Raw genomic sequence first — 53,647 nt, 5'->3', positions numbered from 1 at the left:
CGGCCCCACCTCACCCGGGTCACCCTTATCGCCCGCCGGGCCCTGGGTACCGGTCTGGCCCACATCGCCCTTGTCGCCCTTGTCGCCCTTGAGCCCCTGCGCGCCGGTGTCGCCCTTCGGCCCGGGGGCTCCGTCACGGCCGGCGGCACCCGCCGGGCCCTGAGGACCGACCGGGCCGGTGTCGCCCGGGTCGCCCTTGGGACCGGCCGGACCGGGGGCTCCGTCGGCGCCACGTTCGCCCTGGGGGCCGGTGTCGCCCTTCGGGCCCGGGGAGCCGTCGCGCCCGTCCGCACCGACGGGACCCTGGGGTCCTGCCGGACCGGCCTCGCCACGCTCGCCCTGAAGACCAGCCGGACCCACCGGACCGGCCTCTCCCTGCTCACCGCGCTCACCAGCCGGACCTGCCGGGCCGGTGTCGCCCCGGTCCCCCGCCGGACCCACCGGACCCGGCTCGCCCTGGTCGCCCTTCGGCCCTACCAAGCCCGGCTCACCCTGGTCGCCCTTCTCACCGCGCTCACCTGCCGGACCGGTCTCGCCCCGGTCCCCCTTCTCACCCGCCGGACCCACCGGACCCGGCTCGCCCCGGTCGCCCTTCGGACCCGGCTCGCCCCGGTCGCCCTTCGGACCCGGCTCACCCCGGTCGCCCTTGTCCCCCTTCTCGCCCTTCGTCGGAGGGGGCTTGACGGGGCACCACGGCACCGGGTGGTGGTTCTTCACGTAGCGGGCCGCCATCCAGCCCTCGATGTCGGCGAGCCGGTACCAGATGTCGTTCCCGTCGACCGTCTCGCCCCGGACCTTGCACTTCAGGCGCACGTGCGTGCCGCTCTTGCGGCTGCCGAGCTTCTTGGCGTGCGTGGTGGGGGCGGAGCGGACGTGCTGGGTCGTCTTCGCGGTGACCCGGCCGTCCGGCCTCCCACCCGTGCCGAAGGCGGACGCGGTGGTCTGGGCGGCGGCGGGCAGGACCAGGGCTGCGCTCAGGCCGAGCGTGACTGCTCCGGCGGCCAGTTGGCGGCGGGCAGCCTTGAGATCCGCCAGGGAGGCGAGAGACATGAGGGGGTGGCGCCTTTCGATCGCTTGCGCTTGGGTGCGGCGATCATCAGGTAAGCGCCCCGATGGACCGTCCCGCGCCGCGCGCCCGTGCGTCCGATCAGCCCATCCAAGATCACCCCGGTTGCGGCGCAGCGCCTGGGGAGGTGGGCGCCCTCCCCGGTGCGCCCTCACTCGCGTGCGGCGGAGCAGTTGCGGTAGTGGACCGCCCCTCCCCCGCCGCCACCACCCGTCAGGGACCCGCCCGAACCGCCGTCGTCGGCCTCCTCCGTCACCGTGACGGTGGGCCCCGGCTCGGTGACGGTGACCGTCACCGCGGGCGCCGGCGTGCGTTCGGCGGGAGCCGTCACCGTGGCCGTCACCGTGACGGTCGGGCCGGGGACGGGTTTGACCACGGTCTTCGTGTCCGCCGAGCAGGCGCCCACCGCGAGGGCGAGGACGATGACCATCGCGAAGAGGCCGCCGCAGCCGACTGCTGGCCGTTGGGGGCCGCCCGCCGGGTGGGGCGGGCGGCCTGGTGGGGTGGGGGTCAGCGGAGGCCGTACTGCTGGCGGGTGTCCAGCTTGCCGTTCTCGAAGAGGAAGATCGCGGAGCCGCCGGTGCTGGCCTGGTCGCACTCGTAGGTCGAGGTGCGGTGGCCCTTGATCTCGCTCTGGCCGGTGCGGATGCAGGTTCCGGTGCCGGCGATCTCCTTCATCTGCGTGATCGTCTTGCCCAGGGTGATCTTCGTGTACTTCGCCTTGGTCATGCGGCCGTTGGACGTGCCGCCGTCCAGCAGGACCTGCATGCGGAGTTCCAGCTTGTTGTTGGTGAAGCTGAAGTTCGCGGAGCTGTAGGGCTTGTTGCCCTTGCACTCGTACGACTTGAGCGTCATGCCGCCCACGGTCGAGCTGCTCACCAGCTTGCACGCGCCACGGCCCGCGGCGGCGTGCATCGTGGCGGTGGAGACGCCGAGCTTGATCTTGTCGTACTCCGCCTTGGTGATCGTCGCGGTGGCGGCGTTCGCGGTGGCCGCGGAGGCCAGGCCCATCGCGGCGGCGAGGACGGGGACGGCAATCAGCCGGAGCTTGGACATACGGATCCTTCGCGTGAAGAGTATGTGAAGAGCCCCGGCATGGTGCACAGGTTTTGGATCACCCAGGAAGGGTGAATTTCGGCCACGGGCTGCCGTTCAGCCCGTGGCCGCATTCCGTCAGCGCAGGTGCGAGGTGTCGTTCAGCAGGCGGAGGGACGCGTTCCCGTCCGCGTAGTACGCCACCGCCGACAGCGAGGCCGCCGACAGCTCCATCCGGAACAGCGCCTCCGGCGGGGCCCCGAGGGCCAGCCGCACCAGCGTCTTGACCGGGGTGACGTGGGTCACCAGCAGCACCGTACGGCCCTGGTGCCGGCTCAGCAGCCGGTCACGGGCCGCGGTGACGCGCCGGGTGACCGCCGCGAAGCTCTCGCCGCCGCCCGTCGGGGCGGCCTTCGGGGAGGCGAGCCAGGCCTCCAGGTCCTCCGGGTGGCGCTCCTTCACCTCGGCGAAGGTGAGCCCCTCCCAGGCGCCGAAGTCCGTCTCGCGCAGCCCCTCGTCGACCAGGACGTCGAGCCCGAGGCGGTCGGCGACCGCCTGCGCGGTCTGCCGGCAGCGCTTCAGCGGCGAACTGACGATGGCTTGAATCGTTCCCCGCGCGGCGAGGGCCGCGGCCACCGCCTCGGCCTGCCGCAGCCCGGCCGGGGACAGCTCCGGATCGGTGCCGCCGCTGCCGGAGAACCGCTTCTGCGGGGTCAGGGCCGTCTCGCCGTGCCGCAGCAGGACGAAGGTGGCCGGCGTCCCCAGGTCCGGGGCGCCCCAGCCGGCGGTCGGGGCCGGCTTCGCCTCGTGGGAGGCCTCCACCACGGCGGTGGTGTCCAGCGCCACGGGAGTCCCGGCGACCACGCGGGCCGCGTCCCCGTCCCGTACCGCGCCGCGGTCCCGTACGCCCGAACCGGCACCGGAAGCGGAACCGGCACCCGAGCCCGTACCCGAGCCCGACCCCACACCCCCCGCCAGCGCCGCGCGCGCCGCCGCCGCACCCGCCGCGGCGTCGCCGGGCGGCCCGGACGGCGGGGGAACGGCCAGCGCACGGGCCGCGCCCCGGTCCAGGGCCGCGGACGAAGCGGACGGCGACCACTGCTCTCCGCGCTTGCCCGCGTCCATCGCCTCGTTCGCCAGCCGGTCGGCGTGCTTGTTCCGCTCGCGCGGGATCCACTCGTACGCGACCTGGGCCCCCGGCAGGATCCGCGCGGCCGCCGCGGCCAGCGGCTTCATGTCCGGGTGCTTGATCTTCCAGCGGCCCGACATCTGCTCGACGACGAGCTTGGAGTCCATCCGCACGGTCACCGACGCGTCCGGCGCCAGCTCCCGCACGGCCGTCAGACCGGCGATCAGGCCCTTGTACTCGGCCACGTTGTTCGTGGCGACGCCGATGTACTCGGCCCGCTCAGCGAGCGTCTCGCCGCTCACCGGGTCGATCACGACGGCGCCGTAGCCCGCGGGCCCCGGGTTGCCCCGGGAGCCCCCGTCGGCCTCGACGACGAGGCGGCGCATCAGATGCCCGAGTCGGCCGTACGGACCAGGATCCGGCCACAGTTCTCGTGGCGCACGACCTGGTTCCGGGGCGCGGCCTTGACCTCGTTGACCTCGGCGATGTCCAGCTCGATCTGGCAGCCCATGCAGCGGCGCTGGTACAGCTTGGCCGCACCGACGCCCGCCTGCTTGGCGCGGATCTTCTCGTACAGGGCGATCAGGTCGGCCGGCACGGAGGCGACCACGACCTCGCGCTCCTTGGTGACGGCCGTCGTCTCGGCGTCGAGCTCGGCGGTCGCGGCGTCGCGGCGCGCGGTGGCGTCGTCGGTCTTCGCCTGCACGGAGGACACGCGCTCGGTCAGCTCGGCGACGCGCTCCTGCGCGGACTCGCGGCGCTCCATGACCTCCAGGACCACGTCCTCCAGGTCGCCCTGGCGCTTGGCCAGCGAGGCGATCTCGCGCTGGAGGTTCTCCAGGTCCTTCGGGGAGGTGACCGCGCCGGAGTCCAGGCGCTGCTGGTCGCGGACGGCGCGCTGGCGCACCTGGTCCACGTCCTGCTCCGCCTTGGTCTGCTCGCGGGCGGTGTCGCTCTCCTCGGTCTGCGCGGCGACGAGCAGGTCGCGCAGCTGCGTCAGGTCCTTGGTCAGGGAGTCGAGCTCGGCGTGCTCGGGCAGCGACTTGCGCTTGTGGGCGAGCTGCGACAGCCGTACGTCCAGGGCCTGGACGTCGAGGAGTCGGATCTGGTCGGCGGGCTCGGCGTTCAGTTGGGGGCTCCAGTGATGGTGGTGGTGGGAACGGTGGACGCCGCGTGGGCGGTCCAGGGGTCGGTGACCGTGTGCGAGACGTGGGTGCGCAGGCCCCAGCCGTGCCGGTCGGAAATCGCGTCGAGCTGGGCCGCGGCCTGCTCGCACCAGGGCCACTCGGTGGCCCAGTGGGCGGCGTCGAGGAGGGCGAGGGGACTGGTCTCGCGGGCCTCCGACACCGGGTGGTGGCGCAGGTCGGCGGTGACGAACGCGTCGACACCGGCCGCCCGCACCTGCTCGAAGAGGCTGTCGCCCGAGCCGCCGCTGACCGCGACGGTACGGATCACCGCGTCCGCGTCCCCGGCGACCCGTACGCCCTGCGCGGTGGCGGGCAGCCGGGCGGCGACCCGTCCGGCGAACTCGGCCAGCGTCTCGGGGTGGTCGAGCTCGCAGAGCCGGCCCAGGCCGCGGCGCCCGGAGGGGTCGGTGGGGTCGGGTACGAGGGGACCGGTGACCCGCAGGTCGAGGGCGCCGGCGAGGGCGTCGGAGACGCCCGGGTCGGCGGTGTCGGCGTTGGTGTGGGCGACGTGCAGGGCGATGTCGTGCTTGATCAGCGTGTGCACGACCCTGCCCTTGAAGGTGCCCGCGGAGACCGTCGTGGTCCCGCGCAGGTACAGCGGGTGGTGGGTGACGACCAGGTCGGCGCCGAGTTCCACGGCCTCGTCGGCGATCTCCTGGACGGGGTCGACGGCGAAGAGCACGCGCGTGACCTCGGCGTCGGGGTCGCCGCAGACGGTTCCGACCGCGTCCCACTGCTCGGCCCGCGCGGGGGGCCAGAGGGCGTCGAGCGCGGCGATGACTTCAGACAGACGGGGCACGAGCCAAGGCTACCGTCCGTACGGCCCGGGCCTGGCCTGGCCGTACGGCTCCGGGCCTGGCCCGGGGCGTGCGGGAGGGAGCGGGGCACTGCGCGGACCGCCGGCGCCGGGGTTCCGGCGGCCGGGAGGGGGGTCGCTTCGGGCCACCCGGCATGCGCTCGCAGCACATTCGTCCCGTCTCCCTCAGGCGAATCGTGCGGTGGCCACCCTTATGTGTGAAGCGAGTGGGGTCGTGTTGTTCGGCTGGAAGTGCGAAAACTAGCTTCCTCGCTGGAGGTGACGTTCCGATGACAGTCTGTTCCACCGAGACTGCCGGGCCCGCGTTCACGATCGCCGCCGACGGCTCGTACGCCGCGCGGCTGGCGGGTGAGGGAGAGGCCCGGTTCCCCGAGCGCTGGACGCTGGACGGGCCCGAGCCGTACGCGGTTCCGCTGCCGCTGGAGCAGCCCGAGGAGGCGGACAGCGAGGTGCTGCCGCTGACCGACGGGCGGGTGCTGATCCACCGGAGGGTGGCGGACCGGCACGCGTTCGCCCTGCTCTACCCGACCGGGTCAGGGGGGAGCGCGGGGCCGCGCACGGGGGAGCTGGCGCTCGGCGTGATCGAGGCGCGGGAGGAGCAGCGGGTGACGCTGCTGCCGCCGGCCCCGGACGGGCGGAGCGCGTACGCGCTCGTGGCGGGCGGGGGCACGAGCACGGTCTGGCGGGTGGCGGGGGGTGCGTCGGCGCCCGAGAGGGTGGCGGAGCTCGCCGGATCGTGCTCGGGGGGCGTGTGGCTGGACCGGGCGGGGCGGATGCTGGCCCTGGACCGGGAGACCGGGGGGCGGGTCAAGGCGGTCTCGGTGGACCTGGGCCGGGCGGGCGAGGTGTCGCCGCTGCTCCAGATCGCGGAGCGGAGCGACGACCGGCTGCTGCTGGCGGACCCGGACAGCGGGCTGCTGCTGATCCGTTCCGACGCTCCGGGGGAACCGCGGCTGGGGTGGGGCGTGCTGGGGAGCGCGCGGCCGGTGCGGTTCCCGGAGTGCCTGCGGGCGGCGGGGGGTTCGGCGGTGCCGTTCGCGGTGCAGCCGGGGCAGGCGCTGATGCCGGAGAGCTGCGCGGTGGCGCTGCGGCTGGGCGGGGGTACGGGGACGCCGGGTGACACGGGGGCGGCCGGGGGTTCGGCCGGGGGCACGGCGGCGGGCGGGGACGCAGGGACGGCCGGGGGCACGGGGGCGGCCGGGGACGTGCGGCTCGGGCTGTGGCGGCCGTCGGAGAAGCGGCTGTTCGAACTGCGGGGGCCGGTGGGTTGGCTGGGCGGCGCGGGGCTCTGGACGCGGGACGGGCTGCTGAGGCTGCCGTACGCGACGGGGGACGAACCGTGCGGGGTGCTGACGGCCACGATGCCCCAGCCGGCGCCGCAGATAAGGGTGATGCCGACCTCGGTGCCGGCCCAGCCGTCCCCGCTCCCGGCGCCGCCGGCCGCGCCCCGGCCCGTACCCCTGCAACAGGCTCCGCTCACCGGGCGTTGACAGCCGCTGGTCGAGAGCCGCTCGACTTCCGCTCGGACGGCGATCCGCCGCCGTCGGCTGTCACCGCCATCTGATTAGATGCGTGGTGGATGGCCGCGTCAGGGGGGCACGGCCGGACGGTTGAGAGCGATACGGAGTGACTTCCCAGATGTCTGAAGCGATGACCGACACCATCGAGGCGCGTCCGGCGGGGGCCGAGGGTCACGGGCGTCACCGCGGCGGCGCCGCCGCGTGCGAGGACTCGGCGGCACCGACCCACGGCCGCCACCGCCGCCTGTCTCCCGCGGAGGAGCAGGCCGCGTAACGAGGCCGCAGGGCCGACGGCACGTACGAGAGGGCCCGGGAGCACCGCTCCCGGGCCCTCTGCCGTGCGGCGGGGCGGCCGGCCCCGCGCAGCGGTCACGCCTTCTTCAGGCCCAGTACCTCCGGTGCCGCGAAGGTCTCGTTGGCCGGCCGGGCGGCGTAGTGCGGGGTGAGCAGCTCGTCCAGTTCCTCGAAGGAGAAGGACTCCTTCGAGGTGTCGAACTTCGCCGCCACCTTCGGGCGTTCCATGACCACCACGATGCCGCCGTGGACCACGAACAGCTGGCCGTTGGCGCGGGCGGAGGCGGGCGAGGCCAGGTAGCCGACGAGCGGCGCCACGTGCTCGGGTGCCAGCGGGTCCAGCCTGCCCTCCTCCGGCACCTCGAAGCCGGCGAAGACGTCCTCGGTCATGCGGGTGCGGGCGCGGGGGCAGATGGCGTTGGCCGTCACCCCGTACTTCGCCAGCGCCAGGGCGGTGGACGTGGTCAGGCCGACGATGCCGCCCTTGGCCGCCGCGTAGTTGGGCTGACCCGCGGAGCCGCCGAGGAAGGCCTCGGAGGAGGTGTTGACGATGCGCCCGTAGACCGGCCCGCCGGCCGCCTTGGAGCGCTCGCGCCAGTGGGCGGCCGCGAAGTGGGTGGTGTTGAAGTGCCCCTTGAGGTGGACCCGGATCACCGAGTCCCACTCCTCCTCCGACATCGAGAAGATCATCCGGTCGCGCAGGATGCCCGCGTTGTTGACCAGGACGTCGAGCTTGCCGAAGGTGTCGACCGCCAGCGCGACCAGCTCGCGCGCCTGCTCGAAGTCGGCCACGTCCCCGAGGTGCGCCACGGCCTGACCGCCCGCGGCCCGGATCTCGGCGACGACCTCCTCGGCGGGGGCGGCCGAGGCCTCGCCCGAGCCGTCGCGGCCGGGCTGGCCGAAGTCGTTGACGACCACGCTCGCGCCGAGCCGGGCGAGTTCGATCGCCTCGGCCCTTCCGAGCCCGCGGCCGGCGCCCGTGACGATCGCGGACAGGCCCTCAAGTGGCAGTGACATCAAGGTCCCCTTCAGAGTTCGATGCAGGTGCGCAGCGCCACGCCCGTGCGCATCTGGTCGAGGGCGTCGTTGATCTCGGGCAGCTGGACCCGGTGGGTGATCAGGCTCTCCAGGTCCACGCGCCCGGCCCGCCAGAGCGCGATGGTCCGCTCGTAGGAGCGCAGCACGTCCCCGCCGCCGTACATGGAGGGCAGGATCCGCTTCTCGTCGAAGAACAGCGAGAACATGTTGATCTGGAAGTTGTCGTCCAGGGCGCCCGCGCCGACGATGCAGACGGTGCCGCCGCGCCGGGTCATCTGGTACGCGGTCTGGGCGGTGGCGGACTTGCCGACCACCTCGAAGACGTAGTCGAAGCCCTCGCCGGCGGTGATCCGGTTCTTGGCGTCGTCGAAGGCCGCCGGGTCGACGGCCTCGGTGGCGCCGAAGCGCAGGGCGGCGTCCCGCCGTGACGCGACGGGGTCGACGGCGATGATCTGCGCGGCGCCCTGGACCTTGGCGCCCTGGATCACGGAGATGCCGACGCCGCCGCAGCCGATGACGGCCACCGAGGACCCGGCGGTCACCTGGGCGGTGTTGATCGCGGCGCCGAGGCCCGTGGTGACCCCGCAGCCGATCAGGGCGGCGATGTCGAAGGGCAGGTCGTCCGGGATCGGGATGGCGCAGGAGGCCGGTACGACCATCTCCTCGGCGAAGGTGCCGGTGCCGGCGAAGCCGAAGACGTCCCCGGTGCCGCGGCGGAAGTTGGGCGTGGCGACGTTGCCGAAGCTGGCCAGGCAGAGGTGGCCCTGGCCGCGCTTGCAGGCCGGACAGACGCCGCACGGCGGCAGCCAGCAGACCAGGACCCGGTCGCCGACCTGGTGTCCGGTGACCCCGTCGCCGACGTCGGTGATCACCCCGGAGCCCTCGTGGCCGGGGATGAACGGCGCGGGCTGGGGCAGTACCCCGCTCATCGCGGAGAGGTCGGAGTGGCACAGGCCGGTGGCCTTGATCTTGATGCGGACCTTGCCGGGGCCGAAGCCCACGGCCTCCATGTCCTCGACGACCTCGAGCTTGTCCTGGCCGATCTCGCTCTGCAGTGCTGCGCGCACGGTGCGGCTCCTTCTGGCTGGCGCTTGCGGGGCTGTACGGCGGTACGGCGGTACGGCGGTACGGCTGTTGCCGCCCGGTGCGCGTGCCCGGCTCACCCGGGCCCGGTCCACGCGCGCCCGGCCGGCACGTACGGGGTTACGCGTGCTCGACGACCGTGTCGGCGAGCACCGGCGCGTCGTCCCGGTCGACGGCCGTCACCGCCACCTGGATCCGGCCGGGCTCGCGCCACATCCGGATGCGCAGGGTCTCGCCGGGGAAGACGATCCCGGCGAAGCGGGTGCGGTACGAGCGGACGCGGGAGACGTCGCCGTCGAGCAGGGTGTCCACCACGGCCTTGAGGGTCATGCCGTACGAGCACAGGCCGTGGAGGATCGGCTTGTCGAAGCCCGCCATCTTGGCGAACTCGGGGTCCGCGTGCAGGGGGTTCCAGTCGCCGGAGAGGCGGTAGAGCAGCGCCTGCTCCTCGCGGATCGTGCGCTCCACGGTCCGCTCGGGCTCGCGTGCGGGCGGTTCGAGGCGCTCGGAGGGGCCGCGGTCGCCGCCGAAGCCGCCCTCCCCGCGCACGAAGATCGACGCGTCGCTGGTCCAGAGCGGGCCGTCGGCGTCGGCGACCTCGGAGCGGAGCACGATGACGGCCGCCTTGCCCTTGTCGTAGACCGCGGCGACCTTGGAGCTGGAGCGGGCCTCTCCCTTGACCGGGATCGGCCGGTGGAGCGTGATGGTGTGTCCGCCGTGCAGGACGGCGGCCAGGTTGACCTGGATGCCGGGGGCGCCGAGGCCGCCGAGCATGGCCATCCCGGCGCCGGCGACGGTGGCGAAGCTGGGCAGGACGTGGAGCTTGGACTCCAGGGTGTAGCGCAGCTCGTCGGGGTCGTTGGCCGGGATGCCCGCGCCGAGCCCGAGGTGGTACAGCTGGATGTCCTTGTGGTCCCAGCTGAGCTCACTCTCGCGGGGGTCGGCGGCGAGGGCCTTTGCGGCGTCGATCGGCATCGGCTGCTTGCTCCTTTGTTGGAAGACCTCGGTGCGGCCGTCCGCACCGTCGGCCGCACCGAGGTCGCTTGCGGACCGGCCTGGCGTGCTGCCCCGTCGTGGATCCGGGGACAGATCTAGAACGCGTTCTAGGCCGGTGGCCCCTATGTATAACGCACCCCCCAGGAGTTGTGAAGACTCCTGACCGCACGTCAGATCCCGCTTCGGGGAGCGGAGACGGGGGTACGGCCCTACGCTGGTCGGATGGACGAAATGCCCCGGAATTTCCGTACCGCACGCTCGCTGCGCGTGCTGCTGGCCCCGGCCGACCGGGCCCTCGCGGTCCTGCTGGGAATGGAACCGGACATCGATGTGGTGGCCCAGGTCCGCCCCGGGGACGACCTCGCGGCCGCCGCGATCATGTGCCGCCCCGAAGTGGCCCTGGTGGACGAGGTGTCGGCGGTCTCGGCGGTGCTCGCCGAGGTCCCGGAGTGCCGGGTCCTGGTCCTGGCCACGTCCGCCCACCCGGGACTGGCCGGCCGTTCCCTCGCCGCGGGCGCGGCGGGCCTGGTCCTCCGCGACGGCCCGGTCCCGGACCTCGCGGAGGCCGTCCGCCGCGCCTCGACGGGCGAAACGGTGGTCGACCCGGCCCTGGCGGACCCAGCGGGCGCGTAGTACGCGGCCGCCCTGCGCGGCGTCGGTCAGCCGCGGGGCCGACGCAGGTCCGGGAACGCGAACGAGAACACCGTCCTCCCGTCCGCGTCGCGTTCCTCGAAGGCAGCGAGGTCCCGCCCCGCGGGGTTCCAGGCGACGACGTAGGTGCGGCCCCAGAGCCCGGGAACGTCGACGACCGGGACGGCGGGCAGCAGGCCGTCCCGGAGGGTGAGCCGTCCGGTCGCGGCCGTGGGCGTGGGGCGGCCCAGCCAGACGTTCAGCCCCGCCACGCCGGTGTCCTCGGCCGTCAGCAGTCGGAAGCCGCTGCGCTCCCCCCGCTTTCCGAGCAACCGGAGCTCCGGGGCGGCCGGGCAGGAGAACCAGGGGCCCTTCGCCCCGGCCACGCCCGGGGCGACCCCGGCACCCACGGGGCGCGTGGAGAGCCGCATGCGGCAGGCGGGACGGTCTCCGCGCGCGCCGGCCGCCTCCGCGCGGACCTCCAGTGACCAGCTGGTTCCGTCGACGACGCCCGTGCCGACGACGGTCCCCTCGGGGGCGGGCAGCGTGGCCGGGGGGCGCGGCGAGGCCGCACCGGAGTTCTCCCGTTGCGGCAGGACGGGCCCGGCACACAGCAGGGCGACGCCCGCGGTCAGCAACACGGCGAGGGCTCCGCCACGCACCGCGGACCTGCGCCTCTTGCGGGCTGCCGCCCCCTCGCGGATCCGGTCCAGTGGCACGGCTGACGGCTTCGGCATGCACGCCACGGCCGAGAGCAGCTTCGCCACCTCGGAGTCGGCGGTCTCCCGGGGTCGGCGACGGTCGTCGTGGTCCACGGCTCAGGCTCCTTCCTCTTCGGTGCGGGAGGACCGGAACAGGGCCGGCAGCAGCGGGCTGGTGCGGAGTCTCGCCAGGGCCCGGGACGCCTGGCTCTTCACCGTACCGACCGAGCAGTCCAGGACCCGGGCCGTCTCCTCCTCCGTCAGGTCCTCCCAGAACCGCAGAACCAACACCGCACGCTGGCGGGGCGCGAGGGTGTCGAGCAGCGTGAGCATCGCGTCACGCTCCTCCACTTCCCCGCCCGGCGGCGCCGGCGCGGCCTCCTCGGGAAGGCGAGGGACCAGCAGCTGGGTGATGGTGCGGCGGCGCAGGCGGCTGCGATGGGTGTTCACCAGGGCCCGGCGCACGTAGGCGTCGAGGGACTCCGCGCGGATGCGGTGCCAGCGGCCGTGCACCTTGATCAGCGTCGTCTGCACCAGGTCCTCGGCCTCGTGAAAGTCTCCGGTCAGCAGGAACGCGATCCGCACCAGCCGCTCCCAGCGGGCCGCCGCGAACTCGTCGAACCCGCCGGGTCCTTCGTCCCCCTGCGTGACGGTCCCGGGAACCCCGGCTCCGGGCACGGCGGCCTCCCGTGCCGCGGGCACGCCGGACTCCGGGACGCACGGAGCCGGCTTGCCGCCGCCCGCCCGGCGGCCGGGCACCCGCACGGCACCCGCGTCGGTCAGGATCACATGAACTCCCTCGAACGTGGCAGCTACGACAGCGTCTTCACCTGCTCATACTCCGGCCGGGCCCGCCGGGGTTGCCTCTCGCCGGGATCGGAATGCGGTGCGGTGCGGAGGCAACCCCGCGGCGCCCGGGCGGAGTAGTCCCGTTCGAGGAGAGGCCGAGGACGCCTCCCCGTCCCGTACGGAAGGGATCGGACACCCATGTCACGACGGAACACCCGGCCGCAGTACGCCCCACCCGGCGCGGCGCCCCGGCGGCCGGGAGCCGGCCGCTTCGCCCGCCTCCTGGGACGGCTGCTGCCCGCCGTCGCCGCCGTGCTCGTCGGCGTCGCCGTCGCCCCGCTGCTCTCCGCACCGCCCGCCCGGGCGGCGGTGCCCGGCGGCTACGGCGAACGCCGGCTCGACGAGATCACCCTGCTCGACAGCCACAACGGCTTCTCCAACGGCCATGACGGCATCGACTTCGCGCGCAACCAGACCGTGTCCCTGCGCGACCAGGTGCAGAAGTTCCAGGTGCGGGGCACCGAGCTCGACATCTACCCGAGCGGTGAGAAGGTCAGGCTGTGCCACGGCGACTGCCGGGGCGGCTCCCGGGACGTGACCCTCGCCCTGAACGAGATCGTCACGATGCTGAACGAGAACCGGGGCGAGGTCTTCGTCATCCGGTTCGAGGACTACGTCAAGGACGAGGCCCTGCTGGCGGAGGTGCTGCGGTACGTCCCGGGCCTGACCGACCTGACCTTCCGGCCGGACTCGGACCAGTGGAAGGTCCGCGAGCGCGGCTGGCCCAAGGTGAAGGACATGGTGAGGGCCAACAAGCGCCTGCTGATGTTCAGCGACGTGGAGGGCCGCGCCGACATCGGCCTGCCCTTCATCGGCGACTACATCGTCCAGAACCACTACGAGGGGCTGGCCTGCCGGGACCGGGGCGGCTACTCGAAGCCGATGAACACCCCCCTGCGGAACCGGTTCCAGCCGCTGCTGCTGATCAACCAGTTCCACGACGGGGACGACGAGACCAACGTCTACGAGAACATCCGGGACCGGATCGGCAACTGCACGCACGTGGCGGGCGGCCGCGTCCCCAACATCATCTCCTTCGACGACGTGCAGAGCCAGAACGAGGGCCCGCGCAGGTTCGTGCAGAGCCTCAACAACGCCCCCTCCTGGTCCCCCGACGGCGGCCGGCTGTGCCTGGACACCGATCAGGGCGGCACCGCGAACGGCACCAAGGTCCAGATGTGGACCTGCAACTGGTCGACTCCCCAGGCATGGCGCCGTGTCCCGCACGCGGACGGCTTCGAGCTGCGCGCCCTCGGCAAGTGCCTGGACGTCTCCGCGGCGGACGGGCTGGGTGTCCGGCTGTGGGACTGCAACGGCAGCACCCACCAGCGCTGGTCCCACCGGAACGGCGCCCTGGTGAACCACGCCGTGAACAAGTGCCTCGTGCCGCACGAGCGCCGGTTCACGGAGGGGCAGCCGGTCGTCGTCTGGGCCTGTGACGGAGGCGGTCAGCGCTGGGACTGGCGCCTGCGCTGACCCACCGCGGGCCTGACCGGGCTCGGGCGCCCCGACGGGACCCGGTCAGGCCCCCGCCCCTACGACCGCCGCAGCACCGTCACCACCGCCGCGCCGCCGAGGCCGATGTTGTGGGCCAGGCCCACCCGCGCACCGGCCACCTGGCGCGGCCCCGCCTCGCCCCGCAGCTGCCAGACCAGCTCCGCGGCCTGCGCCAGCCCCGTCGCGCCCAGCGGGTGGCCCTTGGAGATCAGGCCGCCCGAGGGGTTCACCACCCACCGGCCGCCGTACGTCGTCGCGCCCGACTCGACCAGCTCCCCGGACTTGCCCTCCCCGCACATCCCCAGCGCCTCGTACGTCAGCAGCTCGTTCACCGAGAAGCAGTCGTGCAGTTCGACCACGTCCACGTCCTCGATGCCGAGCCCGGACCGCTCGTACGCCTGCCGGGCCGCGGCCTCGGTCATCGGCCGGCCGACCACGTCGATGCACGAGCCGGAGTCGAACGAGGCGGCCGTGTCCGTGGTCATCGCCTGCCCAGCGATCTCCACCGCCTTGCCGTGCAGCCCGTGTTCGACCACGAACCGCTCCGAGACGACCAGCGCCGCCGCGGCCCCGTCCGAGGTCGGGGAGCACTGGAGCTTGGTCAGCGGCCGGTGGATCTCCTTCGCGGCCAGGATCTCTTCGACCGTGTAGACGTCCTGGAACTGGGCGTTGGGGTTGTTCGCCGAATGCCGGTGGTTCTTCGCGCCGACCGCCGCGAGCTGCGCCTCGGTCGTCCCGTACCGGTCCATGTGCTCGCGCGCCGCGTTGCCGAAGATCTGCGCGGTGGGCGGGGACATCTCGAAGCCGTGCCCGGCCGCCATGATCCCGTAGTGCCTGGCCACGGGCGAGGTCTTGAAGTCGCCCCCGTCGGCGCCGCCCCCGAGCGCGCCCTTCTTCATCTTCTCGAAGCCCAGCGCCAGCACGCAGTCGCCGATCCCGCCCTCGACGAACTGCCGGGCCATCATCAGCGCCGTCGAGCCGGTCGCGCAGTTGTTGTTCACGTTGTAGACCGGGACCCCGCTCAGCCCCAGCTCGTACGCGGCCCGCTGGCCGGCGGTCGACGCCTGGAAGCAGTACCCGACGGGCACCTGCTGCACCCGGTCGTACCCGATCCCCGCGTCCGCGAGCGCCGCGGATCCGGCCTCCTTCGCCATGTCCCAGTACTGCCAGTCCCGCGACTCGGGCTTCTCGAACTTCGTCATCCCGACACCGACGATGTACGCCTTCATTTACGTGACTCCTAGTCCCTTAGTCCCTGGGGAGGCCGAGGATCCGCTCGGCGACGACGTTCAGCTGGACCTGGGTGGTGCCCCCGGCGATGGTCAGGCAGCGGGACATGAGCATCCCGTGCACCGCCCGCTCCCCCGCCCCCTCGCACACCGCGCCGGCCGGCCCCAGCAGCTCCAGCGCCAGCTCGGCGGTCCGCTGCTGGTGGGGCGTCTGGACGAGCTTGCGGACGGAGGCACCCGCGCCCGGCTCCAGGCCGGACACCTGCTGGAGCGTGGTGCGCAGCCCGATGCAGGCCAGGGCGTGCGCCTCGGCGGCCAGCGCGCCGATCCGGGCCCGGTACGCGCCGTCCAGCTCGCCGGCGCGCGAGATCAGCGCCTCCAGGCCGACGTCGAAGGTCATCTGGTCGGCCATGTGGACGCGTTCGTTGCCGAGGGTGTTGCGGGCGACCCGCCACCCGTCGTCCACCCGGCCGACCACCGCGTCGGCCGGGAGAAGCACGTCGTCGAAGTACACCTCGTTGAAGAGGGCCTCGCCGGTGATCTCCTTCAGGGGTCTGACGTCGATGCCGACGGTGTTCTTCATGTCGACGACGAAGTAGCTCAGGCCCTTGTGCTTGGGCGCGTCCGGGTTGGTGCGGGCGAGCAGGATGCCGTAGTCGGCGGTGTGCGCGGAGCTGGTCCACACCTTCTGCCCGTTGACCTTCCAGCCCTCCTCGACCCGCTCGGCCCGGGTGCGCAGCGAGGCGAGGTCGGAGCCGGCGCCCGGCTCGGAGAAGAGCTGGCACCAGGACAGCTCGCCGCGGAGCGTCGGCAGCAGGAACCGCTCCTGCTGCTCGGGCGTCCCGTACGCGATCAGGGAGGGCACGACCCAGGTGGCGATCCCGAGGTCGCTCAGGCGCACCCCCGCCTCCCGCATCTCCTGCTGCACGGCGAGCTGCTGGACCGGCCCGGCACCCAGCCCGTGGGGGGCGGGCAGGTACGGGGCCGCGTACCCGGTGGGCGCGAGGACCCGGCGTACGGCGGCCGGGTCGAGGCCGCGCACGTCCGCCACCACCTCGCGCGCCGCCGCCCGGTACGCCTCCGCCTCGGCCGGCAGCTCCAGCCGCAGCTCCCGGCGCGCACCCGCGGCGGCCAGCCGCACGGCCCGCGTCCGGTGCCCGTCCCCGGGCCCCAGCAACTGGCGGGCGACCAGCGCCCGGCGCAGGAAGACGTGGGCGTCGTGCTCCCAGGTGAAGCCGATGCCGCCGAGCACCTGGATGCAGTCCTTGGCGCACGAGTACGCGGCGTCGAGCGCGGTGCCGGCGGCCAGGGCGGCCACCAGGCCGCGCACCGGCTCCGCCTCGCCGGCCGCGGAGGCCGCGTCCCAGGCCAGCGCGCGGGCCTGCTCCACCCGGACGAGCAGGTCCGCGCACAGGTGCTTGATCCCCTGGAACTGCCCGATGGGGCGCCCGAACTGCTCCCGCACCTTGGCGTACTCGGTGGCGGTGTGCAGCGCCCAGGCCGCCGTCCCGCAGGCGTCGGCCGCGAACAGCACGCAGGCCAGGTCCCGCACCAGGGCCGAATCCAGGGCGAGCAGCCGCCCCGCGGGAACCTCCACCCCGTGGGCGGACACCTCGGCGGTGGGCCGCGTCGGATCGGCCGACTCGTGGACCCGTACGTCGAGGGAGGCCGCGTCCACGGCGAACCAGAGGGTGCCGTGTGCCGCCTCGGCGGCCAGCAGCACCAGATCGGCCTCGCCGGCGCCGAGGACGGGGGGCGCGGTACCGTCGAGCAGGTGCCCGCCGCCCTCGACGGCCACGGCCGTCATGGCCCCGGCGCCCAGCGCCACGGCCCCGATCCGGGTGCCGGCGGCCAGTTCCCCGGCGAGCACGGCGTGCCCGGCCCGGTCCAGGAGTACGGAGGCCAGCGCGCTCGGCAGGAAGGGCCCGGGCAGCGCCCCGCGCGCGGCCTCCTCCACCACGACGGCCAGATCGAGCAGGGTGCCGCCCTCAAGGTGCGGGGCGAGCAGGCCCTGGGCGGCGAGGCCGTCCCAGTAGGCGGGTCTGTCGCGCGGGCCGGGCGGCGCGTCGAGCAGCTTCCGCACCTCTTCCGGAGGCACGTTCCGCCCCACCCAGCCGCGCACGGCCTCGGCCAACTCCCGCTGCTCTTGCGTGATTCCGATGCCCATGCGCGGCAGAGTAGAACACGTTTCATTCTGACGGAAGGTCAGATGGGGGGAGTCTGGGAGGGGGGAGGGCGCGGGCGGGTGGGTGAGGGTGGTGAGCCTTTCGGCGGCGGCCGAAACCATCGCGGGGGCCGCCGTGCGCGACGGAGCATCGGGGCACCGGAGGCCGAGGGGGCCTCCGGCCCACACCTCACGAGGGGGGACCCTGTTGTTCACGAACCTGCGCCGCACGGCGGTCGGCGCCGTCGCCGCCGCGACCCTGGCCGTCACCGCGCTCGCCGCGTCGCCGTCGGCGTCCGCGGCCGAGTGGGACTGTCCGACCTACCGCGTCTGCGTCTGGAACAACTCCTCGTTCAGCGGCTCGCCGACGTGGAGCTCGGAGGGCTCGATGTACGGCCTGTGGTCGGGCAACGGCATGTCGATCAAGAACAACGGCCGGTACCACCACGGGTTGGACCACGTGTACTGGACCGGCCACAACCGCTACGGAACCATCTCCGGCTGCCTGCACTTCCCGCCGGACAAGTCCGCGACCACCATCGGTGGAACCTTCTGGCTCGACTCGGTGACGTGGGGCCCGGAGTGCCCGTCCTGATGCGGCGGGCGGGTGAGGCCGGCACCTGCTGAGACGGTCTGAGGTGGTGGCCGGACGGCGGGCCACCACCTGGGCCGGTGTCGGGGAGGCGGACGTGTCCGGGGCGACCTCCCAGGCCCGTCGGTACCGGGTGCGTGGGGCGGGGTCGGGGTCCGGCCCCGCCCCACGGGGCGACGCGTCAGCGTCCATGGGCCAGCCGGCGGGCTCGGCGACTTCCGGGCCGCCCATGGCCCCTCACAAGCCGCCCACGATCGCTACGCGCTTCTCTGGTCACGGCGGCAGGCGGCCGTCTTGGGCCGGGAGGAGACGGGGGCGGGGATGACCTGGATCCCGTGTCCATGTGCCGCAACCGGCGGGCGGGACGGACCCGGCGCCGCGTCACGCACCCGGTACGGGGGGCGTCAGTAGAGGGTGATCGTGAAGCGCCTCACGACCTTGGGGGTCGTGGCGATCGTGTCGGAGTGGACCGAGCCGCGGGCCTTCTCGAAGTCCCCGGTGCCGCCGGTGATCGCGCTGTCGAAGGGACCCTGGTCGAGGTAGTTGAAGTACACCCCCTGCGTGGTGAGCTGGCCGCCCGGGAGGACGTAGGTCACGAGGCACTGCTCCGCCTCATCGGCGCCGCCCCGGGTGGTGACGCAGGAGCCGTGGGTCTCGCCGACCTTCTTGTGCTCCTCGTCGAAGAGGTCCGAGCGGACGACGACCGAGTCGCCCTGCGAGACGACGCCGGGGGTGGTGCTGACGGGGAAGCGGGTCACCTGCGCCACCTCGGCCAGGACCGTGATGGTCCGGCCCCGGTCGCCGCCCTGGGCGGAACCGGTGTCCGTCGCGGCGGACGCGACGGGGGTGCAGGCGAGGAGGGTGGCCAGCGTGGCCGTGCAGAGGCGGGCTGCTCTGATGGGGCGCATGGTGCGACTCCTGGGGTGGGTGTTCGGGGGATGGCCGGATGGCCCGATGGCGAACTGCCATCCGATTCCGTTCGATTCCCCTTCATAACCCCGCCTCCGCGGCCTCGCGGGGCACCCCAGGCACGAACCACCGGCACATCCAACCGGTCGGACCAAAGCCGGGCGGTGGGGCTCGGCACGACGCCGAACGGCAGTTCCAGGCGGTGCCGGGTCAGTGCGGCATCGCGAACAGCACCGCGTCCGCGATCTTCTCGGCCTCGCCCCTGCAACTGTCCGCCGGGTGTTCCGGCTCGCTGAGTCTGATCGTCACCGTCAGGTTTCCGTCGCGCAGGTCCAGGCGGCAGCCCGTGCCGGTGTCCGACCACGCGGCGCCCCAGTACGCCTCCTCACCCGGTCCGGGGCCGGCCGTGCCCCCGACCTTCTTCACGGTGTCCGCCAGCGCCGCCTTCGCGGCCGCCGCCCCCGGGGCGAGCCCGGCCGTCGCGCTCGGCTGGGGTCCGGTCGCCGACGTGCCGGGGCCGTACAGCCACCAGCTCACGTACGCGTGTTCCTCGTCCTCGGTGCTGCCGTACACACAGCCGCCGTAATCCGACCTCACGACCTTGCTGCCGAGGTCGTGCTTCTCCTGCCGGTCCGCCGTCGGCAGCGGCAGGTCGTCCACCATCTCCTCGCAGGTCGGCACGATCGCGTACACGTCGCCCTTCGGACCTTCCTCCGCCTCGGGCCACAGGGTGTACACGATCCCGGCGATCAGGCCCGCCACGACCAGCACGGACGCCGCCACCAGCAGCCGCAGGATCCGGCGCCGTACGGGGTCATCACCGGCAGCGGCGACGGCATCGACCGCGGTGGCGGCCACCGTGGGCTCCCCCCACGCCCCGGTCCCGCCCGCCACGGGCCGGCTCGCCAGGTCGAGGACGGTCCGCTCCGGCGCCCCCAGCACCCGCTCGACCTCCGCCTGCTGCTCGGCGATCAGCCCGCGCACCGCGTCCGGCCACTGCCCGCCGCCCCCGGGCGCCACCGGCCCGAGCAGCTCCAGCAGCCGCGCCGGGTCCGGCCGGTCGGCCGGGTCCTTGGCCAGACAGGCCGCGACCAGCTCCCGCAGCCCGCCCGGCACGTCCGACAGGTCCGGCTCGGCGTGCACCAGGTCGTACAGCGTCATGAGGGTGGACTCCCGGGCGAAGGGACTCCGCCCGGTGGCCGCCATGGCGAGCACCGATCCGAACGAGAAGACGTCGCTCGCCGCCGTCAGTTCCTTCGCCTCCGCCTGCTCCGGCGACATGAAGGCGGGCGAGCCGACGACCACCCCGCTCTCCGTCAGCTCGGTGGCCCCGGCGCCCTCGGCGGCCCGGGCGATGCCGAAGTCGATGACGCGTACGCCGTCCTCGGCGATCAGCACGTTGTCCGGCTTGAGGTCCCGGTGCACCAGCCCGGCCCGGTGGATCTCCACCAGGGCGGTCGCCAGCCCCGCTGCGATCCGCCGTACGGTCTCCTCCGGCAGCGGGCCGGTCCGGTCGACGACCGTGCCGAGCGAGGGCCCGGTCACGAACACCGAGGCCAGCCAGGGCGTCTCCGCCTCGGTGTCGGCGTCGGTCACGGCGGCCGTGAAGGCCCCGGACACCCGCCGCGAGGCGGCGACCTCGCGCCGGAACCGGGCCCGGAACTCCTCGTCCGACGCGATCCGCGCGTGCACCTGCTTGACCGCGGCCAGCCGCCCGTCCGGCCCGGCCCCCAGCAGCACCCGCCCCATGCCGCCGCGCCCGAGCTCGGCGAGCAGCCGGTACGGACCCACCGCGACCGGATCGGCCGCCCTGAGCTCCCTCACTTCTTCTCCACGATCTTGATGGCGGCCCGGGCCGCCTTCACGGCCTCCGCCTCGCAGGCCTCCTGCCCGGCGTACCCGGGCCCGCTCACCCCGACCGTCACGCGCAGGTTCACGTCCCGAAGCGACAGGCGGCAGGTGTCGGTGTTGTCGGCCGTCGGGGGGAGCCACTGCGCCTCGTCGGCGAAGTCGAGGTCGGCATCGCGCCGGGTCGCGCCCTCCGGCAGGTCCGCCTCGTAGTTCTGGTGGGCGCTCTCCGAGCCCGTCCCGAAGGCCGGGGAGGTCTTGCGCACCAGCCAGCCGACCTCGATGCGGTCGCCGTTGGCCCGCTTCCACGTGCACGTTCCGGGGTGCACGATCTCCGCCGCGTTCAGGATGACCCCGTCGAAGTCGGCCACCTCGAACCCGGACGGCATCGGGATCTCCTCGCGGATGGCGTAACAGGTCCTCGCCCGCGCCTGGTACACGTCGTCGACCCGGGACAGCGGCGCGCCGTCCGGGAAGGCCACGTAGTACAGCCACACGACGCCCGGCCGGCCGATGGTCGCGAAGTACAGGGCGACCAGCGCGGCGGTCGTCAGAACCACCCGCGGCCACATCCGCTTCCCCCGGGGCGGCGGCGTTCCGGGCGCCACGGCGGACGGCAGGGCGGTGGTCAGCTGCTCCACCTCGGTCCGCTGGCCGGCGATCAGTCCCGCCACGACCCCCGGCCAGGGCCGGGCCGTCGGCGCGACCGGCCCGATCAGGGCGAGCAGCTGCTCCGGGGTGGGCCGCGCGGCCGGGTCCTTCGCGAGGCAGGGCTCGACGACGGCGCGCAGCCCGGCCGGTACGCCGGTCAGGTCGGGCTCGGCGTGCACGATCTCGTGCAGCAGGCGGGGTACGGACTCGGCGGCGAACGGCGGCCGCCCGGTCGCGGCCGCGACCAGCGTGGACCCGAGGGCGAACACGTCGGCGGCCGGCGTGACCTCCCGCCCCAGGGCCTGCTCGGGGGCCATGAACGACGGCGAGCCGATCAGCGACCCGGTGTGCGTGATCCGGGTGGCGCCCTCCACGGCGCGCGCGATGCCGAAGTCGATGACGCGTACGCCGTCCTCCGCGAGCAGCACGTTGGAGGGCTTCAGGTCCCGGTGCACCAGGCCCGCGCGGTGGATGTCGGCGAGCGCGGTGGCCAGCCCGGCCGCGAGTCGCCGTACGGCGTCCTCGGGCAGGGTCCCGCCGCAGGCGTCCAGGGCGTCGCTCAGCGGGGGCCCGGGCACGAAGACGGAGGCCAGCCAGGGCGTCTCGGCGTCCGGATCGGCGTCGAGCACGGGCGCGGTACAGGCGCCGGACACCTTCCGGGAGGCGTCCACCTCCCGCCGGAACCGGGCTCGGAAGCCGTCCTCGTCGGCGTACTCGGCGTGGATCTGCTTGACGGCCACCAGTCGGCCGTCGGGGGCGGCCCCGAGCAGGACCCGCCCCATCCCCCCTTGCCCCAGCTCGGCGAGCAGCCGGTAGGCACCAACTGCCGCCGGGCCGGGCCCTGTTATCGGTCGCATGCCCCCGTTTTACCCCCAGCCTCTGTCAGAGGCTGGAGACGAAGGCGGCGAAGGCGGCGGTTCCCACGGTGAAGGCGGGGCCTTCGGGGTTCTCGGAGTCCCGGATGGCGACGAGTTCGCTGTGCGCGGCGACCTCTACGCACTGCCCGCCGGTGTCGGAGCTGTATGAGGACTTCTGCCACGCGGCGGCGCCGAGGGGGGCGCACTCAACGCAGTCGCCTCCGGTGCCTCCGCTGTACGAAGACTTACGCCAGTTCGCGCCCGTCAGGTCCCGGATGGTCTCCATAGCGCTCCTCCATTACGCGGGCGATCAGCTCTGCCGAACGCTCCACGGAGAGCGCGGCAGCCTGGAGGTGATCGTAGCGGTGCACGCAGTCCCGGACCGTTTCCGGGTTTGCGGTCACATTGGCCGATCCATAGCTCTCTGCGTAGACGACGTCCGGGTCAGATTCGAACCGCAGGACGTTGAACGCGCCTACTGTTGCCGGATGTTGACCAGCCCCAAACGGAAGGACCTGCACGCGCACTTCACGTCGATCCTGAAATGCCAACAGGTGGAGAAGTTGGTTTCGCATGACTTCCGGACCGCCGAACGACCGGTGTAGCACTGCCTCGTCCAGCACCACCCACACCAGCGGAGGGTGGCACCTAGTCAGGATTCGCTGCCGCTCAAGCCTTGCGGCCACCGCATCATCGAGGCTGTCCGCCCAGCCAGCCTTGAGGACCGCACGGGCATAACCCTCGGTCTGCAGTAGGCCGTACACCAACTGAGCCTGGAAGGAGGAGATATAGGCGGCCCGCGCCTCCATCTCCGCATACGCCTGGAACCAAGTGGGCAACTGGCTCCGCAGTACCAGCCCCACCAACCGCGAGAAGAACCCACCCGTCCCCAAGGCGGCATCCACCCGCTCCGAGAAGTCCCGGGTAGGCACCTTCTTCGCGGTCTCGATCTGGCCGATCAGCGAGGCCGTGCAGAACACGATGGACCCCAACTGCCCCTGCTTCAGCCCCGCGTCCTCCCTAAGCCGCCGCAGCTCCGACCCGTAGTAGTCCAGCGGCGAGGCGCTGGGATCGAGGTCGCGGATGTTGACCATGAGGCGGTCACCCCCAAGCTCACGCCGCGTGGCGTTCGGTTCAGGCCGTAGCCGAGCGTAACCACCTCTCCACACGCTGGTGGCATGAATCACGCAACTGACGCCCCACCGACGGAATCCGGCGGCAACTACCGCATGGACTTCACCGTCGGTGAGCACTCGGCCGGTCACATGCGCCGCATCCTGCGCCTGTTCCTCACACGTTGGGAGCTGCCCGAGCTGGCCGACTCCGCCGAGCTGGCGCTGACCGAGCTGGTCGCCAACGTCGTCCGGCACGTGCCGGACCGGAACTGCGCCGTGCTGATCCTGCGGCGGCCGGAGGGGCTGCGCATCGAGGTCTCCGACGGGGACCCGCGCCCCGCCCGCCCCCTCGTCCCGTACGACGAGGCGGCGGCCGAGCACGGCCGGGGGCTGCGGATCGTGGAGGCCGTCACCGACCGGTGGGGGTCGGAGGCCGGCCCCAGCGGCAAGACGGTGTGGTTCGAGTGCGACGGCAAGCCGGCGGGGCTGACTACCCCTCCCCCGCCCCCGCGTGCGTCCGGCACCACTCCGTCAAGGGCCGCAGGGCCCGCCACGACGTGCGCACCCGCTTGAGGGCCTCCCTGCTCCCGACCCAGGGGTCCGGGGGCCAGCCGCGGTGGGCGTAGAGGCTGCGGTGGCGGAGGAGGTCGAGGCGGGGGTGGTCGGCGGCCACGCCGCGCGGCCGGGTCTTGAGCCGGTCGCCCGCCAGCTCGAACCCGGCCTTCGACAGCTTGGCGAGGACGGCCTCCAGCTCCTTGCCCGGCGCGTCGGCGTCCACGGCGGCGCGGTAGCGCGTGAGCTGCTCGCCGGTCGGGCTGTGCAGTCCGGCGGCGACCAGGAGGCCGTCGGCGTCGACGGCGACGTAGAAGCCCTGGGAGGTGTGGGCGCCCTGCTGGGTCTTGTAGGGCGACTTGTCGTGCGAGAAGCGGACGTCGCGGTACGGGCGGAAGACCTTCGCCGGGCCGAACTCCGCTTCGAGCTCGGCGGCGAGCGCGAGCATCGGCTCGCGGACGGCCGTCTCGTACGTCTCCTTGTGCGCCGACCAGAACTCCTTGGAGTTGTCGGCGGCCAGCCCTTCGTAGAAGGCGAACGCCTCCGGGGGGAAGCCGGTGAAGCGCGAGGTGCCCGTGGGGGCCCTGGAACCCGTGGAAGCCATGCCGCCAGTACACACCGGCGGCGCCCGGCCCGCAGCCCGCCCCGCGGCCCCGGGCCGGGCCCGCCCCAGCCCGACCGGGACCCCGCCCTCCCTGCCTTACCGGGCGGTAGGGCAGCATGGGCCGCCACGACGGCACACGCGGCGGCACCGGCCGGGCGGGGCCGTACCCGCCCGCCCCAGCCGCACCCCCGAACCCCGCCAGGAGGCACCATGGCCACGGCCCCCAAGCCCGAGATCCTCGCCGCCTTCGAGGCGGCCAAGGGCTTCATGCCGGCCGGGGAGGGCCTGGCCCTGTACGAGGCGGCCGCCGAGGCCGCGACGCTGGGCCTCCCGCTCCTTGAGGTCGGCACGTACTGCGGGCGCTCGACCATCCTGCTGGCCGACGTGGCCCGGGAGCACGGCCTGACCGCGCTCACCGTCGACCACCACCGCGGCAGCGAGGAGCAGCAGCCGGGCTGGGAGTACCACGACCCGACCGTCGTGGACCCGGAGCTCGGGGTCATGGACACGCTGCCGACCTTCCGCCGCACCCTGCACAAGGCGGGCCTGGAGGACCACGTGGTCGCGCTCGTCGGCCGGTCCCCGCAGATCGCGAAGGTCTGGGGCACCCCGCTCGGCTTCGTGTTCATCGACGGCGGGCACACCGACGAGCACGCGACCGGCGACTACGAGGGCTGGGCCCCGCACGTGGCCGAGGGCGGCACGCTCGTCATCCACGACGTGTTCCCGGACCCGGCGGACGGCGGCCAGGCGCCGTACCGGATCTACCTGCGGGCCCTGGAGTCCGGCGCCTTCACCGAGGTCTCCGTGACGGACTCGCTGCGCGTCCTGCGCCGCACCGGCCCGGGAATCTGACCCGAACCGCCACCCAACAGACCAGAAGTCACACAATCGGACTTACTGACGGCGCGTCCCCCGGCAGGACCGGGGGCACCCGCTCCGCCCCGCACTAGGCTGCGCCCCGTGCCGTACGACGACAGCCCCCCGCCCCCGGAGTCCGCGTCCTCCGTCGACCCGGACCGCCGCCCCTTCTTCGCACGCCGCGCCACCCTGGTCGTGGCCGCCGCCGCGCTGGCGCCGGCCTGCCTCGCGGGCTGGGTGCTGGTGAACGTACTCACCGGGAACGGCGGCGCCCCCCGGACGCCCGCCCCGCTCGCCGGGCAGCAGCCGCACACCAACGACGCCAAGCCGAACGCGCACGGCACCCCGTCCGCGTCCACGGCGGCCGGCGGCCCCGTGGAGACCCCGGCCCAGGACGCCGGCGACCCCACCCCGCCCCCCGGCGAGCCGACCGGGGCCCCCAGCCCCCGCCCCCGCGGGCCGCTCGCCGGGAAGACGGTGGTCGTGGACCCCGGGCACAACACCGGCAACTTCCAGCACTCCCGTGAGATCAACCAGAAGGTCGACATCGGCACGGGCCGCAAGGAGTGCGACACCACCGGCACCACCACGAACTCCGGCTACAAGGAGGCCGAGTTCACCCTCGACGTGGCCAAGCGGCTGCGGAAGGTGCTGGAGGACCAGGGCGCCACGGTCGTCCTCACCCACACCGCGGACCGGCCCTTCGGCCCCTGCATCGACGAGCGGGCGCGGATCGGCAACGAGGCGGCGGCCGACGCCGTGGTCTCCGTCCACGCGGACGGCGTCTCGGCCGGCAACCGCGGCTTCCACGTGATCCTGCCGGCCCGGGTCAGCGGCGGGGCCGCGGACACCTCGGCCATCGTCGGCCCCTCCCGCGACCTCGGCACCCGCATCGCGGGCAACTTCGCCCGGACCACCGGTCTCGGTCCTTCCAACTACGTCGGCGGCGGCACCGGCCTGGTGGTCCGCGACGACCTCGGCGGCCTCAACCTGTCGAAGCGGCCCAAGGTGTTCATCGAATGCGGCAACATGCGTGACGCCAAGGACGCGGCGCTGCTGATGAGCCAGGACTGGCGGCAGAAGGCGGCGCAGGGCATCGCGGACGGCATCGTCGGCTTCCTCGGCGGGTAGGGCTGGAACGGAGCCGTCCGAGTCCCGGCCTTCTCGACCCGGGAGCCACCGGGCCCGGGTGGCATCCGTACGATGGTGCCCGCCCGCCCCGGACCTGACCGCACCCTCACACGCGGCCGTGGCACCACGAGACGACCGAGACCGAGAAGGACATCCAAGTGAACATCCGCTCCCTCACTCGAGGCGACGGCGTGGTGATCGGAGCAGCGGTGCTGCTGTTCATCGCCTCGTTCCTCGACTTCTACTCCGTCGACTGCGGGGCGGTTTCCGACCGCTTCTGTGCCGCGGTCGACCTGCCGAGCGCATGGGACACCGACCGGCTCGGGATCGTCCTCCCGGCCGTCTTCCTGACCGGGCTGATCGGAGCGGGCCTGATCGTCGCGGGCCGTGCGGTGCCGAACGCGCCGAAGTTCGCGGGGCTCTCCCTGGAGAACTGGGGCACGGTGCTGGCCGTGGCCGCGCTGTGGTCCTCGCTGTGGGCGCTGCTGGTCGGCAACGCGGACCTCGGCGCGGGTGCGGTGATCGCCTTCGTCGGCAACCTGGCGCTCGCCGGTGTCGCCGTCTTCGGCGCGCAGGTCCCGGCCCTCAAGGGCGCTCTGCTGCCGGCCCCTTCGGCGCAGCCGGCCCAGCCGTTCGGCGGCCAGCCGGGCCAGCAGGGCGGGTACGGCTACCCGGGCCAGCCTTCGTACGGCGGCCAGGGCGCCCCGTACGGCGGTCAGCCCGGCCCGGAGCAGCACCAGGCGGGCCCGGCCGGTGACCCGCACGGCGGCGCGCAGCACGGTGCCCCGCAGGACCAGGGCGTGGGCCAGGGCCAGCAGCAGGCGCCGGCGGCCGAGTTCGCGGCCTTCTGGTTCGCGGTACCGGTCGCGCGGCCGCTGTTCGCGGAGGACGGTTCGCCGACCCAGATCTCCGAACTCACCCCCGGGAACTGGTACCTGGCCGTCGACCAGCGCGGTGCCTCACTCGTGGCGCAGACGCAGGACGGCCGCCGCGGCGTCCTCCAGGACACCTCCGGCATCCTGCGCGGCTGATCCGCGGCGCGCAGCCTCCAACGGCCGACGGCCCCCCGCCCTTCCGGGTGGGGGGCCGTTGCCCTACAGTCCGCTGACGACCCGTCAGATAGATGGCCAGGGACGGGCCGGATCCGGCTACGCGGAGGGGACGGACAGCTCATGCGCCTCGGACTCGCACTCGGCTACTGGGGGCGCGGCCCCAGCCCCGCCCACCTCGACCTGGCCGTCGAGGCCGAGCGGCTCGGCTACGACTCGGTCTGGACCGCCGAGGCCTGGGGGTCGGACGCCTTCACCCCGCTGACCTGGATCGCCGCCCACACCTCGCGGATCCGGCTGGGCACGGCCATCGCGCAGATGGCGGCCCGCACCCCCACGGCCACCGCGATGCACGCCCTCACCCTGGACCACCTCTCCGGGGGCCGGATGGTGCTCGGGCTCGGCCTGTCCGGGCCGCAGGTGGTGGAGGGGTGGTACGGGCGGCCCTTCCCGCGCAGCCCGCTGACCGCCACCCGCGAGTACGTGGACGTGATCCGGCAGGTGCTGCGCAGGGAGGCGCCGGTCGCCCTGGACGGCCGCTTCCACACCCACCCGTACGCCGGTCAGGACGGCACCGGCCTCGGCAAGCCCCTGAAGCCCATCACCCACCCGCTGCGGGCGGACCTGCCGGTCCTGCTGGGCGCCGAGGGGCCGAAGAACATCGCCCAGACCACCCGCATCGCGGACGGCTGGCTCCCCCTCTACTGGTCGCCCACCCGCACGGACGCCTACCGGGCCTCCCTCACCGACCTGCCCGAGGGCTTCATGATCGCCCCGATGGCCCGGGCCAGGGTGTGCGACGACGTGGCGGAGGGGCTGCTGCCGGTGAAGGCGATGCTGGGCTTCTACATCGGAGGCATGGGCCACGCGGCACACAACTTCCACGCCGACCTGATGGCCCGCATGGGGTACGAGGCCGAGGCCCGGCAGATCCAGGAACTGTTCCTGGCCGGCCGCAGGCAGGAGGCGGTGCTCGCCGTACCGGACGCCTTCGCCGACGAGATCTCCCTGGTCGGCCCGCGCGAGCGGATCGCCGAACGCCTGGACCTGTGGCGCAAGGGCCCGGTCACCGACCTCCTGGTCACGGCCCCGGACCCGCACACCCTCCGCGTCCTGGCGGACCTCAACACCTGACCCCGGGGGCCGGGCGTCAGCCGCCGAGTTCCGAGGCGCTCGGGACCTTGTCCTTGACCTCGGCGCCGGCGCTCGCACCCGCCGACTTCACGTTGTCGATGACCTGCTGGAAGCTGGCGATGTCGGCCTCGCCGGCCTCGCCCTTGCGGAGCTTGGTGCCGAGGTCCTTCAGCGATTCGATGCCGGCCGTCAGCGGGGCGACGGCCTTCGACAGCAGCGGGTCGGCCTTGGCGTTGTTCACGGCCGCCTTGAGCCGGTTGTACGTGAACGCGCCCGCCAGGCCCGCCTTGACCAGGGCGAACCTGCGCCCGTCGGCGCCCTCCTTGAACTTGCCCTCGCGGTACGGCTTGATGATCCACTGGTACGTCGCGCCGGCCGCCAGGCCCGCGTTCGCGACGAACCGGGTCTTGGCGAACTTCTGCTCCTCCACGGAGCTCGACGGCGAGACCCCCGCCGCCGCTTCGTCGTCGCCGCCGCACGCGGTCGCCCCCATCAGGAGCGTGCAGGACAGCAGCAGCGCCACGAAGCCGCGGCGGATCGAGGCGGTTCTGGATTCGGGCACGTCGAAACCTCCGGGATCACACGGTGCTCACGGCGCCGCACAGGGGTGCCGCACCACCGGCAGCGTCACCCGCCCGGCCCACCCCCGCCACCCGGCGGGGCCCGGCGTACGGCCGTAAGAGGGGGTTTCGGCCCGGCGGTTGCGGCAATACGCGGCCCATGCCAGCACACACCGCGCAACGCGGAGCCGGCACGACGGCCGCACGGATCGTCGCCGTCGTCGCCGACGTCTTCGCCTTCGTCATCGTCCTGTGGATCGTCTTCTACCTGCTCGGCGCCAACCGGGCCAACGACCTGGTGCAGTGGACGCACGACACCGCCACCTGGCTCGCCGGCTGGTCGTACGACCTGTTCACCTTCGACCGCGAGTGGGCCCGGGTGGTCGCGGGGTACGGCCTCGCCGCCGTCGTGTACCTGCTCGTCGGCCACACCCTGGCCCGCTGGCTGGGCCGCCGTTTCTGATCGGTGCGTCTGCGGAGCCGCGTGGCTGCGGATCCGCGGATCGGCGCTCACGATGTCTCCGGCTCCGGCGGCGCGGACTTCCCCGCCGGAGCCGTGATCCGCTCCAGGTCCTCCATCAGCGCGTCCAGCCACGAGGCGGTCGCGTAGTACGGGCGGGCCGCGTCCGGCGGCTCCGCCGAGAACCCGGCGAAGCCCGGGTCCCGGAGCGGTACGGGCGGCGCCGCCGCCGGGTCGCCGTCGGGGTCCAGCCGGGCCGACACCAGCAGCATCCGCCCGGCGACCCGGTCCCCCAGGCGGGACAGCGCGGCGGCGGCCTCCGGACCGAGCGGGGCCGCCGGTGCGGGCGGCAGCGCGAGGCGGTCCGCGCCCCAGAGGGTGTGGTGACCGGCCATCAGGACGGCCTGCCAGTCCGTCGGCGGCCGTCGTGCACCGCCACCGTCACGGTGGCCGTCACCGTGGCCGTGGCTGGTGGCACCGGCCGCCGTACCGCCGGCCGCCCGGCCGGCCGCCGACCCGCCGTCACCGGGCCCGCCGTCACCGGGCCCGGTGGCGGTGGCGGCTCCCGCGCCCCGGGCCGGCCCCGCGCCCCGGCCGCCGTCCGCCGCACCCCTCGTACCCGCCGCGGCCGCCTCGCCCCCGAAGCGGACCGGCTCGCTCTGGAACTGCGCGTACGCGGACTCGGCCAGGACCAGTGCGTGCCGCAGCGAGGGGTACGTGGCGGTGCCGTCCTGCGGTGGCGGAGCGCCGCCCGTGGCGACCGACGCGCTGGTCGCCACCACGGTCTCGGCCGCCCTCCGCAGCAGCCCGGCCCCCGCGAGCCGCAGCTCGGTCTGCGCGCCCCGGGGCCAGGCCAGCAGGCCGAACACGGCACCGATGGTGCTGCCGATGAGCACGTCCAGCACCCGGAACTCGGCCAGCTGCCAGGTCGCCGGGTCCAGCTGGGCGAAGACCATCGCCACCAGCACGGTGAAGAGCCCCTGCGCCCAACCCACGCCCTTCACCGGCCCCACGGTGAACGCGAACACCATCCACAGCGGCAGCACCACCGCGTACACCACGGTGTGCGAGCCGCCCAGCGTCAGCAGCCCGGCGGTGAACAGCGCTCCGGCGAAGGTGCCCGCCAGCGCCACCCGGATCGTGCTCCAGGTCTCGCCCACGGTGGTGCGGGTCAGGCTCAGGGTGGCCAGCATCGCCCAGAAGCCGTGCGGCAGCGTGTCCAGGCCGGCGACCAGCCGGGCCGCGGCGAGCGCGAGGGAGAGCCGCACCGCGTTCTGGAAGAACACCGAGCGCCGCCCGGCGTGCCCCTGGACCCGGTGCCACCACAGCACCGGCGCCCGCAGTCCGGCGTACCAGAAGCGGCCCGCCGCCCCCTGCGGCACCTCGGCCCGCCCCCGTACGGCGAGCCCGGCGGCCGTGCCCATCGCCAGCGCGGCGTCGGCCACCTCCAGTACGGCGGCCTGGCGGCGCAGCACGGCGGGCGACGCGTGGTCCGGCGCGGCCCCGGCCGGCCGGGCACGGGCGGCGGCCAGAGCCCCGTACGCCTCGGCGGTGTCGGTCCCGGGCTTCCGCAGGAGCACGGCGGTCCGCCCGGACAGCCGGGCCACCGCCTCCAGCACCGCCGCGTCGCCGGGCGCCTGTGCCCCGGCGGGCAGGGCGAGCAGCCGGGTCAGCAGGGTGCGGACCGCGAGCCCGGTGTGCGCGAGACCCCGGTCCCGTACGCCCGGCCCGGCGGGACGGTCCGCCTCCGGCACCTCCAGGGGCCGCAGCGCCCGGGTCGCCCGGTGCGCGGCCGGCACCTCGCCGGCCGGGACCGCGCCCGTCGGCCCGGCCGCCTCGCGGGCGAGCCGGGCGGCGGTCTCCGCGGCCCGCGCGGCCAGTTCGCGGTAGGTGGGCGTCGGCGGCTCGGGGACGAGGAACGCCTCGGCCAGCACCAGCAGGGCGAGTCCGACGGTGGTGCCGATGAGCCGCTCCCCGAGGGAGCCTGGGTCGTACGGCGGGAACGACGGCAGGATGTACAGCAGCTGGAGCCCGGGCCCGGCCCCCGCGAGGCGCGGCCCGCCGACGGCGGAGAAGGCCAGCGCGAAGCCGATGACCAGCATCCCGACCACGGCGCTCCAGGTCCGTACGGACAGGAAGGTGCCCACGACGACCAGGACCCAGCACACCGGCACCGCCCGCAGCACCACGGCGGCCCGCTGCCGGCCGGTGCCGGGGATGCGGGAGAGGCCGGCCAGGGCGACCGAGGAGAACAGCGCGTAGGTGGCGGCGGTGGGCCAGCCGAAGCCGTACAGGAAGAGGTAGAAGCCGGAGATGGCGACCACCGCGACCCGCACGGCCCGCCGCCCCGCGGCCACGTACGGCCCCGGCACCCGTCCCCCCAGGCGCTCGCGCACCCCACCAGCATGCGCCAGGCCGCCCGACCCGGCACCCGCACCCGCACGCGCGCCCGCACGCCGGTGTGCGCCGCCCGGCCCCCTCGCGGCGGGCTCAGCGGCTCCCGGGCGTCGTGGACCGGGCCGCGCGTTCCGCGCGGCCCAGGGCTCCGCCCAGGAGGCCCAGGAGGATGGCCACGATGGCTCCGGCGCGGCCGTTGCCCGTGCCGAAGCCGCCGGTCGACGTGGCCAGGTGGAGGACGCCCAGGGCCACGGCGAGCAGGGCGGCCGCCATGGCCGCTGTACCGCCGGCCGGCCAGGGCCCGCCGCCGAGCCGGCCCTTCGCCCTGGCCCGGGCCAGGGCGCCCAGGCCCACCGCGGCGAGCGCCACGATCCCGGCGACCACGGACCCGGTCCGCCCGTCACCGATCGCCCCGCCGGCCACGGCGAGCACCAGTTCTCCCGACGCGTTCATCCCGGTTCCTCCTCCACGTCGTCGCGGTCCCGGGAGCGGGGCCGCGTCCGGACCGATCGTGCCGACGGCCCCTTCCCCGGCGCGTCCCACGGGCGCGGTCACTTCGGACTGCCGCGCCCGCGGCAGGGACTCGGCGAGTACCGCGCCCGCGGTAGCCGTCGCTCGTCCTCCGGCACGACTCGCCCGGCGGCGGCCCCTGGCTAGGGTGCGGCCATGAGGACAGGTGGGGTGCGGGTGGGGGTGCGGATGCGGGTCCCGGCCGTCGTCGCGGACTGGGGCGTGGCTGCCGGGGTGGCGGCGGCGCTGCTGGTGACCGGGCTGTCGGGCGGGCACCCCGCCGACGGCCCCGGCCTGCTCGGCTACCTGCTGCTCGCGGGTGGCGGACTGGCCCTGGCCGCCCGCCGCCGGGCCCCGGTGGCCGTTCTCGCGGCCACCGGGCTGTGTGCGGTCGGGTACCAGGCCGCCGGCTTCGACGTGGCGGTGGTCGGCTTCCTGGTCGCGGTGTACGCGGCCGTCCGGGCCGGGCACCGGCGGGCCACGGCCGTCGCGAGCCTGGCCATGCTGGCCGCCCTCCCGCTCGCCGCCCTGGCCTCCGGCCTGCACGGCACGGGTGAGGCCTTCGCGCGGGCCCGCGGGGCGCTGGAGCTGGCCTGGTTGGTCGCGGCCGCGGCCGCCGGCGAGGCGCTGCGCCAGGCGGAGGCGCGGGCCGAGGAGGCGGAGCGCACCCGGGAGGAGACCGCGCGCCGACGGGCGGACGAGGAGCGGCTGCGCATCGCGCGGGAGCTGCACGACTCGCTGACCCACCAGATCTCGATCGTGAAACTGCAGGCCGAGGTGGCGGTGCACGTGGCGCGCAAGCGCGGCGAGCCGGTGCCGGAGGCGCTGCTGGCGATCCAGGAGGCCGGGCGCGAGGCGAACCGGGAGCTGCGGGCCACGCTGGAGGCGCTGCGCGACGACGGCACCGCCCCGCCGCGGGGCCTCGCACACGTGCCGGAACTGGTGGAGGGCACCCGTACGTTCGGCCTGGACGCGCGCCTGACGGTCGAGGGGGAACCGCGGGACGTGCCGGCGGCGGTGGAGCGTACGGTCTACCGGATCGTCCAGGAGTCGCTCACCAACGTGGCCCGGCACGCGGCGGCCGGCACGGCTTCGGTGCGCATCGTCCACCGCCCGGACGCGCTGGCGGTGCGGGTGGACGACGACGGCCGGGCCACCCCGGAGTCCGCCCCGGTGCCCGGCACGGGGCTGCTCGGCATGCGGGAGCGGGTCACCGCCCTCGGCGGCAGCCTCCGGGCGGAGCCGCGCGGCGGGGGCGGCTTCACCGTGGAGGCGGTGCTGCCGGTGGAGCGTGCCTCGTGATCCGGGTGCTGCTGGTGGACGACCAGCCGCTGATCCGCAGCGGGTTCCGCGCGCTCCTCGCGCTGGAGGACGACATCGAGGTGGTGGCGGAGGCGGGCGACGGGCGCGAGGGGCTGGCCCTGGCCGCCGAGCACCGGCCGGACGTCGCGCTGGTGGACGTGCAGATGCCGGTGATGGACGGCATCGAGACGACCCGGCGGATCGCCGCGGACCCGGCCCTGGCAGGGGTGCGGGTGGTGATCCTGACCAACTACGGCTTCGACGAGTACGTCTTCGAGGCGCTGCGCGCCGGCGCGGCCGGATTCCTGGTGAAGGACATCGTGCCGGAGGACCTGCTGCACGCGGTGCGGGTGGCGGCGCGCGGAGACGCGCTGCTGGCGCCGTCGATCACGCGGAAGCTGATCGACCGCTACGTGGCCCGGCCGCCGGCACCGCCCGCCGGGGCGGGTCCGGCGGGCCTGGCGGAGCTGACCAACCGCGAGCGGGAGGCGGTGGAGCTGGTCGGGCGGGGCCTGTCGAACGACGAGATCGCCGCCCGCATGGTGATCACCCCGTTGACGGCGAAGACCCACGTGAACCGGGCGATGACGAAGCTCCACGCCCGGGACCGCGCCCAACTCGTGATCGCCGCGTACGAGTCGGGCCTGGTGAGCCCGGGCGAGCGCTGAGCCCGCCCGGGCGGGCGCTCGGCCCGGGCGAGCAGTGAGCCGCCCGGGCGGGGCCTCGGCAGCGGGGCAGCGGCTTCGGTTCCGCCGGCTCGATGACGTACGCCGCGCGGCCCCGGTAGTCGTCCTCCGGGTAGCCGGGGCCGTTCCCGTAACTGACCAGCAGCTTGCCGCCGTTGAACCGGGCAAGTCCGGGGCTCCGCTGGTCGTGGCGGACCAGCCGGTGGTAGCCGCCGCCGCCGGTCTCGACGGCGTAGACGGTCTTGCCGCCGGGGCTGACCGCGACCTCGGTGGAGACGGGGTCGGAACACGGCGGAGGGCCCGGCGCCGGCCGGGCCCTCCAAGATCATCGCGGTCGGACGGCTACCGGCAGCATTCCGGGGCCAGGCCCGACGGCAGGCGGGTGCCGCCGAAGACGGCGGTGGTGGCCTCGTCGCCGCCGAGGGCGGCGACGGCCAGCAGCAGGGAGCCGGCCGTCCAGGTGGTCTGCTCGACCGGCCAGACGGCCTGGTCCTCGAAGACGTAGCCCGTCCAGTACATGCCGTTCTCCGCGCGCAGGTGGCGGATGTCGCGCAGGATCTCCAGCGCGCGATCCGACTCGCCCGTCGCCCAGAGGGCGAGGGCCAGTTCGCAGCTCTCGCCGCCGGTGACCCACGGGTTCGGCAGCACGCAGCGCACGCCGAGGCCGGGGACCACGAACTCGTCCCAGCGCCCGTCGATCCGCTCCCTGGCCTCGGCTCCCGTCAGGGCGCCGCCGAGGACCGGGTAGTACCAGTCCATCGAGTAGCGGCTCTTGTCGAGGAAGCGCTCGGGGTGGCGGCGGATCGCGTGGGCGAGGGCGCCCGCGGCGAGCTCCCAGTCCGGCTGGGGCTCCTCGCGGTGCTCGGCGATGGCCAGGGCGCAGCGCAGGGCCTGGTGGATGGAGGAGGAGCCGGTGAGCAGGGCGTCGTTCACGGCGGCGCCGTCGGCCTCGCGCTTCCAGCCGATCTCGCCGCCGGGCTGCTGGAGCCCGAGGACGAACTCGACGGCCGCGTAGACGCAGGGCCACATGCGGTCGACGAAGGCGTCGTCGCCGGTGGCGAGGTAGTGGTGCCAGACGCCGACGGCGACGTACGCGGTGAAGTTGGACTCCTTGCCCGCGTCCTGGGGTTCGGCGGTGTCCACGCCCTCGGGGCGGTCGGCGTAGGCGGCGTACCAGGAGCCGTCGGCGTTCTGGTGCCGGGCGAGCCACTCGTAGGCGCGGGCGGCGGCGTCGTGCTCGCCGGCAGCGTCCAGGGCCATGGCGGCCTCGGTGTGGTCCCACGGGTCCAGGTGGTGGCCGCGGAACCAGGGTATGGCGCCGTCCTCGCGCTGGACGGCGAGGATGCCCGCGACGGTCTCGGCGGCCTGTTCGGCCGTCAGGACACCCGGCAGGACCAGGTGTTCGGTACGTCCGGGGGTGCTCACTTGGCCGCGCCGGCGGCGTCGACGGGGAGGTGGGGCTTGGTCGCGTACGCCACGAAGCTCTTGCCGATGACCGGGTTGAGGGCCTGCTCGGCGAGGCGGGTGGCGAGGGGCTTCTTCATGATGTCCCAGACCAGCAGCTTGTGGTACGCGCGGACCGGCAGCGCCTTGTCGTTGTCCACGCCGAACGCGCACTTGAGCCACCAGTACGGCGAGTGCAGGCCGTGGGCGTGGTGGGTGCCGTACGGCTTGAGGCCCGCGGCCTCCATCTTGCCCAGCAGCTCGTCGGCCTTGTAGATGCGGATGTGGCCGCCCTCGACCTCGTGGTACGCGTCGCTGAGCGCCCAGCAGATCTTCTCGGGGCCGTAGCGGGGCACGGTGATGGCGATCCGGCCGCCGGGCCTGAGCACGCGGACCATCTCGGCCAGCACGCCCTTGTCGTCGGGGATGTGCTCCATGACCTCGGAGATGATCACGACGTCGAAGGACTCGTCGGGGAACGGCAGCGCCAGCGCGTCGCCCTCCATGGCGGTGGCCGTCGCGCCGGCCGGGGCCTCGCCGGCCTCCTTCATCGCGGCGAACCACTTGGCGACCTCGCGGATCTCCTCGCCGTTGCGGTCGAGGGCGACGACCTGGGCGCCGCGCCGGTAGCACTCGAAGGCGTGCCGGCCTGCGCCGCAGCCCAGGTCGAGCACACGGTCTCCTGCGGCGAGCGGGAACCGGGAGAAGTCGACGGTCAGCACGGGGGCGGCCTGCTTTCGCGTGGTGTGAGGGTGGGGCTGGGCGTCAGCGAGTCGTGGTGGCGCGGCGGGCGCCGGCCGCGGCGATGGCGGCACGGTAGTGGGCGACGGTGCCTTCGGCGGCCTTGGCCCACGTGAAGTTGGCGAGAACCCGCTCGCGCCCCGCGGTGCCGAGCGAGGCGCGCAGCTCCGGGTCGCCGAGCAGCCGGCCGAGGGCCGCCGCCAGGGCTCCCGCGTCGCCGGGCGGCACGGCCAGGCAGGTCTCGCCGTCCGGGCCGGCCACCTCGGGGATGGCCCCGCCGGTCGTGGCGACCAGGGGGGTGCCGGTGGCCATGGCCTCGGCCGCGGGCAGCGAGAAGCCCTCGTAGAGGGAGGGCACGCAGGCGACCTCGGCGCTGCGGACGAGGTCCACGAGTTCGGCGTCGGTGACGCCCTTGACGAACCGTACGGCGTCCTGGAGCCCGTACTTCTCGATGGCGCGGGCGACGGGCCCGCGCTCGGCGCGCTTGCCGACGACCACGAGGTGGGCGTCGGGGCGTTCGGTGCGCAGCTTGGCGAGGGCCTCGATCAGGTACACGAGGCCCTTGAGCGGTACGTCGGCGCTGGAGGTGGTGACGATGCGGCCCGGGACCTCGGCGACGGACGCGTCGGGCGACCACAGCTCGGTGTCGGCGCCGATGTGCACGACGTGGATGCGGTCGCCGCGGACGCCGAGGTGGTCGGCGATCTCCTGCTTGGAGGAGCCGGAGACGGTGAGCACGGACGGCAGCCGGCGGGCGACGCGCTTCTGCATGCGCGTGAAGGCGTACCAACGCCGTACGGAGGCGCGCTTCTTGCGGTCCTTCGCGGCGTCGAGCTCCAGCTGCCGGTCGACGGTGATCGGGTGGTGGATGGTGGTCACCAGGGGGGCGCCGAGGGCGCCGAGCAGCCCGTACCCGAGGGTCTGGTTGTCGTGGATGACGTCGAACTCGCCGCGGCGGGCGGCCAGGTGGCGGCGGGCGCGGAGCGAGAAGGTCAGCGGCTCGGGGAAGCCGCCGGTCCACATGGTGGCGACCTCCAGCGCGTCGATCCAGTCCCGGTACTCGTCGCGCTTGGGCGTGCGGAACGGGTCGGGCTGGCGGTAGAGGTCGAGGCTGGGCAGCTCGGTGAGGGTCTGTCCGTCCTCGGGGTCGAGCACGGGGTAGGGCTGGGCGCCGATGACCTCGACGGTGTGTCCGAGGCGGGCCAGCTCGCGCGAGAGGTGGCGGACGTAGACGCCCTGTCCCCCGCAGAACGGGTTCCCCTTGTACGTGAGGAGTGCGATGCGCAACGGGCGGTCGCCGTCAGTGGCGGAACCCGCGAAAGGGCTCGTCACCATGGCCTCAGCGGACACTCTCGGCCCCCTTCTCACTGCACTTTCGCCGGAGCGTAACCGCTCGGATAATGTAGAACAAGTTTCAGACTTGATCCGTCGAGGAGCATTGAATCTACCGGCCGGAAACCACACCGTAAGAGGCGGAGCAGGTGATTCGCGCCACCACCGGCGCTCCTGACATGCTGAGGCGCGGAGCCGCACGGGGCCGTGTCCGGCGAAGGCCATGGAATGGGACATATGACAGCGGAAGCCAGAGCCGCCACCGCGGCGTCCCCGCCCCTGACTGAGCGCCAGGAGGCCCGTCGCCGACGGATCCTGCACGCGAGCGCGCAGCTGGCGAGCCGGGGCGGGTTCGACGCCGTGCAGATGCGCGAGGTCGCGGAGTCGTCGAACGTCGCGCTGGGCACGTTGTACCGCTACTTCCCGTCCAAGGTGCACCTGCTGGTGGCGACGATGCAGGACCAGCTCCAGCACATGCACACCACGCTGCGGAAGCGGCCGCCGGCGGGCGAGAGCGCGTCGGAGCGGGTCGCCGAGACCCTGATGCGGGCCTTCCGGGCCCTCCAGCGCGAACCGCACCTGGCGGACGCGATGGTCCGGGCGCTGACCTTCGCCGACCGGAGCGTCTCGCCCGAGGTGGACACCGTCTCCCGGCTGACGACCGCGATCATCCTGGACGCGATGGGGCTGGACGCGCCGCCGACGGCGGAGCAGCTCTCGGCGGTCCGGGTGATCGAGCACACCTGGCACTCGGCGCTGATCACCTGGCTCTCGGGCCGGGCGTCCATCGCCCAGGTGAAGATCGACATCGAGACGGTCTGCCGGCTGATCGACCTCACCGCCCCGGAGAAGCCCGGAGCCTGACGGCGGCGGGTCCCGACGGCGGCGGAGCGGGACGGGGCCGGGCCCCGACAGGGCCGGGTCCCGACGGGGCATGGCCGGAACGGGTCGGCTCTTGACGGGCCCGCATCATCTGTGTGATCAACTGATGCTCATGACGCGCACCCTGTATCTGTTCTGTTCCGCCGCCCCGCCGCTGTTCGACGTGGCCCGGGTCGTGGAGGAGGCCCAGGCCAGGGGCTGGGACGTGTGCCTGGGGCTGACCCCGGCGGCCGCCGACTGGGTGGCCGGGGGCATCGAGGGACTCGCCGCGCTGACCGGCCACCCCGTACGCAGCCGGTACCGGCGCCCCGGCGAGCCAGACCTGTGGCCGGCGCCCGACGCCGTGCTCTTCGCGCCCGCCACCTTCAACTCGGTCAACGCCCTGGCCCTCGGGATCACCGACCGCTTCGTGGTCGGCGTGGCGGCCGAGGCGATGGGCAAGGGCACGCCCATGGCCGTCATGCCGTGCGTGAACACGGCCCTGGACCGGCACCCGCAGTTCGAGCAGAGCCTGGCCACCCTGCACAACGCGGGCGTGCGCGTCCTGTACGGCGAGAACGGCTTCCACCCCAACCCGCCCGGCCAGGACCACGTACCGGACTTCCCGTGGCAGCTCGCCCTGGACGCCGCCGACGCGCTGGTCCAGCCCGTCCACGGCTGACGCCCGGGCACCGCGCTGGCTCCGGCAGGCCCGCCCGCCGCCAAAGGGGTGACGGCGGGCGGGGGTCGGCGGGGCCGCGGCCGGATCGGCTACTCCTCCGGAGGGAAGACCGGCTCGCCCGACTCCAGCAGCGTGATCACGATGGCCTCGACCGGGCACCCCTCGGCCGCCGTGAGCACGGGCTCACTCGCGTCGGTGTCCGGTGCGACCGGGTGGGACTGGCGGGCGGTGTCCAGCCGGAAGCCGTCCGGGGCGTGGTTGACGCACATGCCGGAGCCGATGCAGACACCCCGGTCCACCTCGACGTGCCAGCGGTCACCCATCAGGCACCGCCCGCCGCGCCGGCGGCCGGCGCGTACCCGGCGGGCAGGTGGATCATCTTGTGCTCCAGGTACTCGCCCAGGCCCTCGGGACCGAACTCGCGGCCCACGCCGCTGTTCTTGTAGCCGCCGAAGGGGCCCATCATGTCGAGGCTGAAGGTGTTGACGTTGTACGTGCCCGTCCGCACCCGGCGCGCGAAGTCGATGCCGTGCTCGACGTCCCCGGTCCAGACGCTGCCGCTCAGGCCGAAGTCGGAGTCGTTGGCGATCCTCGCCGCCTCGGCCTCGTCCCCGTAGGGCAGCAGGCAGACCACCGGGCCGAAGATCTCCTCACGGGCCACCCGCATGCCGTTGTCGACGCTGCCGAGCAGGGTCGGCTCGACGTACCAGCCCCGCTCCTGCCCGGCCGGGACGCCGCCGCCCGCGAGGACCTTGGCGCCCTCGTCCTGGCCGATCCTGATGTAGTCGAGGGACCGCTTCTGCTGGCGCCGGGCGACCAGCGGGCCGAGCTGCGTGGCCGGGTCCAGCGGGTCGCCGACCACCAGGGCGCCGGCCGCGGCCGCGAGGGCCTCGGCGATCTCGTCGTAGCGGCTGCGCGGGGCCAGGATCCGGGTCTGGGCGACGCAGGCCTGGCCGTTGTTCATCCAGGCCGCCGGGATGATCCCGGCCACGGTGGACTCCAGGTCGGCGTCCGGGAGGATCACGGCGGCCGACTTGCCGCCGAGTTCGAGGGTGACCCGGGTGAGGTTGCGGGCGGCGACCTCCATGACCCGCTTGCCGGCCGCGACGGAGCCGGTGAAGGCGACCTTGTCGACGCCGGGGTGCCCGACGAGGTACTCGCTGACCTCGCGGTCGGCGGGCAGGATCGACAGCACGCCCTCCGGCAGCCCGGCCTCGCGGGCGATGTCGGCCAGGATGTAGGAGTCGAGGGGCGCCTCGGGCGAGGGCTTGAGGATCACGCAGGAGCCGGTGAGCAGCGCGGGTGCCAGCTTGGCGGCGGCCACGAACTGCGGGACGTTCCAGGGGATGACGGCGGCGACGACGCCCACCGGCTCGCGGCGGACCAGGATCGGGCCGAGCACGCCGGCGCGGTGCTCCTCGTACGGGTAGGCGCGGGCGACCGTGATGGCGGCGTCGTAGACCATCATCGGGCCGAGGGCCTGGGCGAGGACGCTCCAGGAATACGGGGAGCCGTTCTGGGAGCTGATGGAGCGCGCGATCTCCTCGTGCCGGACGGCGATGGCGTCCTTGATGCGGGTGACGACCGCGATCCGCTCGTCGAGGCTCATGCGGGGCCAGGGGCCCTCGTCGAAGGCCTTGCGGGCGACCGCCACCGCGCGGTCCACATCGGCGGTGGAGGCGTGCGGGACGCGACCGATGACCTGCTCGGTATGGGGCGAGACGACCTCGATGGTCCCGCTGCCCAGCGGGTCGGCCCACTCCCCGCCGATGAACAGCTTTCCGTGTTCCACGAGCTCGGTCATGGCTGATGCCTCCTGCGGCCCGGCGCTGCTGTGACTGCCTGCGTGCCGTCCCCTGACGCTCTTTCAGGCTTCGACCCAGAACTGATACCAGTTCTAGTTCGACTAGTCCACGGCGAGGACGGAAGCGACGGAGAAGGGGACACCCGGGGCCTCCGGCGGCTGGTCAGGAGTGGCTCTTGATGGTCGACTTGGGCTACTACTGCAACCAGTTCTCGAAACGTACGTCGACAGGGGGCCCGGCATGACCCAGGTGACTCAGGTGACCGACCACGGCGGGGGCGTCCACGGCATCAAGGTGCCCATCCCGGACAACCCGCTCGGCCACACCCTCGTCCACGTCCTCGACACCGACGCCGGGCCCGTCCTCATCGACACCGGCTGGGACGACCCCGCGTCCTGGGACACCCTGGTCGCGGGCCTGGACGCCCTCGGCATCGCGGTCGCCGACGTCCACGGCGTGGTCATCACCCACCACCACCCCGACCACCACGGCCTGTCCGGCCAGGTGCGGGAGGCCTCCGGGGCCTGGATCGCCATGCACGCCGCCGACACGGAGGTGGTCCAGCGCACCCGCAGCGCCGAACCCGCCGTCTGGCTGGACTACCTGGCCGTGAAGCTCGCCGCCGCCGGCGCCCCCGAGGAGCACGTCGCACCGCTGCGCGCGGCCCGGGAATCCGGCCGGATGCGCACCCTGCCCGGGCTGCGGGCCGCCCTGCCCGACCGCGAGATCCCGCCCGGCGAGCTGCTGCCGCTGCCCGGGCGCCGGCTGCGCGCCATCTGGACGCCCGGGCACACCCCCGGCCACGTCTGCCTGCACCTGGAGGAACGCCACCCGGCGAACCTGCCGGGCAACGGCCGGCTGTTCTCCGGCGACCACCTGCTGCCGGGCATCTCCCCGCACATCGGCCTCTACGAGGACCCCGAGGACACCCGGGCCACCGACCCGCTGGGCGACTACCTCGACTCCCTCGAACGCATCGGACGCCTGGCACCCGCCGAGGTGCTCCCGGCCCACCAGCACGCCTTCACCGACGCCCCCGCCCGGGTGCGCGAGCTGCTGGCCCACCACGAGGAGCGGCTGCGGGGGCTGTGGGAGCTGCTGGCCGAGCCGGTGACCCCGTGGGCGCTGGCGGAGCGGATGGAGTGGAACCGCCCCTGGGCCGAGATCCCGTACGGCTCGCGGAACATCGCCGTCTCGGAGGCGGAGGCCCACCTGAGGCGCCTGGTGAAGCTGGGCCGCGCGGAGGCGGTGCCGGGAAGCGACCCGGTGACGTACCGGGCGGTGTGAGACGCGGCACGGCGGGGGCGGGCGTACGCGTCCGGGGCCGGGGCCGCCGTACGTACGAGGAGCCGGACGGTACGGGCGCTCCGGGCGGCGGCGGGGATTCCGCAGCCCCGTACAGGAGGTTCCGCGGCCGGTGCCGGTAAGGGGCGCCGGCCGGGGTTGGCCCCTGGCAGGGGGCGCCCGGGCCGGTACAGTGTCGGGGTCGTCAACACTCCACGCGGGGGGAAGCCGGTGCGAATCCGGCGCTGACCCGCAACCGTGAACCGCCCCGGGCGGTGAGCCGGAATGCCCTGCTGGACGTGCGCGGCTCGCGTCACCGGAACCCCGGTGACCGGCACCGTCGAGGTATACGGAGCCGGAGCCCGGCCCCTCGTGTGCCTGCCTCCCGCTCCCCAGCAGGAGAGGCACCCGCCGCCATGACCGTCCGCCGCAGCGCCGCCGCGCTCGCCGCCACCGCCGTGCTCTGCGTGGCCGCCGCCCCCGCCGCCCTGGCCGCGCCGAGCCCCGCCCCCGCGATACCCGAGGGCCTGTACGGCAAGACCGACCCGACGTACGACGGTGTGTGGCGCCAGTCCTTCGGGCTGCTCGCCCAGGACACCGTGGGCCTGAAGCCCGCACCGGGGGCCGTCTCCTGGCTGACCGGCCAGCAGTGCGCCAACGGCGCCTTCGCCTCCTTCCGCCCCGACGCCGCCAAGGCGTGCGACGCGAAGACCATGCTCGACAGCAACGCCACGGCCGCGGCCGTGCAGGCGCTGGCGGCCCTGGGCGGCCAGGACGCCGTGGTGAAGAAGGCCGTGGACTGGCTGAAGTCCGTACAGAACGCGGACGGCGGCTGGTCCTACAGCCCGGGCTCCCCGAGCGACGCGAACTCCACCTCCGTGGTGATCGGCGCCCTGGTGGCGGCGGGCGTGAAGCCGGGCGACGTGAAGTCGAAGGCCGGCACCTCCGCCCTCGACGGGCTCCTCCCCTTCCAGCTCGGCTGCGCCGCGAAGGGCGCCGACCGCGGCGCGTTCGCCTACCAGCCCGACAAGGACGGCAAGCTGGCCGCCAACGCCGACGCGACGGCCGCCGCCGCGCTGGCGGGCCTCGGCAAGAACGCCGTCGTGTCCCCGGCCGGCTCGGACGAGCCGGTGACGGTCCCCGAGTGCCCGGCGGGCGCGAAGGGTGCGGCGGACGCGCCGACGGCGGCCGTGGGCGCCGCCTTCTACCTGGCCGAGGCGCTCAAGAAGGACGGCCACCTGACGGCCGTCACCCCCGGCTCCGACAAGCCGGTGGCGGACGTCGGCAACACCGCCGACGCCGTGATCGCGCTGGCGGCCGGCGGGCACGCGGGTGCCGCGCGGGGCGCGTTCGCGTGGCTGGAGAAGAACGCGGGCGAGTGGGCCAAGGGCAACCCGGCGGGCCTGGGCACGCTGGTGCTGGCCGCCCATGCCATGGGCGAGGACCCCAAGTCCTTCGGCGGCACCGACCTGGTGGCCGCGCTGAACGCGACGGGCCCGGCCCCGCAGGCCGCCGCCACGACCGCCGCCCCGGAGAAGAAGGAAGAGGAGAAGGCCGAGGACTCCGCCTCCGGCGACGGCTCGAAGTGGTGGGTCATCGGCTCCTTCGCCGTGGCCGGCATCGGCATCGGCTTCCTCCTCAGCGGCCGCAAGAAGAAGCAGTGACCCTCCCGCCGCCGTCCCCTGCCGGGGGCACCACTCCGCCCGCGGTCCCGGCCGGCCCCGGGCAGGCACTGCGACCCGCGGCCCACGCCCGCCGGGCCTGCCGGCCCGGTGGTGCGGCCGCGCCCGCACACGCACCGACGGCGGCGGCACCCGCCCCGGCGGGTCCGGCCGCCCCGGAACAGGGGGGCCGGTTCCGGGGCGGCCGCCCGTCCCGTGGGGCGGCGGCCCCCGCCCAGGCGGGTCTCCGTGCACCGCGGCCGGCCCACCCCGCGGGCACGGAACCGCGGCTCGCCCGTTCCACGAGCAGCGGCCCGCAGTCCGCCGGCTCCGTACGACGTGCTGCGCACATCGCCGCCCCCGGCCCGGGGTCGGCACTCGGGGCCGGGCGCTCCGTGGCCTCCGGTGCCGCCGGCTCTCGACGGGCGTCGTGCCCCGCGCCCGCACCGGCCGCCTTCCGCGGCGGGCGGCGGCGCGTGCGGGCGGGCGGCGCGGTGCTGGCCCTCCTCCTCGCGCTCGGCGGCGTGTTCACGCTGCTGGGCGCCGGGCCCGCGGTGGCCGCCGGCTACCGCTACTGGTCGTTCTGGGAGGGCACGGACGGGAGCTGGACCTACGCGAGCCAGGGCCCGTCGACGGCCCGCCCCGGCGACGGTTCCGTCCAGGGCTTCCGCTTCGCGGTGAGCAAGGACGCCCCCGACGCCGCCCGGCCCCGGGCCACCGCCGACTTCCAGGCCGTCTGCGGGTCCACCCCGGCGGCGGCCGGGAAGAAGCGGGTGGCCCTGGTCATCGACTTCGGCGTACCCGCCGACGCCCCCGCGGGCGAGACCCCGCCGCGCGCGGAGCCCCGTACCGCCTGCGCGTCCGTGGCGCCGGACGCCACGACGGCCGAGGCGCTGGCCGCGGTCGCGAAGCCGCTCCGCTACAACAGCGCGGCGCTGCTCTGCGCCATCTCGGGCTACCCCCGGGAGGGCTGCGGTGAGCAGATCGCACTGCCCGAGGAGAACGGCACCGCGGCCCCGACGGCCGCCGCGCAGCCCTCCGGCACCTCCGGCACCGCCGGTTCCGGCACGTCCGCGAACCTCCTCATCGGCCTGGCAGCGGTCCTCGCCCTGGGCGCGGCCGCCGTCTGGAAGTCCCGCACCCGCAATCGATGACCGCGCACGACACCCCTCTCCCTTCCCCGGACGCGCCGCGGCAGGCCGGCCCCACCCCGGGCCGGAACACCGAGCCGCACCGGGAAGCGGCCGCACCAGACCCCACAGCGCAACCCGGCCCGCCTCAGGACACGGCCGCACGCCTCGCGGGAGCCGCCCCGGACACGCAGGGCATCGCCCACGACCCGGCCGGAGCCGCCCCGGACACCGAGGACGCCGCCCACGACCCGGCCGGAGCCGTGCCGGGCTCCGGCGCGGGCTCGGTGCCGGGTCCCGCGTCCCCCGCCCCCGGTGTCGAGCCGGACGGCGGGGGCAGGGCGTTTCGCGCCCTGGGGGCTGCCCGGGGCGGCGCCGGACGCGGCAGCCGACGGGCCGGCGGGCACCCCGCCACCCCGAACCGGCACCCGCACCCGCACCACCCCCGCCCCGCCCCCCGAACCGCCGGACGGCTCACCGCTCCCGTGGCCACCCGGAGCAACGCCGTGCACGCCGGCGCCTGGTGGCTGTGGGCGCTCGGCCTCGCCACCGCCGCCAGCCGCACCACCAACCCCCTCCTCCTCGGCCTGATCGTCGGCACCGCCGGCTACGTCGTCGCCGCCCGCAAGACCGACGCCCCGTGGGCCCGCTCGTACGCGACCTTCCTGAAGTTCGCGCTGGTGGTGATCGCGATCCGGCTCGCCTTCTCCGTGGTCCTGGGCTCCCCCATCCCCGGCACGCACACCCTCCTCACCCTCCCCGAGCTGCCGCTCCCCGACTGGGCCCGGGGCATCCGCATCGGCGGCCGGGTCACCGCCGAGCAACTGGTCTTCGCCTTCTACGACGGCGCCAAGCTGGCCGCCCTCCTCGTCTGCGTGGGCGCCGCCAACGCCCTGGCCAACCCGGCGCGGCTGCTGAAGTCACTGCCGGCCGCCCTGTACGAGGCAGGCGTGGCCGTCGTCGTGGCCATGACCTTCGCGCCGAACCTGGTCGCGGACGTGGCCCGGCTCCGCCACGCCCGCCGCCTGCGGGGCCGCCCCACCGGCGGGGTCAAGGCGGTCCTCCAGATCGGGATCCCTGTGCTCGAAGGCGCCCTGGAGCGTTCCGTGGCGACGGCCGCCGCGATGGACACGCGGGGGTACGGCCGTACCGCCGCGGTGCCGGCCGCGGTGCGCCGCCTGACCGCCGTCCTCACGCTCGGCGGCCTGCTCGGGGTGTGCGCCGGCACGTACGGACTGCTGGCCGCGGAAGGCGCGTCGTACGGGCTGCCGGTCCTGCTCACCGGCCTCGTCCTCGCGCTGGCCGGGCTCCGGCTCGGCGGCCGGCGCAGCCTGCGCACCAGCTACCGGCCCGACCGCTGGGGCGCCCGGTCCTGGCTGATCGCCGGTTCCGGCGCCGCCGTGGCCGCCCTCATGATCCTCGCCGGGTCCTGGGACGCGGAGGCGCTGCGGCCCGGCGTGGTGCCGCTGACCGCGCCGGCCCTGCCGCTGTGGCCCGCGGCGGCGGTGCTGATCGGCCTGCTCCCGGCCTTCGTGGCCCCCGTACCGTCCACCCCCGCTGCCCAGGAGTCCCGGTGATCCGCTTCGAGCAGGTGTCCGTCACCTATGAGGACACGGCCGTCCCCACCCTCCAGGGAGTGGACCTGACCGTGCCCGAGGGCGAGCTGGTGCTGCTGGTGGGCCCGTCCGGCGTCGGGAAGTCGACGCTCCTCGGCACCGTCTCGGGCCTCGTCCCGCACTTCACCGGCGGGACCCTGCGCGGCCGGGTCACGGTCGCGGGCCGGGACACGCGCACCCACCCGCCGCGCGAGCTGGCGGACGTGGTCGGCACCGTCGGCCAGGACCCGCTGGCCCACTTCGTCACCGACACGGTCGAGGACGAGCTGGCGTACGGCATGGAGTCCCTCGGCCTGGCCCCGGCGGTGATGCGGCGGCGGGTGGAGGAGACCCTCGACCTGCTGGGCCTGAACGAACTCCGCGACCGCCCCCTCGCGTCCCTGTCGGGCGGCCAGCAGCAGCGCGTGGCGATCGGCTCGGTGCTGACCCCGCACCCGAAGGTCCTCGTGCTCGACGAACCGACCTCCGCGCTCGACCCGGCGGCGGCCGAGGAGGTGCTGGCCGTGCTCCAGCGGCTGGTGCACGACCTGGGCACGACGGTGCTGATGGCCGAGCACCGGCTGGAACGGGTGGTCCAGTACGCCGACCAGGTCGTCCTCCTGCCGGGGCCGGGCCGCGCTCCGGTCATGGGCCCGCCGGCGGACATCATGGCCGTGTCGCCGGTCCACCCCCCGGTGGTCTCCCTGGGCCGCCTCGCCGCCTGGTCCCCCCTCCCCCTCTCCGTCCGCGACGCCCGCCGCCGCTCCGCCCCGCTCAGGTCCCGCCTGTCCTCCCTCCCACTCCCGCGAACGGGCCCCACTACGCCCGCCGCAGCAACCCCACCCCCCACCCCGGCAACCCCAGCACCTCCCGCAGCGGTCCCAGCCCCTCCGGCGTTTGAGGAGCGGGGTCCGGGGCGGAGCCCCGGTTTCGGGATGGGGGTCCCCCCAGCGAAGCGAGGGGGAGGGCGGGTAGGGGAACTCCTCCAGCGGTTCCGCCGCCCCGCAGCCACCGGCACCGCGACCCCGCCCCGCACGGGAACCGGCACGGGAACCCGCACCGGAACCGGCCCCCACCCCGAGCCCCCGGCGGAGCCCGCCCGTACCCGGAACCTGGCCGTACGCCGAACCCGCACGGACATCCTCCGCGCGATCGACCTCACCCTGGCCCCCGGCGAGATCACCGCCCTCATGGGCCGCAACGGCGCCGGCAAGTCCACCCTCCTCGCCACCCTCGTCGGCCTCCTCGAACCCCACACCGGCGAGGTGACCGTCGGCGGCCGCGTGCCCGCCGCCACCCCGCCGGCCCAGATGCTGCGCCACGTCGGCCTCGTACCGCAGGAGCCGCGCGACCTCCTGTACGCCGACACGGTCGCCGCCGAGTGCGCGGCGGCGGACCAGGACGCGCAGGCGGCCCCCGGCACCTGCCGGGACCTGGTCGCCGCGCTCCTCCCCGGCGTCCCGGACGACACGCACCCCCGCGACCTCTCGGAGGGCCAGCGGCTGGCGCTCGCGCTGGCGATCGTGCTGACCGGACGGCCGGCCCTGCTGCTGCTCGACGAGCCGACCCGCGGCCTGGACTACGCCGCCAAGGCCCGGCTCGTGGAGGTCCTGCGGGGCCTGTCCGCGGACGGCCACGCCATCCTGCTGGCCACCCACGACGTGGAACTGGCCGCCGAGCTGGCCCACCGGGTGGTGATCCTGGCCGGCGGCGAGATCGTCGCGGACGGGCCCACGGCCGAGGTGGTGGTCTCCTCCCCCGCCTTCGCACCGCAGGTGGCGAAGATCCTCGCGCCCGGCCACTGGCTCACGGTCGACCAGGTCGCCAGGGCCCTCGCCCAGGAGCCCACCGCATGACCGGCACCCCGTCCCCCCGCCCCATCCGCATCGGCCCCCGGGCCGCCGTCGCCCTGGTCCTGGTCTCCCTCATCGGCGTCGCCGCTTTCGGCTGGCCCCTGCTCGCCGCCCCCGGCTCCGGCATCGCGCACGCCCAGGACGCCCCGTGGCTCTTCGCGGCCCTGCTGCCCCTCCTGGTCGGAGTGGTCGTCGCCACCATCGCCGACGACGGCATCGACGCGAAGGCCGTGGCCATGCTCGGCGTGCTGGCCGCCGTCGGCGCGGCCCTGCGGCCGCTCGGCGCCGGCACCGCCGGCCTGGAGCCGATGTTCTTCCTGATGGTGCTGAGCGGCCGCGTGCTCGGCCCCGGCTTCGGCTTCGTGCTGGGCGCGGTCACGATGTTCGCCTCCGCCCTGCTCACGGGCGGGGTCGGTCCCTGGATGCCGTTCCAGATGCTGGCGCTCGGCTGGTTCGCCATGGGGGCCGGGCTGCTGCCGGCCCCGGACCGGCTGCGCGGCCGGGGCGAGCTGCTGCTGCTCTCCGCGTACGGCTTCCTCGGCGCGTTCGCGTACGGCACCGTCATGAACCTCCAGGGCTGGGTGCTCGTGTCGGGAATGGGCACCGGTGTGTCCTTCCAGGCCGGTGCCCCGGTGCACGAGAACCTGGTCCGCTTCCTCGTCTACTGCCTGACCACGTCGATGGGCTGGGACCTCGGCCGGGCCGCGCTGACCGTCGTACTGACCGTGACGCTGGGCGGGACGGTGCTCCGCGCGCTGCGCCGGGCCACTCGAAAAGCTGCCTTTGAGACCCCGGTCACCTTCGAATCCGCCTCCGGGGACGCCTCAGACACCCCAAAAAATGTGCATGAACTGTGACGGATCGCGACATCCGGGCCCGAAAGCGGTGAGGCGGCCCACAGGACCCAGGTCACATACGAACCGGGACCGTAGTCCCTGAGCGGGGTCACGACCCCCACCCCACACCCTCTCCCACCTGCGCGGACGCCGACCGGACCGGCCCGGCCCCGCCGCCCCCGGCTCCGACCGCCCGTAGTAGGAGGGGGTCGTTGCAGCCCTGCAACAGCCCGGCTAAAACTGGATGAGTCGCCGAGCGGCCCGGGTGGTTCACCCCCGGGACCCACCGCCGGAAGGCAGCCGGGTCCCCCGCGGACCACGGACTGCGCGCACCCCCTCATCGACGTGAGTGGCTCACGCGTGTCCTCGGCATGCCTGCGACCGTCCTGTTCCCTACGGAAGGTTCTCCGTGCCCAACGCCGTCATCCGCCGCATCGCCGCCAGCAAGAAGACCCTCGCGGGCACCGTCATCGGCCTCACCGCCGCCGGTACCCTCCTGGCCGCGGTTCCGGCCCAGGCCGCCCCCGCGAGCCCCAAGGCGATCGCCCAGCAGATGATCAAGGACCCGGCCCAGTTCGCCGCGTTCAGCAAGATCGTGGAGCACGAGAGCGGCTGGGACTACACCGCCACCAACTCCTCCTCCGGCGCGTACGGCCTGGTCCAGGCCCTGCCGGGGTCGAAGATGGCCTCCGCCGGCTCGGACTGGAAGACCAACCCGGCCACCCAGATCAAGTGGGGCCTGGACTACATGAACGAGCGCTACGGCTCCCCGGTCGGTGCCTGGAACTTCTGGCAGGCCAACCACTGGTACTAAGCCGCCGCACAGCCGGCAGGCACACGAAGGCCCCGGTGGCCCGGCACCGGCGCGGCCGGCAGGCCCGCCGGTGCCGCCGCCGGTCAGAGCCGCTGGATGATCGTCCCGGTGGCGAGCGCCCCGCCCGCGCACATGGTGACCAGCGCGAACTCCTTGTCGCGCCGTTCCAGCTCGTGCAGGGCGGTGGTGATCAGACGGGCGCCGGTGGCGCCGACCGGGTGGCCGAGCGCGATGGCGCCGCCGTTGACGTTCACCTTCTCCAGGTCCTGGTCGAAGACCTTGGACCAGCTGAGGACCACGGAGGCGAAGGCCTCGTTGATCTCGACCAGGTCGATGTCCTTGAGCGACATCCCCGCCTTGCCCAGCACGGCCCGGGTGGCGTCGATCGGGCCGTCGAGGTGGAAGTGCGGGTCGGAGCCGACCAGTGCCTGGGCGACGATCCGGGCGCGCGGCTTGAGCTTGAGGGCGCGGGCCATCTTGCGCGAGGCCCACATCACGGCCGCGGCACCGTCGGAGATCTGCGAGGAGTTGCCGGCCGTGTGGATGGCGGTCGGCATCACGGGCTTGAGGCGGCCCAGCGCCTCCATGGAGGTGTCGCGCAGCCCCTCGTCCCGGTCGACCAGCCGCCACATGCCCTGTCCGGCGCGCTGCTCGTCCTCGGTGGTGGGCACCTGGACCGCGAAGGTCTCCCGCTTGAAGCGCTCCTCCGCCCAGGCCACGGCCGCCCGCTCCTGCGAGAGCACGCCGAGCCGGTCGACGTCCTCGCGGGTCAGGCCGCGGTGGCGGCCGATGCGCTCGGCGGCCTCGAACTGGTTGGGCAGGTCGACGTTCCACTCGTCCGGCCAGGGCTTGCCGGGGCCGTGCTTGGACCCGGAGCCGAGGGGGACGCGGCTCATGGCCTCGACGCCGCAGGCGATGCCGATGTCCATGACGCCGCTGGAGATCATGTTGGCGACCATGTGGTTGGCCTGCTGCGAGCTGCCGCACTGGCAGTCCACGGTGGTGGCGGCGGTCTCGTACGGCAGACCCATGGCGAGCCAGGCGTTGCGCGCGGGGTTCATCGACTGCTCGCCGGCGTGGGTGACCGTGCCGCCGACGATCTGCTCGACGCAGTCGGGCTGGATGCCGGTGCGGGCGAGCACCTCGCGGTAGGTCTCGCCCAGCAGGTAGGCCGGATGGAGGTTCGCGAGTGCGCCTCCGCGTTTGCCGATGGGCGTGCGTACGGCTTCGACGATGACGGGTTCCGCGGCCATGAGCTCGTCCTCTCCTCCACAGCGGGGCGGGCCGTCCCGGCGGCCCGCGGCAGCTGTGTGTCGTGTCGTCCCTGTCCGGGCCCGAATCGGCGGACGGCCCGAACCCCCCGAACTAGTACGCGTTCTAGTTCTCCCCGCAGTCTTATGACCGGAACCCCGGCTACGCAAGGGTCTTGCGCGGGACTTGCACGATTCCCGCACGCGCGGGGAGGGTGGCCACGGGTAACAGTCCACGCCGCAGGCCTTGTCACTTCTAGAACTCGTTACTACCTTCAAGCCAACTTCTGATGGGCCGTCAGACTTTGGAGTTGCCGATGCCCTGCCCCGCGCTGCCCGAAGGCTTCGACGCCACGGACCCCGACCTCCTCCAAGCCCGCGTCCCCTTCCCGGAGTTCGCCCAGCTGCGGCAGACCGCGCCGGTGTGGTGGTGCCCGCAGCCGCGCGGCATCACCGGCTTCGACGACGAGGGCTACTGGGCCGTCACCCGGCACGCGGACGTCAAGTACGTCTCCACGCACCCGGAGTTGTTCTCCTCCAACACGAACACCGCGATCATCCGCTTCAACGAGCACATCCAGCGCGAGCAGATAGATGCCCAGCGGCTGATCATGCTGAACATGGACCCGCCGGAGCACACCCGGGTCCGCCAGATCGTGCAGCGCGGCTTCACCCCGCGCTCGATCCGCGCCCTGGAGGACACCCTGCGCGAGCGGGCGCGGCGGATCGTGGCGGAGGCCAGGTCCGGCGCGGGCGACGGCAGCTTCGACTTCGTCACCAGGATCGCGTGCGAGCTGCCGCTCCAGGCCATCGCGGAGCTCATCGGGGTGCCCCAGGAGGACCGCTCCAAGCTCTTCGACTGGTCGAACCGGATGATCGCGTACGACGACCCGGAGTACGCCATCACCGAGGAGGTCGGCGCCCAGTCGGCCATGGACCTCATCGCCTACGCGATGAACATGTCGGCCGACCGCAAGCAGTGCCCCGCCAAGGACATCGTGACCCAGCTCGTCGCCGCCGAGGGACAGGGCAACCTCAGCTCGGACGAGTTCGGCTTCTTCGTCCTCGTGCTGGCCGTCGCGGGCAACGAGACCACGCGCAACGCCATCAGCCACGGCATGCACGCCTTCCTCACCCACCCCGACCAGTGGGAGCTGTACAAGAGGGAGCGGCCGTCCACCGCCGCCGAGGAGATCGTCCGCTGGGCCACGCCGGTGGTCTCCTTCCAGCGCACCGCCACCCAGGACACCGAGCTCGGCGGCCAGAAGATCCGGGCGGGCGACCGGGTCGGGATGTTCTACTCCTCCGCCAACCACGACCCGGAGGTGTTCGAGAACCCGGAGGTCTTCGACATCACCCGCGACCCCAACCCCCACCTGGGCTTCGGGGGCGGCGGGCCGCACTTCTGCCTCGGCAAGTCGCTGGCCGTCCTGGAGATCGACCTGATCTTCAACGCCCTGGCCGACGCCCTGCCGGACCTCAGGCTCGCGGGCGAGCCGCGACGGCTGCGGGCCGCCTGGCTCAACGGCATCAAGGAACTCCAGGTCAGCCACGGCTGACCCGGGTCCCGGCGGCAGGGGCCACCACCTCCCACGCCCCCGGCCCCTGCCGCCCGCGCGGGCGTCCGTACCGTCCCGGCCGCGCGGGCACTCGTACGTACGCCGGGGCCGGCGTGCGGGCACACCCGCCGGGCCGCCGCGACCCGGGGGCACCCGTTCGAGTGGCGGTCCGGCCCGAACGGGGTGATCCTTGCGTCAGCGGCGATCCAGCCGGAAGGGGCGCCGGGGCCCCGGGGCCCCCGCGGCCCGGGGGCGGGCCCGGCCGGGGACGGGGGGCGGCCCCCGCGGCGGGGCGGGCCCGGTCAGGCGGCCCCGAGCGAGGCACCGCCGTCGACGGTCATGACGTGC

50 protein-coding genes, 1 pseudogene and 1 riboswitch are annotated in these 53,647 nt (G+C 74.3%); of the genes and pseudogenes, 23 read left to right on the top strand and 28 right to left on the bottom strand.

The window, feature by feature from the left end:
- The 6 genes and pseudogenes from ACIQUR_RS07955 to ACIQUR_RS07930 form a co-directional block, all read right to left on the bottom strand.
- Window positions 1-1,050, bottom strand: a pseudogene (locus ACIQUR_RS07955) (hypothetical protein); the annotation flags it as partial.
- Between the two features lie 167 nt (window positions 1,051-1,217).
- Window positions 1,218-1,496, bottom strand: coding sequence for a hypothetical protein (locus ACIQUR_RS07950; RefSeq protein ID WP_403660092.1), 279 nt, complete (start codon window positions 1,494-1,496; stop codon window positions 1,218-1,220).
- A gap of 80 nt (window positions 1,497-1,576) precedes the next feature.
- Entirely contained in the window at window positions 1,577-2,122 is a 546-nt protein-coding gene (locus ACIQUR_RS07945) for a hypothetical protein (RefSeq protein WP_403660090.1), read from the bottom strand.
- A gap of 117 nt (window positions 2,123-2,239) precedes the next feature.
- Window positions 2,240-3,616 (bottom strand): bifunctional RNase H/acid phosphatase, encoded by a 1,377-nt coding sequence (locus ACIQUR_RS07940; RefSeq protein WP_403660087.1) that lies wholly within the window; start codon window positions 3,614-3,616, stop codon window positions 2,240-2,242.
- Window positions 3,616-4,359 (bottom strand): zinc ribbon domain-containing protein, encoded by a 744-nt coding sequence (locus tag ACIQUR_RS07935; protein ID WP_403661403.1) that lies wholly within the window; start codon window positions 4,357-4,359, stop codon window positions 3,616-3,618. The genes ACIQUR_RS07940 and ACIQUR_RS07935 overlap by 1 nt, the downstream gene beginning before the upstream one ends.
- Window positions 4,356-5,216 carry a Nif3-like dinuclear metal center hexameric protein gene (locus ACIQUR_RS07930; protein WP_403660084.1) on the bottom strand — a complete coding sequence of 287 codons (861 nt, stop codon included), beginning with the start codon at window positions 5,214-5,216 and terminating at the stop codon, window positions 4,356-4,358. Before ACIQUR_RS07930 ends, ACIQUR_RS07935 begins: the two co-directional genes overlap by 4 nt.
- 287 nt (window positions 5,217-5,503) lie before the next feature.
- On the opposite strand from ACIQUR_RS07930, the gene ACIQUR_RS07925 reads away from it, so the two are divergent.
- Both ACIQUR_RS07925 and ACIQUR_RS07920 read left to right on the top strand, forming a co-directional pair.
- Window positions 5,504-6,724: a hypothetical protein gene (locus ACIQUR_RS07925; protein WP_403660081.1), complete on the top strand. Its 1,221-nt coding sequence runs from the start codon at window positions 5,504-5,506 to the stop codon at window positions 6,722-6,724.
- A 148-nt stretch (window positions 6,725-6,872) separates the two neighbouring features.
- Window positions 6,873-7,028 carry a hypothetical protein gene (locus ACIQUR_RS07920; RefSeq protein WP_403660078.1) on the top strand — a complete coding sequence of 52 codons (156 nt, stop codon included), beginning with the start codon at window positions 6,873-6,875 and terminating at the stop codon, window positions 7,026-7,028.
- Window positions 7,029-7,123: 95 nt separating this feature from the next.
- On the opposite strand, the gene ACIQUR_RS07915 is transcribed toward ACIQUR_RS07920, so the two are convergent.
- The 3 genes from ACIQUR_RS07915 to ACIQUR_RS07905 all read right to left on the bottom strand — a co-directional run bounded on the left by ACIQUR_RS07915 (window position 7,124) and on the right by ACIQUR_RS07905 (window position 10,144).
- Window positions 7,124-8,065, bottom strand: coding sequence for a 3-oxoacyl-ACP reductase (locus ACIQUR_RS07915; RefSeq protein WP_403660075.1), 942 nt, complete (start codon window positions 8,063-8,065; stop codon window positions 7,124-7,126).
- Window positions 8,066-8,076: 11 nt separating this feature from the next.
- The gene (locus ACIQUR_RS07910) at window positions 8,077-9,153 is read right to left on the bottom strand and encodes a Zn-dependent alcohol dehydrogenase (protein ID WP_403660072.1); all 1,077 of its coding nucleotides are present in this window, start codon (window positions 9,151-9,153) and stop codon (window positions 8,077-8,079) included.
- 136 nt (window positions 9,154-9,289) lie between these two features.
- Window positions 9,290-10,144: a MaoC/PaaZ C-terminal domain-containing protein gene (locus ACIQUR_RS07905; RefSeq protein WP_403660069.1), complete on the bottom strand. Its 855-nt coding sequence runs from the start codon at window positions 10,142-10,144 to the stop codon at window positions 9,290-9,292.
- A 243-nt stretch (window positions 10,145-10,387) separates the two neighbouring features.
- Here ACIQUR_RS07905 and ACIQUR_RS07900 point away from each other — a divergent pair, with 243 nt between their 5' ends.
- Window positions 10,388-10,798: a DNA-binding response regulator gene (locus tag ACIQUR_RS07900; RefSeq protein WP_403660066.1), complete on the top strand. Its 411-nt coding sequence runs from the start codon at window positions 10,388-10,390 to the stop codon at window positions 10,796-10,798.
- A gap of 26 nt (window positions 10,799-10,824) precedes the next feature.
- On the opposite strand, the gene ACIQUR_RS07895 is transcribed toward ACIQUR_RS07900, so the two are convergent.
- Both ACIQUR_RS07895 and ACIQUR_RS07890 read right to left on the bottom strand, forming a co-directional pair.
- Window positions 10,825-11,610, bottom strand: a complete 786-nt coding sequence (locus ACIQUR_RS07895; RefSeq protein WP_403660063.1) for a hypothetical protein — start codon at window positions 11,608-11,610, stop codon at window positions 10,825-10,827.
- A 3-nt stretch (window positions 11,611-11,613) separates the two neighbouring features.
- Window positions 11,614-12,285 carry a SigE family RNA polymerase sigma factor gene (locus tag ACIQUR_RS07890; RefSeq protein WP_403660060.1) on the bottom strand — a complete coding sequence of 224 codons (672 nt, stop codon included), beginning with the start codon at window positions 12,283-12,285 and terminating at the stop codon, window positions 11,614-11,616.
- Between the two features lie 198 nt (window positions 12,286-12,483).
- Between ACIQUR_RS07890 and ACIQUR_RS07885 the strand changes: the two genes are divergently transcribed.
- The gene (locus ACIQUR_RS07885) at window positions 12,484-13,821 is read left to right on the top strand and encodes a ricin-type beta-trefoil lectin domain protein (RefSeq protein ID WP_403660057.1); all 1,338 of its coding nucleotides are present in this window, start codon (window positions 12,484-12,486) and stop codon (window positions 13,819-13,821) included.
- 59 nt (window positions 13,822-13,880) lie between these two features.
- On the opposite strand, the gene ACIQUR_RS07880 is transcribed toward ACIQUR_RS07885, so the two are convergent.
- The gene (locus tag ACIQUR_RS07880) at window positions 13,881-15,071 is read right to left on the bottom strand and encodes a lipid-transfer protein (RefSeq protein WP_403660054.1); all 1,191 of its coding nucleotides are present in this window, start codon (window positions 15,069-15,071) and stop codon (window positions 13,881-13,883) included.
- A gap of 19 nt (window positions 15,072-15,090) precedes the next feature.
- Complete coding sequence (locus ACIQUR_RS07875) at window positions 15,091-17,238, bottom strand: acyl-CoA dehydrogenase (protein ID WP_403660051.1); 2,148 nt, start codon at window positions 17,236-17,238, stop codon at window positions 15,091-15,093.
- 205 nt (window positions 17,239-17,443) lie between these two features.
- Between ACIQUR_RS07875 and ACIQUR_RS07870 the strand changes: the two genes are divergently transcribed.
- Window positions 17,444-17,830, top strand: a complete 387-nt coding sequence (locus ACIQUR_RS07870) for a peptidase inhibitor family I36 protein (protein ID WP_403660048.1) — start codon at window positions 17,444-17,446, stop codon at window positions 17,828-17,830.
- A gap of 401 nt (window positions 17,831-18,231) precedes the next feature.
- Here ACIQUR_RS07870 and ACIQUR_RS07865 read toward each other — a convergent pair whose 3' ends face one another.
- The 5 genes from ACIQUR_RS07865 to ACIQUR_RS07845 all read right to left on the bottom strand — a co-directional run bounded on the left by ACIQUR_RS07865 (window position 18,232) and on the right by ACIQUR_RS07845 (window position 23,186).
- A complete protein-coding gene (locus ACIQUR_RS07865; RefSeq protein WP_403660045.1) occupies window positions 18,232-18,735 on the bottom strand; it encodes a hypothetical protein in 504 nt (167 codons plus the stop codon).
- A gap of 211 nt (window positions 18,736-18,946) precedes the next feature.
- Window positions 18,947-20,560, bottom strand: coding sequence for a serine/threonine-protein kinase (locus tag ACIQUR_RS07860; protein WP_403660042.1), 1,614 nt, complete (start codon window positions 20,558-20,560; stop codon window positions 18,947-18,949).
- The gene (locus ACIQUR_RS07855; RefSeq protein WP_403660039.1) at window positions 20,557-22,092 is read right to left on the bottom strand and encodes a serine/threonine-protein kinase; all 1,536 of its coding nucleotides are present in this window, start codon (window positions 22,090-22,092) and stop codon (window positions 20,557-20,559) included. Before ACIQUR_RS07855 ends, ACIQUR_RS07860 begins: the two co-directional genes overlap by 4 nt.
- A 25-nt stretch (window positions 22,093-22,117) precedes the next feature.
- Window positions 22,118-22,378: a DUF397 domain-containing protein gene (locus ACIQUR_RS07850; protein ID WP_403660036.1), complete on the bottom strand. Its 261-nt coding sequence runs from the start codon at window positions 22,376-22,378 to the stop codon at window positions 22,118-22,120.
- Window positions 22,338-23,186, bottom strand: a complete 849-nt coding sequence (locus ACIQUR_RS07845) for a Scr1 family TA system antitoxin-like transcriptional regulator (protein ID WP_403660034.1) — start codon at window positions 23,184-23,186, stop codon at window positions 22,338-22,340. Before ACIQUR_RS07845 ends, ACIQUR_RS07850 begins: the two co-directional genes overlap by 41 nt.
- A gap of 84 nt (window positions 23,187-23,270) precedes the next feature.
- On the opposite strand from ACIQUR_RS07845, the gene ACIQUR_RS07840 reads away from it, so the two are divergent.
- The gene (locus tag ACIQUR_RS07840) at window positions 23,271-23,780 is read left to right on the top strand and encodes an ATP-binding protein (RefSeq protein WP_403660031.1); all 510 of its coding nucleotides are present in this window, start codon (window positions 23,271-23,273) and stop codon (window positions 23,778-23,780) included.
- Here the strand turns inward: ACIQUR_RS07840 and ACIQUR_RS07835 are convergent.
- Entirely contained in the window at window positions 23,698-24,363 is a 666-nt protein-coding gene (locus tag ACIQUR_RS07835) for a DUF2461 domain-containing protein (RefSeq protein ID WP_403660028.1), read from the bottom strand. The genes ACIQUR_RS07840 and ACIQUR_RS07835 overlap by 83 nt on opposite strands.
- Before the next feature lie 210 nt (window positions 24,364-24,573).
- Here ACIQUR_RS07835 and ACIQUR_RS07830 point away from each other — a divergent pair, with 210 nt between their 5' ends.
- The 4 genes from ACIQUR_RS07830 to ACIQUR_RS07815 all read left to right on the top strand — a co-directional run bounded on the left by ACIQUR_RS07830 (window position 24,574) and on the right by ACIQUR_RS07815 (window position 28,538).
- Window positions 24,574-25,218, top strand: coding sequence for a class I SAM-dependent methyltransferase (locus ACIQUR_RS07830; protein WP_403660025.1), 645 nt, complete (start codon window positions 24,574-24,576; stop codon window positions 25,216-25,218).
- Window positions 25,219-25,326: 108 nt separating this feature from the next.
- On the top strand, window positions 25,327-26,355 hold the full coding sequence (locus tag ACIQUR_RS07825; RefSeq protein WP_403660021.1) for an N-acetylmuramoyl-L-alanine amidase: 1,029 nt from the start codon (window positions 25,327-25,329) through the stop codon (window positions 26,353-26,355).
- Between the two features lie 158 nt (window positions 26,356-26,513).
- A complete protein-coding gene (locus ACIQUR_RS07820) occupies window positions 26,514-27,386 on the top strand; it encodes a hypothetical protein (protein WP_403660019.1) in 873 nt (290 codons plus the stop codon).
- Between the two features lie 141 nt (window positions 27,387-27,527).
- Window positions 27,528-28,538 carry an LLM class F420-dependent oxidoreductase gene (locus ACIQUR_RS07815; RefSeq protein WP_403660016.1) on the top strand — a complete coding sequence of 337 codons (1,011 nt, stop codon included), beginning with the start codon at window positions 27,528-27,530 and terminating at the stop codon, window positions 28,536-28,538.
- A 16-nt stretch (window positions 28,539-28,554) separates the two neighbouring features.
- On the opposite strand, the gene ACIQUR_RS07810 is transcribed toward ACIQUR_RS07815, so the two are convergent.
- The gene (locus ACIQUR_RS07810) at window positions 28,555-29,031 is read right to left on the bottom strand and encodes a hypothetical protein (protein WP_403661400.1); all 477 of its coding nucleotides are present in this window, start codon (window positions 29,029-29,031) and stop codon (window positions 28,555-28,557) included.
- A gap of 227 nt (window positions 29,032-29,258) precedes the next feature.
- Between ACIQUR_RS07810 and ACIQUR_RS07805 the strand changes: the two genes are divergently transcribed.
- Window positions 29,259-29,561 (top strand): hypothetical protein, encoded by a 303-nt coding sequence (locus ACIQUR_RS07805; protein ID WP_403660013.1) that lies wholly within the window; start codon window positions 29,259-29,261, stop codon window positions 29,559-29,561.
- A gap of 47 nt (window positions 29,562-29,608) precedes the next feature.
- On the opposite strand, the gene ACIQUR_RS07800 is transcribed toward ACIQUR_RS07805, so the two are convergent.
- Together ACIQUR_RS07800 and ACIQUR_RS07795 are read right to left on the bottom strand one after the other, a co-directional pair.
- Window positions 29,609-31,954: an FUSC family protein gene (locus tag ACIQUR_RS07800; RefSeq protein WP_403660010.1), complete on the bottom strand. Its 2,346-nt coding sequence runs from the start codon at window positions 31,952-31,954 to the stop codon at window positions 29,609-29,611.
- Window positions 31,955-32,048: 94 nt separating this feature from the next.
- The gene (locus tag ACIQUR_RS07795; protein ID WP_403660007.1) at window positions 32,049-32,408 is read right to left on the bottom strand and encodes a DUF6223 family protein; all 360 of its coding nucleotides are present in this window, start codon (window positions 32,406-32,408) and stop codon (window positions 32,049-32,051) included.
- Between the two features lie 213 nt (window positions 32,409-32,621).
- Between ACIQUR_RS07795 and ACIQUR_RS07790 the strand changes: the two genes are divergently transcribed.
- On the top strand, window positions 32,622-33,767 hold the full coding sequence (locus ACIQUR_RS07790; protein ID WP_403660004.1) for a sensor histidine kinase: 1,146 nt from the start codon (window positions 32,622-32,624) through the stop codon (window positions 33,765-33,767).
- On the top strand, window positions 33,764-34,435 hold the full coding sequence (locus ACIQUR_RS07785) for a response regulator (protein ID WP_403660001.1): 672 nt from the start codon (window positions 33,764-33,766) through the stop codon (window positions 34,433-34,435). Before ACIQUR_RS07790 ends, ACIQUR_RS07785 begins: the two co-directional genes overlap by 4 nt.
- Window positions 34,436-34,795: 360 nt before the next feature.
- Here ACIQUR_RS07785 and ACIQUR_RS07780 read toward each other — a convergent pair whose 3' ends face one another.
- Genes ACIQUR_RS07780 through ACIQUR_RS07770 form a run of 3 tightly spaced genes read right to left on the bottom strand, consistent with a single transcriptional unit; the run spans window position 34,796 to window position 37,987 of the window.
- Entirely contained in the window at window positions 34,796-35,878 is a 1,083-nt protein-coding gene (locus ACIQUR_RS07780; RefSeq protein ID WP_403659998.1) for a prenyltransferase/squalene oxidase repeat-containing protein, read from the bottom strand.
- A complete protein-coding gene (locus ACIQUR_RS07775) occupies window positions 35,875-36,618 on the bottom strand; it encodes a class I SAM-dependent methyltransferase (RefSeq protein ID WP_403659995.1) in 744 nt (247 codons plus the stop codon). Before ACIQUR_RS07775 ends, ACIQUR_RS07780 begins: the two co-directional genes overlap by 4 nt.
- A 43-nt stretch (window positions 36,619-36,661) precedes the next feature.
- Window positions 36,662-37,987, bottom strand: coding sequence for a glycosyltransferase family 4 protein (locus ACIQUR_RS07770; protein WP_403659992.1), 1,326 nt, complete (start codon window positions 37,985-37,987; stop codon window positions 36,662-36,664).
- A 219-nt stretch (window positions 37,988-38,206) separates the two neighbouring features.
- Between ACIQUR_RS07770 and ACIQUR_RS07765 the strand changes: the two genes are divergently transcribed.
- Window positions 38,207-38,833: a TetR family transcriptional regulator gene (locus ACIQUR_RS07765; protein ID WP_403659989.1), complete on the top strand. Its 627-nt coding sequence runs from the start codon at window positions 38,207-38,209 to the stop codon at window positions 38,831-38,833.
- Between the two features lie 130 nt (window positions 38,834-38,963).
- Entirely contained in the window at window positions 38,964-39,512 is a 549-nt protein-coding gene (locus ACIQUR_RS07760) for a flavoprotein (RefSeq protein ID WP_403659986.1), read from the top strand.
- A gap of 89 nt (window positions 39,513-39,601) precedes the next feature.
- Here the strand turns inward: ACIQUR_RS07760 and ACIQUR_RS07755 are convergent, their stop codons facing one another.
- Together ACIQUR_RS07755 and ACIQUR_RS07750 are read right to left on the bottom strand one after the other, a co-directional pair.
- Window positions 39,602-39,835, bottom strand: coding sequence for a ferredoxin (locus ACIQUR_RS07755; protein ID WP_403659983.1), 234 nt, complete (start codon window positions 39,833-39,835; stop codon window positions 39,602-39,604).
- Window positions 39,835-41,316, bottom strand: coding sequence for an aldehyde dehydrogenase (locus ACIQUR_RS07750; protein WP_403659980.1), 1,482 nt, complete (start codon window positions 41,314-41,316; stop codon window positions 39,835-39,837). The genes ACIQUR_RS07755 and ACIQUR_RS07750 overlap by 1 nt, the downstream gene beginning before the upstream one ends.
- 241 nt (window positions 41,317-41,557) lie before the next feature.
- Here ACIQUR_RS07750 and ACIQUR_RS07745 point away from each other — a divergent pair, with 241 nt between their 5' ends.
- The 7 genes from ACIQUR_RS07745 to ACIQUR_RS07715 all read left to right on the top strand — a co-directional run bounded on the left by ACIQUR_RS07745 (window position 41,558) and on the right by ACIQUR_RS07715 (window position 50,490).
- A complete protein-coding gene (locus ACIQUR_RS07745; protein ID WP_403659977.1) occupies window positions 41,558-42,604 on the top strand; it encodes an MBL fold metallo-hydrolase in 1,047 nt (348 codons plus the stop codon).
- Window positions 42,605-42,822: 218 nt separating this feature from the next.
- Window positions 42,823-42,892, top strand: a riboswitch (cobalamin riboswitch).
- 125 nt (window positions 42,893-43,017) lie between these two features.
- Window positions 43,018-44,265 carry a prenyltransferase/squalene oxidase repeat-containing protein gene (locus ACIQUR_RS07740; RefSeq protein WP_403659974.1) on the top strand — a complete coding sequence of 416 codons (1,248 nt, stop codon included), beginning with the start codon at window positions 43,018-43,020 and terminating at the stop codon, window positions 44,263-44,265.
- A gap of 473 nt (window positions 44,266-44,738) precedes the next feature.
- Window positions 44,739-45,416: an SCO2322 family protein gene (locus tag ACIQUR_RS07735; RefSeq protein ID WP_403659971.1), complete on the top strand. Its 678-nt coding sequence runs from the start codon at window positions 44,739-44,741 to the stop codon at window positions 45,414-45,416.
- 461 nt (window positions 45,417-45,877) lie between these two features.
- Window positions 45,878-46,969: an energy-coupling factor transporter transmembrane protein EcfT gene (locus ACIQUR_RS07730; RefSeq protein WP_403661397.1), complete on the top strand. Its 1,092-nt coding sequence runs from the start codon at window positions 45,878-45,880 to the stop codon at window positions 46,967-46,969.
- On the top strand, window positions 46,966-48,843 hold the full coding sequence (locus ACIQUR_RS07725; RefSeq protein ID WP_403659968.1) for an ABC transporter ATP-binding protein: 1,878 nt from the start codon (window positions 46,966-46,968) through the stop codon (window positions 48,841-48,843). The genes ACIQUR_RS07730 and ACIQUR_RS07725 overlap by 4 nt, the downstream gene beginning before the upstream one ends.
- Complete coding sequence (locus ACIQUR_RS07720; protein WP_403659965.1) at window positions 48,840-49,697, top strand: ECF transporter S component; 858 nt, start codon at window positions 48,840-48,842, stop codon at window positions 49,695-49,697. The genes ACIQUR_RS07725 and ACIQUR_RS07720 overlap by 4 nt, the downstream gene beginning before the upstream one ends.
- A 388-nt stretch (window positions 49,698-50,085) precedes the next feature.
- Complete coding sequence (locus tag ACIQUR_RS07715; protein ID WP_403659962.1) at window positions 50,086-50,490, top strand: transglycosylase SLT domain-containing protein; 405 nt, start codon at window positions 50,086-50,088, stop codon at window positions 50,488-50,490.
- An 83-nt stretch (window positions 50,491-50,573) separates the two neighbouring features.
- Here ACIQUR_RS07715 and ACIQUR_RS07710 read toward each other — a convergent pair whose 3' ends face one another.
- A complete protein-coding gene (locus tag ACIQUR_RS07710; protein ID WP_403659959.1) occupies window positions 50,574-51,743 on the bottom strand; it encodes a steroid 3-ketoacyl-CoA thiolase in 1,170 nt (389 codons plus the stop codon).
- A 314-nt stretch (window positions 51,744-52,057) separates the two neighbouring features.
- Here ACIQUR_RS07710 and ACIQUR_RS07705 point away from each other — a divergent pair, with 314 nt between their 5' ends.
- Window positions 52,058-53,299 carry a cytochrome P450 gene (locus ACIQUR_RS07705; protein WP_403659956.1) on the top strand — a complete coding sequence of 414 codons (1,242 nt, stop codon included), beginning with the start codon at window positions 52,058-52,060 and terminating at the stop codon, window positions 53,297-53,299.
- The last annotated feature ends 348 nt before the right edge of the window (window positions 53,300-53,647 follow it).

Origin of the sequence: Streptomyces sp. NPDC101132 (assembly GCF_044759225.1) — a bacterium.
Taxonomy (GTDB): domain Bacteria; phylum Actinomycetota; class Actinomycetes; order Streptomycetales; family Streptomycetaceae; genus Streptomyces.
This window is presented reverse-complemented; position numbering and strand designations above follow the sequence as displayed.

Bases quoted from the DNA above. Each gene is read 5' to 3' on its own strand.
- ACIQUR_RS07840 (WP_403660031.1), top strand. From the start codon at position 23,271: ATGAATCACGCAACTGACGCCCCACCGACGGAATCCGGCGGCAACTAC.
- ACIQUR_RS07805 (WP_403660013.1), top strand. From the start codon at position 29,259: ATGCCAGCACACACCGCGCAACGCGGAGCCGGCACGACGGCCGCACGG.
- ACIQUR_RS07760 (WP_403659986.1), top strand. From the start codon at position 38,964: ATGACGCGCACCCTGTATCTGTTCTGTTCCGCCGCCCCGCCGCTGTTC.
- ACIQUR_RS07925 (WP_403660081.1), top strand. From the start codon at position 5,504: ATGACAGTCTGTTCCACCGAGACTGCCGGGCCCGCGTTCACGATCGCC.
- ACIQUR_RS07865 (WP_403660045.1), bottom strand. From the start codon at position 18,735: ATGCGCCCCATCAGAGCAGCCCGCCTCTGCACGGCCACGCTGGCCACC.
- ACIQUR_RS07885 (WP_403660057.1), top strand. From the start codon at position 12,484: ATGTCACGACGGAACACCCGGCCGCAGTACGCCCCACCCGGCGCGGCG.
- ACIQUR_RS07880 (WP_403660054.1), bottom strand. From the start codon at position 15,071: ATGAAGGCGTACATCGTCGGTGTCGGGATGACGAAGTTCGAGAAGCCC.
- ACIQUR_RS07850 (WP_403660036.1), bottom strand. From the start codon at position 22,378: ATGGAGACCATCCGGGACCTGACGGGCGCGAACTGGCGTAAGTCTTCG.
- ACIQUR_RS07720 (WP_403659965.1), top strand. From the start codon at position 48,840: ATGACCGGCACCCCGTCCCCCCGCCCCATCCGCATCGGCCCCCGGGCC.
- ACIQUR_RS07705 (WP_403659956.1), top strand. From the start codon at position 52,058: ATGCCCTGCCCCGCGCTGCCCGAAGGCTTCGACGCCACGGACCCCGAC.
- ACIQUR_RS07755 (WP_403659983.1), bottom strand. From the start codon at position 39,835: ATGGGTGACCGCTGGCACGTCGAGGTGGACCGGGGTGTCTGCATCGGC.
- ACIQUR_RS07745 (WP_403659977.1), top strand. From the start codon at position 41,558: ATGACCCAGGTGACTCAGGTGACCGACCACGGCGGGGGCGTCCACGGC.
- ACIQUR_RS07855 (WP_403660039.1), bottom strand. From the start codon at position 22,092: ATGCGACCGATAACAGGGCCCGGCCCGGCGGCAGTTGGTGCCTACCGG.
- ACIQUR_RS07740 (WP_403659974.1), top strand. From the start codon at position 43,018: ATGACCGTCCGCCGCAGCGCCGCCGCGCTCGCCGCCACCGCCGTGCTC.
- ACIQUR_RS07900 (WP_403660066.1), top strand. From the start codon at position 10,388: ATGGACGAAATGCCCCGGAATTTCCGTACCGCACGCTCGCTGCGCGTG.
- ACIQUR_RS07830 (WP_403660025.1), top strand. From the start codon at position 24,574: ATGGCCACGGCCCCCAAGCCCGAGATCCTCGCCGCCTTCGAGGCGGCC.
- ACIQUR_RS07845 (WP_403660034.1), bottom strand. From the start codon at position 23,186: ATGGTCAACATCCGCGACCTCGATCCCAGCGCCTCGCCGCTGGACTAC.
- ACIQUR_RS07940 (WP_403660087.1), bottom strand. From the start codon at position 3,616: ATGCGCCGCCTCGTCGTCGAGGCCGACGGGGGCTCCCGGGGCAACCCG.
- ACIQUR_RS07765 (WP_403659989.1), top strand. From the start codon at position 38,207: ATGACAGCGGAAGCCAGAGCCGCCACCGCGGCGTCCCCGCCCCTGACT.
- ACIQUR_RS07920 (WP_403660078.1), top strand. From the start codon at position 6,873: ATGTCTGAAGCGATGACCGACACCATCGAGGCGCGTCCGGCGGGGGCC.
- ACIQUR_RS07750 (WP_403659980.1), bottom strand. From the start codon at position 41,316: ATGACCGAGCTCGTGGAACACGGAAAGCTGTTCATCGGCGGGGAGTGG.
- ACIQUR_RS07915 (WP_403660075.1), bottom strand. From the start codon at position 8,065: ATGTCACTGCCACTTGAGGGCCTGTCCGCGATCGTCACGGGCGCCGGC.
- ACIQUR_RS07790 (WP_403660004.1), top strand. From the start codon at position 32,622: ATGAGGACAGGTGGGGTGCGGGTGGGGGTGCGGATGCGGGTCCCGGCC.
- ACIQUR_RS07815 (WP_403660016.1), top strand. From the start codon at position 27,528: ATGCGCCTCGGACTCGCACTCGGCTACTGGGGGCGCGGCCCCAGCCCC.
- ACIQUR_RS07795 (WP_403660007.1), bottom strand. From the start codon at position 32,408: ATGAACGCGTCGGGAGAACTGGTGCTCGCCGTGGCCGGCGGGGCGATC.
- ACIQUR_RS07875 (WP_403660051.1), bottom strand. From the start codon at position 17,238: ATGGGCATCGGAATCACGCAAGAGCAGCGGGAGTTGGCCGAGGCCGTG.
- ACIQUR_RS07950 (WP_403660092.1), bottom strand. From the start codon at position 1,496: ATGGTCATCGTCCTCGCCCTCGCGGTGGGCGCCTGCTCGGCGGACACG.
- ACIQUR_RS07905 (WP_403660069.1), bottom strand. From the start codon at position 10,144: ATGCCGATCGACGCCGCAAAGGCCCTCGCCGCCGACCCCCGCGAGAGT.
- ACIQUR_RS07810 (WP_403661400.1), bottom strand. From the start codon at position 29,031: ATGGGGGCGACCGCGTGCGGCGGCGACGACGAAGCGGCGGCGGGGGTC.
- ACIQUR_RS07945 (WP_403660090.1), bottom strand. From the start codon at position 2,122: ATGTCCAAGCTCCGGCTGATTGCCGTCCCCGTCCTCGCCGCCGCGATG.
- ACIQUR_RS07835 (WP_403660028.1), bottom strand. From the start codon at position 24,363: ATGGCTTCCACGGGTTCCAGGGCCCCCACGGGCACCTCGCGCTTCACC.
- ACIQUR_RS07710 (WP_403659959.1), bottom strand. From the start codon at position 51,743: ATGGCCGCGGAACCCGTCATCGTCGAAGCCGTACGCACGCCCATCGGC.